Annotated in this window: 53 protein-coding genes, 1 tRNA gene and 1 pseudogene (2 of these 55 cut by a window edge); 30 read left to right on the plus strand and 25 right to left on the minus strand. The window is 71.4% G+C overall.

The annotated features are described in order from the left end of the window. On the minus strand, positions 1 to 691 hold the 5' portion of the coding sequence (locus ABZX30_RS06560) for a DUF5324 family protein (protein WP_355929631.1). It extends 23 nt beyond the left edge of the window; the window shows 691 of its 714 coding nt (coding positions 1–691); it begins with the start codon at positions 689 to 691; its stop codon lies beyond the left edge, outside the window. A 313-nt stretch (positions 692 to 1004) separates the two neighbouring features. Here ABZX30_RS06560 and ABZX30_RS06565 point away from each other — a divergent pair, with 313 nt between their 5' ends. Together ABZX30_RS06565 and ABZX30_RS06570 are read left to right on the plus strand one after the other, a co-directional pair. After that, a complete protein-coding gene (locus ABZX30_RS06565) occupies positions 1005 to 1538 on the plus strand; it encodes a peptidylprolyl isomerase (RefSeq protein ID WP_355929634.1) in 534 nt (177 codons plus the stop codon). Between the two features lie 94 nt (positions 1539 to 1632). Further along, positions 1633 to 2523: a rhomboid family intramembrane serine protease gene (locus ABZX30_RS06570; RefSeq protein WP_355929636.1), complete on the plus strand. Its 891-nt coding sequence runs from the start codon at positions 1633 to 1635 to the stop codon at positions 2521 to 2523. A gap of 260 nt (positions 2524 to 2783) precedes the next feature. Here ABZX30_RS06570 and crgA read toward each other — a convergent pair whose 3' ends face one another. After that, on the minus strand, positions 2784 to 3038 hold the full coding sequence (crgA, locus tag ABZX30_RS06575) for a cell division protein CrgA (RefSeq protein WP_355929639.1): 255 nt from the start codon (positions 3036 to 3038) through the stop codon (positions 2784 to 2786). A 153-nt stretch (positions 3039 to 3191) separates the two neighbouring features. Here crgA and ABZX30_RS06580 point away from each other — a divergent pair, with 153 nt between their 5' ends. From ABZX30_RS06580 to ABZX30_RS06605, 6 genes are read left to right on the plus strand one after another with little or no spacing between them, the layout of a single operon-like run. Further along, positions 3192 to 3980: a DUF881 domain-containing protein gene (locus ABZX30_RS06580; protein ID WP_355929640.1), complete on the plus strand. Its 789-nt coding sequence runs from the start codon at positions 3192 to 3194 to the stop codon at positions 3978 to 3980. A 22-nt stretch (positions 3981 to 4002) separates the two neighbouring features. Next, on the plus strand, positions 4003 to 4695 hold the full coding sequence (locus ABZX30_RS06585) for a class E sortase (RefSeq protein WP_355929642.1): 693 nt from the start codon (positions 4003 to 4005) through the stop codon (positions 4693 to 4695). Between the two features lie 4 nt (positions 4696 to 4699). Continuing rightward, a complete protein-coding gene (locus ABZX30_RS06590) occupies positions 4700 to 4909 on the plus strand; it encodes a hypothetical protein (protein ID WP_355929900.1) in 210 nt (69 codons plus the stop codon). Continuing rightward, the gene (locus ABZX30_RS06595) at positions 4906 to 5544 is read left to right on the plus strand and encodes an aminodeoxychorismate/anthranilate synthase component II (protein WP_093500774.1); all 639 of its coding nucleotides are present in this window, start codon (positions 4906 to 4908) and stop codon (positions 5542 to 5544) included. The genes ABZX30_RS06590 and ABZX30_RS06595 overlap by 4 nt, the downstream gene beginning before the upstream one ends. Further along, positions 5541 to 6566, plus strand: coding sequence for a class E sortase (locus ABZX30_RS06600; protein WP_355929645.1), 1026 nt, complete (start codon positions 5541 to 5543; stop codon positions 6564 to 6566). The genes ABZX30_RS06595 and ABZX30_RS06600 overlap by 4 nt, the downstream gene beginning before the upstream one ends. A gap of 14 nt (positions 6567 to 6580) precedes the next feature. Continuing rightward, positions 6581 to 7339 (plus strand): class E sortase, encoded by a 759-nt coding sequence (locus tag ABZX30_RS06605; protein WP_355929648.1) that lies wholly within the window; start codon positions 6581 to 6583, stop codon positions 7337 to 7339. Between the two features lie 57 nt (positions 7340 to 7396). On the opposite strand, the pseudogene ABZX30_RS06610 reads toward ABZX30_RS06605, so the two are convergent. The 7 genes and pseudogenes from ABZX30_RS06610 to ABZX30_RS06640 form a co-directional block, all read right to left on the minus strand. Beyond that, positions 7397 to 8329: pseudogene (locus ABZX30_RS06610) on the minus strand (restriction endonuclease). A gap of 323 nt (positions 8330 to 8652) precedes the next feature. After that, positions 8653 to 10644 (minus strand): Stk1 family PASTA domain-containing Ser/Thr kinase, encoded by a 1992-nt coding sequence (gene pknB / locus ABZX30_RS06615; protein WP_355929650.1) that lies wholly within the window; start codon positions 10642 to 10644, stop codon positions 8653 to 8655. Between the two features lie 171 nt (positions 10645 to 10815). Further along, positions 10816 to 12294: a penicillin-binding protein 2 gene (locus tag ABZX30_RS06620; RefSeq protein ID WP_355929652.1), complete on the minus strand. Its 1479-nt coding sequence runs from the start codon at positions 12292 to 12294 to the stop codon at positions 10816 to 10818. Further along, positions 12291 to 13736: an FtsW/RodA/SpoVE family cell cycle protein gene (locus tag ABZX30_RS06625; protein ID WP_355929654.1), complete on the minus strand. Its 1446-nt coding sequence runs from the start codon at positions 13734 to 13736 to the stop codon at positions 12291 to 12293. The genes ABZX30_RS06620 and ABZX30_RS06625 overlap by 4 nt, the downstream gene beginning before the upstream one ends. Before the next feature lie 27 nt (positions 13737 to 13763). Continuing rightward, the gene (locus ABZX30_RS06630; RefSeq protein ID WP_355929657.1) at positions 13764 to 15332 is read right to left on the minus strand and encodes a Stp1/IreP family PP2C-type Ser/Thr phosphatase; all 1569 of its coding nucleotides are present in this window, start codon (positions 15330 to 15332) and stop codon (positions 13764 to 13766) included. A 140-nt stretch (positions 15333 to 15472) separates the two neighbouring features. Next, a complete protein-coding gene (locus ABZX30_RS06635; RefSeq protein ID WP_355929658.1) occupies positions 15473 to 15991 on the minus strand; it encodes an FHA domain-containing protein in 519 nt (172 codons plus the stop codon). Positions 15992 to 16001: 10 nt separating this feature from the next. Beyond that, the gene (locus ABZX30_RS06640) at positions 16002 to 16859 is read right to left on the minus strand and encodes a DUF3662 and FHA domain-containing protein (protein WP_355929661.1); all 858 of its coding nucleotides are present in this window, start codon (positions 16857 to 16859) and stop codon (positions 16002 to 16004) included. 408 nt (positions 16860 to 17267) lie between these two features. Between ABZX30_RS06640 and ABZX30_RS06645 the strand changes: the two genes are divergently transcribed. Next, a tRNA-Leu gene (locus tag ABZX30_RS06645) sits at positions 17268 to 17351 on the plus strand. 80 nt (positions 17352 to 17431) lie between these two features. On the opposite strand, the gene ABZX30_RS06650 is transcribed toward ABZX30_RS06645, so the two are convergent. Both ABZX30_RS06650 and ABZX30_RS06655 read right to left on the minus strand, forming a co-directional pair. Then, positions 17432 to 17617: an FtsX-like permease family protein gene (locus ABZX30_RS06650; RefSeq protein ID WP_355929663.1), complete on the minus strand. Its 186-nt coding sequence runs from the start codon at positions 17615 to 17617 to the stop codon at positions 17432 to 17434. Between the two features lie 286 nt (positions 17618 to 17903). Then, the gene (locus ABZX30_RS06655) at positions 17904 to 18044 is read right to left on the minus strand and encodes a hypothetical protein (protein WP_355929665.1); all 141 of its coding nucleotides are present in this window, start codon (positions 18042 to 18044) and stop codon (positions 17904 to 17906) included. Positions 18045 to 18127: 83 nt separating this feature from the next. On the opposite strand from ABZX30_RS06655, the gene ABZX30_RS06660 reads away from it, so the two are divergent. From ABZX30_RS06660 to ABZX30_RS06670, 3 genes are all read left to right on the plus strand, one after another. Continuing rightward, complete coding sequence (locus tag ABZX30_RS06660; protein WP_355929667.1) at positions 18128 to 19558, plus strand: DUF2252 domain-containing protein; 1431 nt, start codon at positions 18128 to 18130, stop codon at positions 19556 to 19558. A gap of 156 nt (positions 19559 to 19714) precedes the next feature. After that, positions 19715 to 20527 (plus strand): hypothetical protein, encoded by an 813-nt coding sequence (locus tag ABZX30_RS06665; RefSeq protein ID WP_355929668.1) that lies wholly within the window; start codon positions 19715 to 19717, stop codon positions 20525 to 20527. A gap of 58 nt (positions 20528 to 20585) precedes the next feature. Beyond that, positions 20586 to 20915 carry a rhodanese-like domain-containing protein gene (locus ABZX30_RS06670; protein ID WP_355929880.1) on the plus strand — a complete coding sequence of 110 codons (330 nt, stop codon included), beginning with the start codon at positions 20586 to 20588 and terminating at the stop codon, positions 20913 to 20915. A gap of 55 nt (positions 20916 to 20970) precedes the next feature. Here ABZX30_RS06670 and ABZX30_RS06675 read toward each other — a convergent pair whose 3' ends face one another. The 6 genes from ABZX30_RS06675 to paaA all read right to left on the minus strand — a co-directional run bounded on the left by ABZX30_RS06675 (position 20971) and on the right by paaA (position 25890). Next, complete coding sequence (locus tag ABZX30_RS06675) at positions 20971 to 22104, minus strand: acyl-CoA dehydrogenase family protein (RefSeq protein WP_355929670.1); 1134 nt, start codon at positions 22102 to 22104, stop codon at positions 20971 to 20973. 121 nt (positions 22105 to 22225) lie between these two features. Further along, complete coding sequence (locus ABZX30_RS06680) at positions 22226 to 23290, minus strand: 2Fe-2S iron-sulfur cluster-binding protein (protein WP_355929672.1); 1065 nt, start codon at positions 23288 to 23290, stop codon at positions 22226 to 22228. Continuing rightward, entirely contained in the window at positions 23290 to 23898 is a 609-nt protein-coding gene (gene paaD / locus ABZX30_RS06685) for a 1,2-phenylacetyl-CoA epoxidase subunit PaaD (protein WP_355929674.1), read from the minus strand. Before paaD ends, ABZX30_RS06680 begins: the two co-directional genes overlap by 1 nt. Continuing rightward, on the minus strand, positions 23892 to 24593 hold the full coding sequence (paaC, locus tag ABZX30_RS06690; protein ID WP_355929881.1) for a 1,2-phenylacetyl-CoA epoxidase subunit PaaC: 702 nt from the start codon (positions 24591 to 24593) through the stop codon (positions 23892 to 23894). The genes paaD and paaC overlap by 7 nt, the downstream gene beginning before the upstream one ends. A gap of 17 nt (positions 24594 to 24610) precedes the next feature. Further along, on the minus strand, positions 24611 to 24898 hold the full coding sequence (paaB, locus tag ABZX30_RS06695; RefSeq protein WP_355929675.1) for a 1,2-phenylacetyl-CoA epoxidase subunit PaaB: 288 nt from the start codon (positions 24896 to 24898) through the stop codon (positions 24611 to 24613). Then, positions 24895 to 25890, minus strand: coding sequence for a 1,2-phenylacetyl-CoA epoxidase subunit PaaA (paaA, locus tag ABZX30_RS06700; RefSeq protein WP_355929678.1), 996 nt, complete (start codon positions 25888 to 25890; stop codon positions 24895 to 24897). Before paaA ends, paaB begins: the two co-directional genes overlap by 4 nt. 306 nt (positions 25891 to 26196) lie before the next feature. Between paaA and ABZX30_RS06705 the strand changes: the two genes are divergently transcribed. The 3 genes from ABZX30_RS06705 to ABZX30_RS06715 are packed head-to-tail and all read left to right on the plus strand — an operon-like array spanning position 26197 to position 28924. Next, positions 26197 to 26973 (plus strand): DUF5819 family protein, encoded by a 777-nt coding sequence (locus ABZX30_RS06705; RefSeq protein WP_355929681.1) that lies wholly within the window; start codon positions 26197 to 26199, stop codon positions 26971 to 26973. Next, on the plus strand, positions 26970 to 28178 hold the full coding sequence (locus tag ABZX30_RS06710; protein WP_355929684.1) for an HTTM domain-containing protein: 1209 nt from the start codon (positions 26970 to 26972) through the stop codon (positions 28176 to 28178). Before ABZX30_RS06705 ends, ABZX30_RS06710 begins: the two co-directional genes overlap by 4 nt. Continuing rightward, positions 28175 to 28924 carry a TrmH family RNA methyltransferase gene (locus ABZX30_RS06715; RefSeq protein ID WP_355929687.1) on the plus strand — a complete coding sequence of 250 codons (750 nt, stop codon included), beginning with the start codon at positions 28175 to 28177 and terminating at the stop codon, positions 28922 to 28924. The genes ABZX30_RS06710 and ABZX30_RS06715 overlap by 4 nt, the downstream gene beginning before the upstream one ends. 39 nt (positions 28925 to 28963) lie before the next feature. Here the strand turns inward: ABZX30_RS06715 and paaN are convergent, their stop codons facing one another. Then, the gene (gene paaN, locus ABZX30_RS06720) at positions 28964 to 30670 is read right to left on the minus strand and encodes a phenylacetic acid degradation protein PaaN (protein ID WP_355929689.1); all 1707 of its coding nucleotides are present in this window, start codon (positions 30668 to 30670) and stop codon (positions 28964 to 28966) included. Between the two features lie 169 nt (positions 30671 to 30839). On the opposite strand from paaN, the gene ABZX30_RS06725 reads away from it, so the two are divergent. Beyond that, positions 30840 to 32351 (plus strand): 3-hydroxyacyl-CoA dehydrogenase, encoded by a 1512-nt coding sequence (locus tag ABZX30_RS06725; RefSeq protein WP_355929692.1) that lies wholly within the window; start codon positions 30840 to 30842, stop codon positions 32349 to 32351. After that, complete coding sequence (locus ABZX30_RS06730) at positions 32351 to 32941, plus strand: TetR/AcrR family transcriptional regulator (RefSeq protein WP_355929694.1); 591 nt, start codon at positions 32351 to 32353, stop codon at positions 32939 to 32941. The genes ABZX30_RS06725 and ABZX30_RS06730 overlap by 1 nt, the downstream gene beginning before the upstream one ends. A 44-nt stretch (positions 32942 to 32985) precedes the next feature. Here ABZX30_RS06730 and ABZX30_RS06735 read toward each other — a convergent pair whose 3' ends face one another. Next, complete coding sequence (locus ABZX30_RS06735; protein ID WP_355929883.1) at positions 32986 to 33471, minus strand: Lrp/AsnC family transcriptional regulator; 486 nt, start codon at positions 33469 to 33471, stop codon at positions 32986 to 32988. Positions 33472 to 33661: 190 nt separating this feature from the next. On the opposite strand from ABZX30_RS06735, the gene pdhA (ABZX30_RS06740) reads away from it, so the two are divergent. The 6 genes from pdhA (ABZX30_RS06740) (at position 33662) to ABZX30_RS06765 (ending at position 40469) form a co-directional block, all read left to right on the plus strand. Then, positions 33662 to 34798, plus strand: a complete 1137-nt coding sequence (gene pdhA, locus ABZX30_RS06740) for a pyruvate dehydrogenase (acetyl-transferring) E1 component subunit alpha (protein ID WP_355929696.1) — start codon at positions 33662 to 33664, stop codon at positions 34796 to 34798. Next, a complete protein-coding gene (locus ABZX30_RS06745) occupies positions 34795 to 35799 on the plus strand; it encodes an alpha-ketoacid dehydrogenase subunit beta (RefSeq protein ID WP_355929699.1) in 1005 nt (334 codons plus the stop codon). The genes pdhA (ABZX30_RS06740) and ABZX30_RS06745 overlap by 4 nt, the downstream gene beginning before the upstream one ends. Continuing rightward, a complete protein-coding gene (locus ABZX30_RS06750) occupies positions 35799 to 37079 on the plus strand; it encodes a dihydrolipoamide acetyltransferase family protein (protein ID WP_355929702.1) in 1281 nt (426 codons plus the stop codon). Before ABZX30_RS06745 ends, ABZX30_RS06750 begins: the two co-directional genes overlap by 1 nt. A 46-nt stretch (positions 37080 to 37125) precedes the next feature. Continuing rightward, entirely contained in the window at positions 37126 to 38010 is an 885-nt protein-coding gene (locus ABZX30_RS06755) for an NTP transferase domain-containing protein (RefSeq protein ID WP_355929704.1), read from the plus strand. Next, positions 38007 to 39404 (plus strand): molybdopterin molybdotransferase MoeA, encoded by a 1398-nt coding sequence (locus tag ABZX30_RS06760; protein WP_355929707.1) that lies wholly within the window; start codon positions 38007 to 38009, stop codon positions 39402 to 39404. The genes ABZX30_RS06755 and ABZX30_RS06760 overlap by 4 nt, the downstream gene beginning before the upstream one ends. A 75-nt stretch (positions 39405 to 39479) precedes the next feature. Then, a complete protein-coding gene (locus ABZX30_RS06765; RefSeq protein ID WP_355929709.1) occupies positions 39480 to 40469 on the plus strand; it encodes an NAD(P)H-quinone oxidoreductase in 990 nt (329 codons plus the stop codon). Between the two features lie 15 nt (positions 40470 to 40484). On the opposite strand, the gene ABZX30_RS06770 is transcribed toward ABZX30_RS06765, so the two are convergent. Beyond that, positions 40485 to 40643: a hypothetical protein gene (locus ABZX30_RS06770; protein WP_355929712.1), complete on the minus strand. Its 159-nt coding sequence runs from the start codon at positions 40641 to 40643 to the stop codon at positions 40485 to 40487. 605 nt (positions 40644 to 41248) lie between these two features. Here ABZX30_RS06770 and ABZX30_RS06775 point away from each other — a divergent pair. After that, on the plus strand, positions 41249 to 41788 hold the full coding sequence (locus tag ABZX30_RS06775) for a bacterial proteasome activator family protein (RefSeq protein ID WP_355929715.1): 540 nt from the start codon (positions 41249 to 41251) through the stop codon (positions 41786 to 41788). A gap of 167 nt (positions 41789 to 41955) precedes the next feature. Here the strand turns inward: ABZX30_RS06775 and ABZX30_RS06780 are convergent, their stop codons facing one another. Beyond that, a complete protein-coding gene (locus ABZX30_RS06780) occupies positions 41956 to 43584 on the minus strand; it encodes a protein kinase (RefSeq protein WP_355929717.1) in 1629 nt (542 codons plus the stop codon). Positions 43585 to 43929: 345 nt separating this feature from the next. Here ABZX30_RS06780 and ABZX30_RS06785 point away from each other — a divergent pair, with 345 nt between their 5' ends. Beyond that, positions 43930 to 45516 (plus strand): protein kinase, encoded by a 1587-nt coding sequence (locus tag ABZX30_RS06785; RefSeq protein ID WP_355929720.1) that lies wholly within the window; start codon positions 43930 to 43932, stop codon positions 45514 to 45516. Positions 45517 to 45597: 81 nt separating this feature from the next. On the opposite strand, the gene ABZX30_RS06790 is transcribed toward ABZX30_RS06785, so the two are convergent. After that, positions 45598 to 46644 (minus strand): phosphotransferase, encoded by a 1047-nt coding sequence (locus tag ABZX30_RS06790; protein ID WP_355929722.1) that lies wholly within the window; start codon positions 46642 to 46644, stop codon positions 45598 to 45600. A 609-nt stretch (positions 46645 to 47253) separates the two neighbouring features. Here ABZX30_RS06790 and pdhA (ABZX30_RS06795) point away from each other — a divergent pair. From pdhA (ABZX30_RS06795) to ABZX30_RS06805, 3 genes are read left to right on the plus strand one after another with little or no spacing between them, the layout of a single operon-like run. Continuing rightward, positions 47254 to 48465 (plus strand): pyruvate dehydrogenase (acetyl-transferring) E1 component subunit alpha, encoded by a 1212-nt coding sequence (gene pdhA / locus ABZX30_RS06795; protein ID WP_355929725.1) that lies wholly within the window; start codon positions 47254 to 47256, stop codon positions 48463 to 48465. Positions 48466 to 48467: 2 nt separating this feature from the next. Next, on the plus strand, positions 48468 to 49454 hold the full coding sequence (locus ABZX30_RS06800) for an alpha-ketoacid dehydrogenase subunit beta (RefSeq protein ID WP_355929727.1): 987 nt from the start codon (positions 48468 to 48470) through the stop codon (positions 49452 to 49454). Between the two features lie 10 nt (positions 49455 to 49464). Beyond that, positions 49465 to 50865, plus strand: coding sequence for a dihydrolipoamide acetyltransferase family protein (locus tag ABZX30_RS06805; protein ID WP_355929729.1), 1401 nt, complete (start codon positions 49465 to 49467; stop codon positions 50863 to 50865). Between the two features lie 87 nt (positions 50866 to 50952). On the opposite strand, the gene ABZX30_RS06810 is transcribed toward ABZX30_RS06805, so the two are convergent. Both ABZX30_RS06810 and ABZX30_RS06815 read right to left on the minus strand, forming a co-directional pair. Then, a complete protein-coding gene (locus tag ABZX30_RS06810) occupies positions 50953 to 51930 on the minus strand; it encodes a Bro-N domain-containing protein (RefSeq protein ID WP_355929732.1) in 978 nt (325 codons plus the stop codon). A 370-nt stretch (positions 51931 to 52300) separates the two neighbouring features. Continuing rightward, positions 52301 to 53197 carry a D-alanyl-D-alanine carboxypeptidase gene (locus ABZX30_RS06815; RefSeq protein ID WP_355929734.1) on the minus strand — a complete coding sequence of 299 codons (897 nt, stop codon included), beginning with the start codon at positions 53195 to 53197 and terminating at the stop codon, positions 52301 to 52303. Between the two features lie 233 nt (positions 53198 to 53430). Between ABZX30_RS06815 and ABZX30_RS06820 the strand changes: the two genes are divergently transcribed. After that, positions 53431 to 54105, plus strand: coding sequence for a GntR family transcriptional regulator (locus tag ABZX30_RS06820; protein WP_355929737.1), 675 nt, complete (start codon positions 53431 to 53433; stop codon positions 54103 to 54105). Beyond that, the gene (locus tag ABZX30_RS06825; protein WP_355929738.1) at positions 54102 to 55409 is read left to right on the plus strand and encodes an MFS transporter; all 1308 of its coding nucleotides are present in this window, start codon (positions 54102 to 54104) and stop codon (positions 55407 to 55409) included. Before ABZX30_RS06820 ends, ABZX30_RS06825 begins: the two co-directional genes overlap by 4 nt. A 192-nt stretch (positions 55410 to 55601) precedes the next feature. Here ABZX30_RS06825 and ABZX30_RS06830 read toward each other — a convergent pair whose 3' ends face one another. Then, a protein-coding gene (locus tag ABZX30_RS06830) for a maleylpyruvate isomerase family mycothiol-dependent enzyme (RefSeq protein WP_355929741.1) crosses the window boundary here: on the minus strand, positions 55602 to 55943 show its final stretch. The gene runs 483 nt beyond the window's last position; 342 of the gene's 825 nt are visible here — the last part of the coding sequence; the start codon falls outside the window, past its right edge — the gene reads right to left on this strand; its stop codon occupies positions 55602 to 55604.

The raw sequence follows: 55943 nt of genomic DNA on the forward strand, positions 1-55943 counted from the left end.
CCGACTCCTCCTCGGCCTGCTTGGCCTGCACCTCGGGATCCAGCGGGGCCTGCCCACTGCCGTCGACCGACGACAGCCGGCCCGACTCGGGCACCTCCGTCGCGGCGGGCGGCTCCACCAGCCAGTCGGGATTGGCCTGCTTGTCCCACCACTTCCAGGCCGCGAAAGCGGCCCCGGCCACCGCCCCCGCCACGGCCAGCGCCTTGGCGACCCGGCCGGCCCTGGCCCGCCGCCGGTGCTTGCGAGCCAGCTTCTGGATCTCCTTGGGCGAGACCTGGCCGCGCAGCGCGGCCAGCGCCGCGGCACCCCGAGCCGCCGCCTCGTCACGTACCGGCCCGGCCACGGCCACCGCCTGCTCGATCTTCGGCCGCGAGTACTCCGCCGCCTGCCTGGCGGCCTTGCGGGTTCGGACCGCGGCCTCATGGGCGGCCTGGTCGACCTTCGGTGGCACATGGGACAGGGCCTGCGCCCGCGCCTGCTCCAGCCGGGGCGCGAGACGGGCGTCATACTGCACGCGGGCCTGTTCGGCGGCCTGCGACACCTTGGGCGCGAGCCGTACGCGTGCCTCCTGCGCGTAGTGCGCGGCACGCTCCTTGGCCGTGTCGGCGTAGGGCGCCACCACTTCCGCGGCGTGCAGCACGCTGTCCTTCGCCGAGCCGGTCGCGGCGCGCACGCTGTCGATGCGGGTCACGGGTTCCTCCTCCTCGGTGGCGTACGGTATTTCGACTTTCCGCCCTTTTACGGATCATGCCTGTCCGCGGGAGACTGGGCATGCGAGGACGGGCATACGGGTGCCGACCGAACCGCTCACACCCCACGCCCCACACCAAGAGCGGGTGAATACGGGGCAACCGATCCTGTCGCCGACAATCCCGACAATGCCACGAATCACCGCCGCGCGCGCCCGCCCCGGGACGATTCGCGCCCACTCGACACGGTCGGCGGACGCACGGTCCGCAGCGTGCGAGGATCAGGGGGTCACAGGAGACAACGGAAGGCAGATCGTGGCCGAGCAGCTCTACGCCACCCTGAAGACCAACCACGGCGACATCGAGGTCCGGCTCTTCCCGAACCACGCGCCCAAGACGGTCAGGAACTTCGTCGAGCTCGCCCAGGGCGAGCGCGAGTGGAAGCACCCGGCCACCGGCGTGACCAGCCGCGACAAGCTCTACGACGGCACGGTCTTCCACCGGGTGATCAGCGGCTTCATGATCCAGGGCGGCGACCCGCTCGGCACCGGCATCGGCGGCCCCGGCTACGAGTTCGAGGACGAGTTCCACCCGGACCTGTCCTTCAACAAGCCCTACCTGCTCGCCATGGCCAACGCCGGCCCCGGCACCAACGGCTCGCAGTTCTTCATCACCGTCTCCCCGACCACCTGGCTGAACCGCAAGCACACCATCTTCGGCGAGGTCACCGACCCGGCCGGCCAGAAGGTCGTGGACGCCATCGCCGCCGCCCCCACCACCAAGCCCAACGACCGCCCGGTCAACGACGTCGTCATCGAGACGATCGTCGTCGAGCGCCGCGAAGGCTGACCGGCCCCGGACCGATCGGGGAACCAATCGTCCCGCTCGTCCGTAGGGATGAGCGGGGGCGGCGCAGTGCCCACGAGACGACCGAGGTGACCCCATGGACCAGGAGGCCGCAGGCCGCGCACAGGACGCCAGGAGCGTGCCCGTGTGCTACCGGCACCCGGACCGCGAGACCGGCATCCGCTGCACCCGCTGCGAACGCCCCATCTGCCCCGAGTGCATGGTCAGCGCCTCCGTCGGCTTCCAGTGCCCCGAATGCGTCCGAACCGGCGCCGGCACCGGCCGCCCTCCGGCCGCCTCCCGGCCCCGGACGGTCGCCGGAGGCACGCTCACCGCCGACCCACGGCTGGTCACCAAGATCCTCATCGGGATCAACCTGCTCGTCTACTTGCTCCAGCTGGCGCTCGGCGACGACTTCACCAACCGCTTCGTACTCGTGGGACATGCGCCGTTCTCGGCTTACGGTCCCCTGGAAGGCGTCGCGGATGGCCAGTACTACCGGCTGGTCACCGCCATGTTCCTGCACGGCGGCTACGTCCACATCCTGTTCAACATGCTCAGTCTGTGGTGGATCGGCGGCCCCCTGGAAGCCGCCCTCGGCCGCGCCCGCTACCTCGCCCTGTACTTCACCTCGGGCTTGGCCGGCAGCGCGCTCACCTACATGATCGCCGCACCCAATCAGCCTTCGCTCGGCGCCTCCGGCGCGATCTTCGGCCTCTTCGGTGCGACAGCCGTCCTGATGCGCCGACTCAACTACGACATGCGGCCGATCATCGCCCTACTGGTGATCAACCTCATCTTCACCTTCGGATTCAGCGGCATCGCCTGGCAGGCCCACATCGGCGGCCTCGTGGCAGGCGTCGCGTGCGGCTACGCCATGGTGCACGCCCCGCGCCGACGGCGCGCCCTGGTCCAGTACGGCACCTGTGCGCTGGTCCTGGCCGTGGTGGTGCTGTTGACGCTGGTCAGGACGGCTCAGCTCACCTGATACCGAACCGTTGTCCACAGTCTGTGCCCGATCTTGTGCATAGTGTGCGGCACCAGTTGCGCCCCCTGCCGCTCAGGCGTGTTTTCCCAGGTCGGGCAGGGGACGTCGGGCGGTGAGGCTACCGGTAGGCCAGTCATACCGGTGTCAACCTCCCGCAGGTTATCCACAGATCGTCTTTCTTTTCCCCAACGTGTGGACAATGCTTGTGGATAACTCAGCGGATAGCCCTGGGCAGAGCTGTGTTCACCCGGACGCAGCCGCTACTTCCACTGGGTGGAGACGGCGAACCCCGCGGCGATGAAGCCGAAGCCGACCACGATGTTCCAGTTGTCCAGCTTGTCGATCGGCAGCGAACCGTCGGTCACGTAGAAGACGACGATCCAGGCCAGACCGATGAGGAACATCGCCAGCATGACGGGCGCGACCCAGGCACGGTTGGTCAGCTTGATGGCCGTGGCCTGCTTCGACGGCGGCGGCGTGTAGTCAGCCTTCTTGCGGATACGTGACTTCGGCACGAGGGTCTCTCCTGTCGATGCGCTGCGTGGCCGCGCAGGTAACTGGGTCGGGCTCCGGGGCAGCGTACAAGGGGACAGCAAGGGCACACTGAGCGCTCCCCCGGGCGTCCGTTAGCGTAGTGCTTCCGCGGCGCCGAAGGAGATAAGGGTACGTTGAGCAATTCTGCCGACTCCCCCGGTACGGGATCAATGGGTTCCGGCCCTGCCCGCGCGTCCCGTTTCCGGCCGGTGCGGATCCTGACCGCGGCGGTCTTCGCCCTTGCCGGGCTGATCTTCTTCACCAGCTTCGACACGGCCAAGGGCACGGACATCCGTACGGACTCCTCCTTGCTGAAGCTGTCCGACCTCATCCAGGAGCGCAGCCACAAGAACAAGGGGCTGGATGAGTCCAACGCGACGCTGCGGGACGACGTCGAGTCGCTGGCGGAGCGGGACGACGGCAGTACCAAGGCGCAGGACGAGAAGCTCTCCGGGCTGGAGAAGGACGCGGGGACGGAGAAGCTCAAGGGCAAGGCGATCACGGTCACGCTCAACGACGCCCCGCCGAACGCCACGGCCAAGCTGCCCGGCTATCCCGAGCCGCAGCCCGACTACCTCGTCATCCACCAGCAGGACCTCCAGGCCGTGGTGAACGCGTTGTGGCAGGGCGGGGCCAAGGGGATCAAGGTCATGGACCAGCGGCTGATCTCCACCAGTGCCGTGCGCTGTGTGGGCAACACGCTGATCCTTCAGGGCCGTGTCTACTCGCCGCCGTACAAGATCACGGCGGTCGGCGACCCGGGGCGGCTGCAGCAGGCGCTGGCGGACTCGCAGGCGATCCAGACCTACATGGTGTACGTCAACGTCTACGGCCTCGGCTGGAAAGTGACCGAGGACGGGACGGTGACTCTGCCCGGCTACTCGGGCACAGTGGACCTGCACTACGCGAAGCCCGTGAAGTAGGTGCCCCCGCCAGGAGCCGCCGGTGCGCGTGATCGTCAGGACCGTGAGCGAGCTCTGCATCACCGTGGGCACCTTGATCGTGCTGTTCGTGGTCTATGTGCTGTTCTGGACCGGTGTGAAGGCCGACAGTGAGATGAACGACCAGATCGACCGGCTGCACCAGCAGTGGTCGAAGGGGGCCGGGCATCCCACGGTCGCCGCGTCGCGGGGCCCGGGGAAGCCCGCGCCGGGGCCCGCGCGGTACACGTACGGCAGGCCTTTCGCGATCATGTACATCCCGCGGTTCGGTTTCACGTGGAACAAGCCCGTGCTCGAGGGCACCGGCACCGCGGTGCTGAAGAAGGGGCTCGCCCACTACCCGCGCACCGCGCGGCTGGGTCAGGAGGGCAACTTCGCCGTCGCCGGCCACCGCAGGACGTACGGCGACCCTTTCGAGGACTTTCCGGAACTGAGGTCCGGGGACGCGGTCGTACTGACGGACGGATCGACCTGGTTCACGTATCGGATCGACAAAGGTCCCTACAAAACGGTGCCGGGCGATGTTGAAGTGATCGACGCTGTGCCACGTACATCGGGGTACACGCGTCCGGGCCGGTATCTGACGTTGACCACGTGCGATCCCGAATGGGGGCACAGTCACCGGCTGATCGTCTGGGCGCACCTGGACTCCACACAGCCTGTGGAGGCAGGCGAACCGGAGGCTCTGCGCCGTTAGTCTGGTGACGTACGGCGTGGGTCTGGTGCCGTGGTGGAACGGAAGGGACGGCATGTACGGCTGGATCTGGCGGCATCTGCCGGGAAGCACGTGGGTGAAGGCGCTGATCTCACTCCTGCTGGTTCTGACCGTGGTCTACGTCCTCTTCCAGTACGTGTTCCCCTGGGCCGAACCGCTGCTGCCCTTCAACGATGTGACGGTGGACAACCAGTGAGTGCGCGGATTCTCGTCGTCGACAACTACGACAGCTTCGTCTTCAATCTGGTCCAGTACCTGTACCAGCTGGGCGCCGAGTGCGAGGTGCTGCGCAACGACGAGGTGTCGACGGCGCACGCCCAGGACGGTTTCGACGGTGTGCTGCTGTCCCCGGGGCCCGGAACGCCGGAGGAGGCGGGTGTCTGCGTCGACATGGTCCGGCACTGCGCCGCGACCGGTGTGCCCGTCTTCGGTGTCTGTCTGGGCATGCAGTCGATGCAGGTGGCGTACGGCGGGGTGGTGGACCGCGCGCCGGAGCTGCTGCACGGCAAGACCTCGCTGGTGGAGCACGGGGGCAAGGGTGTGTTCGCCGGGCTGCCGTCCCCCTTCACGGCCACCCGCTACCACTCGCTGGCCGCGGAGCCGGCCACCGTCCCGGCGGAGCTGGAGGTCACGGCCCGTACGCACGACGGGATCATCATGGGGCTGCGTCACCGCGAACTCCCGGTCGAGGGGGTGCAGTTCCACCCCGAGTCGGTGCTGACCGAGCACGGACACCGGATGCTGGCCAACTGGCTGGTGGAGTGCGGCGACCAGGGTGCCGTGGCGAGGTCGGCGGGGCTCGCCCCGGTGGTGGGCAGGGCCACGGCGTGACCGCGCTGCGCCCCGAGCGCGAGGACTCGTACGGCGGCGCGTCGTACGGGTCCTACGGCATGTCGCCGCACGAGGCTCCCATCGACGAGGAGACGGTGGCGCTGCGGATACCGGATCCACCGCCCCTGACGGCGTCTGGCGGGGCTTCTGGGGCGTCTTCGGTCACGTCCGCCGGTCGACCCGCGCCGGGTGGCCGAGCGGCCCGCAGAAAGGCCGCCAGGCGGCGTGGCGGGCGTCATGGCGGTGCGCGGGAGGCGGCGCAGGAGCTGTCGGAGGGAGTTTCGGCGGGGGCGGGGTCCGGGGTGCCGCTGTCCCGTGTGGAGGCCCGTCGGCAGGCGCGGGCCAGCAAGCCGGGGGCGGCGGTCGTGGCCAGCCGGGCGATCGGTGAGGTGTTCATCACCACCGGTGTGCTGATGCTGCTGTTCGTCACCTACCAGCTGTGGTGGACGAACGTCCGGGCGCACGCCCAGGCCGGCAAGGAGGCGAACACTCTCCAGCAGGACTGGGCGAGCGGCAGGCGCGCGCCGGGGACCTTCGAGCCGGGGCAGGGTTTCGCGATCCTGCACATTCCCAAGCTGGACGTGGTGGCGCCGATCGCGGAGGGCGTCAGCAACAAGGGGGTGCTCGACAAGGGCATGGTCGGTCATTACGGCGAGGGCCCGCTGAAGACGGCGATGCCGGACGCGAAGACCGGCAACTTCGGTCTGGCCGCGCACCGCAACACGCACGGGGAGCCCTTCCGGTACATCAACCGGTTGAAGACGGGCGACGCGGTGGTCGTGGAGACGCAGGACACGTACTTCGTCTACAAGATGACGTCGATGCTGCCGGTGACGGCGCCGTCCAACACGAGCGTGCTGGATCCCGTCCCGAAGGGGTCGGGGTTCACCAAGCCGGGCCGCTACATCACCCTCACCACGTGTACGCCGGAGTTCACGAGCAAGTACCGGCTGATCGTCTGGGGCAAGATGGTCGAGGAACGGCCGCGCAGCAAGGGCAAGCCGGATGCGCTCGTCGAGTAAGGGCAGATGAAACAGTGGCAGCGACCGCCGACGACACCGAAGAACACCCGGGGGCGCCCGCGGCGGCGCCCGCACCTCGGCGCCGGGGCACCGGCCGGGTCGCCGCGGCGGTCAGCTTTTTCGGTGAATTCCTCATCACGGCGGGCCTGGTGCTCGGCCTCTTCGTCGTCTACTCCCTGTGGTGGACGAACGTCGTCGCCGACCGCACGGCGCACAAGCAGGCCGACAAGGTCCGCGACGACTGGGCCCAGGGCCCGTCGAGCAGCGGGCCCGGGGCGCTGGACACCAAGGACGGCATCGGCTTCCTGCACGTTCCCTCGATGAAGAACGGCGAGGTCCTGGTCGAGAAGGGCACGTCGACGAACGTCCTGAACGACGGCGTCGCCGGCTACTACACGGACCCCGTCAAGGCCACGCTGCCGACCTCCGGCAAGAAGGGCAACTTCACGCTCGCGGCCCATCGGGACGGTCACGGTGCCAAGTTCCACAACATCGACAAGGTGGAGAAGGGCGACCCGATCGTCTTCGAGACGAAGGACAAGTGGTACGTCTACAAGGTCTACGCCGTCCTCCCGGAGACCTCGAAGTACAACGTCAGGGTCCTGACCTCGGTCCCGAAGGAGTCGGGCGTCAAGAAGCCCGGCCACTACATCACCCTGACCACGTGCACGCCGGTGTACACGTCCCGGTACCGGTACGTGGTGTGGGGGGAACTGGTCCGGGTGGACAGGGTGGACAGCAGGCGGACACCGCCGAAGGAGCTGCGCGGTTAGCATGACGGAGGCCCGAAGCCGCAACTTGCTCTTGCGACTTCGGGCCTCCTGCCGTGGTCAGCGCAGCGCCTTGAGAGGCGCTCCCGCGCTCCAGGCCTCCACCTCGTCGCGGTTCACGGTGATGACTCCGGTGAGGTCGGCGATGGCCTGCGCTTCGCTGCTGAAGCAGGACGTGGCGACGAAGAGAGCCACGTCGACGCGGTCGACGGCTCGTGCCGCACCGGCGAACTTCTGCATGTCCGCGCTGGGGACGGTCTACCGGCCGGCCCGGTTCTTGCACTGGACGGCCAGGGTGCGTCCGTCGGCCGTGCGGCCGGTGATGTCGATGCCCCGGTCGCTGTGGGCCCGTCGTACGACGACATCCGTGCAGCCGTCCCGGCGGAGCAGGTCGGCGACGTGGCGCTCGAACGCCTGCCAGGTCATGGCACTGATGGCAGCCCGGACCTGATCCGCCGGCGCGTCTCCTTCCAGGGTGCTGAGCCGTCGGTGGTGCCAGCACAGCCGCTGCTCGACGTTCCGGATGTCGTCGCGGAGGGCGATGAGCTCGCGGCGGTGTTCGCTCGATGCCTCGATCAGGGCGTTGAACATGGGGACGACGGTCTTCCCGAGGATGTGGGTGATGCGTCGGTCGATGTGGTCGTCGAGGGAGGGGGCTGCCGTGTGGACGGGGTGGTCCACAGGCTGTGTCCGGGCCAGATATTCCATGTCCAGGAGGTACACACGCACCTGACGTGCGACTTCGCTGTCCCGGAGGAGCATGGCGACATTGAGGACGGCCCGGCGGGAGTAGAGAGTGAGGCTCGATCGCGGCTGTGGATAACTTCCCGGATAGCGTGACAAGATGTCACGCTTGAATTGTGCGAGGTCAGGGCCCTGGAGTGTCACCATTCCATTGCGCGCGAGTTCCTCGCGGTGCCGTGCCTTCAGCTGCCGGATCGCTTCGACGGTGACCCCGAAGTACGCCGCAACCATCGCAGTCGTCACATGCATCCCGTCCGGGAGGAGTGACAGTACCTTCACGCGGTCGAGTACGTCGGTGCGATCCTGCACGCTGTCGCGCAGGCTCTTCGATTCCAGCAGTACCGATTCGTTGATCACGTTCTGCCCCTTTGGCTCGTGTTGTGGCCGTCCGGCCGGGGCAGTGACTCGATTCCCCACCCGACCTGATCAACGAGTCGTGACATATGAAGACACGATCGGCAGGGGCGCAGCTGTGCGAGTGTCAAGGGAGCGCTCGTGCATTTCGTACGGCGGCGACGACAGAGCGCCGGAGCACTCGGGAGTGCTCCGGCGCCTTTCGGTCGAGGCTGATGTCAGCCGCCGACACCGCCGAAGATGTTGGTGCCGCCGTTGTTGCCGCCGCCGTTGTTGTTGCCGCCTTGGGCGACCGCGACCACGTTGACCGAGGTGCCCTTGTCGACCGTGCTGCCCGCGCCGGGGTCGGAGCTGAAGACGATGGCGTTGTCGTCCTGGGACCCGGTGATGTTGCCGAGCTGGAGGCCCGCCTGCTGGAGGAGCTTCCTGGCGTCCTTCAGGGTCTGGCCCTGGAGGTTGGGGACCTGTGTCTGCTGGTTCTGCTTGGCCTTGCCGATCTGGATCTGCACCGTCGAGTTCTTGCTGAGCTGGGTGCCGGCCTGCGGGTCGGTCGAGATGACCTTGCCGACCTTGGAGTTGTCGTCGGTCTCGACCTCGGTGCAGTTGCCGACCAGGTTGTTGGCCGTCATCTGCGCCTTGGCGTCGTCGCAGGACTTGTCGGTGACGTCGGGCACGGTCGCCTTGTCCTCGGCCTTGGCGACGGTGAGGGTGATGGTCGAGCCCTTCTGCTTCGACGTGCCGCCGGCCGGGTCCTGGGCGGTGACGACGCCTGGCGTCTGGGTGGACACCTCGACCTTCTTGTCGACCTCGAAGCCCTTGTCCTTGAGCTGGGCCTCGGCCTGGTCGAACTGGATGCCGCGAACGTCCGGCACGGTGACCTTCGGCGTTCCCGTCGACACGGTCAGGGTGACGGTGTCGCCCTTCTTCACGTCCGTGTTCGGGGTGGGGTCCTGGGAGCAGACCGTTTTCGCCGGTTTGCCGCAAGCCTTCTTGGCGATCGAGACCTTCAGGCCGACGTTGTCGGCCCTCTGTTCGGCGTCCGACTGTGTGAGGTCGACGAAGTTCGGAGTCTGGACGGTGTCGTTCCCCGAGTCGCCCCCGGGGAACGCCCACTTCCCGATCAGGATCGCGCCGACCAGTACCAGGAGGCCGGCCACGACGAGCAGGACCGTGGAGGTGTTGTTCTTCTTCGGCTGGCGGCGCCGGTCGGGGCGGTCGTCGTAGCCGTAGCCGCCGTCGTCCGGGTTCATGGGCGGCAGCATCGTGGTGGCGCCCGCGGGGCCCGCGTCGGAGCGGAGCGCGGTCGTGGGGGCCTCGTCCGGGTAGCCGCCGTAGCCGACGGAGCCGAGCGCCGCGGTGGCCGCGACGGGCTGGCCGTCGAGGCAGGCCTCGATGTCGGCGCGCATCTCGTCGGCGGACTGGTAGCGGTAGTCCGGGTCCTTGACCAGGGCCTTGAGGACGATGGCGTCCATCTCGGGCGTGATCTCGGGGTCGAAGACGCTCGGCGGCTGGGGTTCCTCGCGGACGTGCTGGTAGGCGACGGCCACCGGGGAGTCGCCGACGAAGGGCGGCCGGACCGTGAGCAGCTCGTAGAGGAGGCAGCCGGTCGAGTAGAGGTCCGAGCGGGCGTCGACCTGCTCGCCCTTGGCTTGTTCCGGCGAGAGGTACTGCGCGGTGCCGATGACCGCCGCGGTCTGCGTCATCGTCATGCCGGCGTCGCCCATCGCGCGGGCGATGCCGAAGTCCATCACCTTGACCTGGCCGTTGCGGGTCAGCATGACGTTCGCCGGCTTGATGTCGCGGTGGACGATGCCGCTGCGGTGGGCGTACTCCAGGCCCTGGAGGATGCCGATGGTCATCTCCATGGCTCGCTCCGGCAGCAGCTTGCGGCCGCTGTGCAGGAGCTCACGGAGCGTGGAACCGTCGACGTACTCCATCACGATGTACGGGATCGAGACCCCGTCGATGTAGTCCTCGCCCGTGTCGTAGACCGCGACGATCGCGGGATGGTTGAGCGAGGCGGCCGACTGGGCCTCCCGGCGGAACCGGGCCTGGAAGGACGGATCGCGCGCGAGGTCGGCGCGGAGCGTCTTCACCGCCACGGTGCGGCCGAGGCGTGTGTCATGCGCGAGGTAGACCTCGGCCATGCCACCACGGCCGAGCACCTGGCCCAGCTCGTACCGGCCGCCGAGGCGACGCGGCTCTTCCATAGTTCCCTACCAGCCCTCTCCGTCGGTCCCGGCCGGCACGTGGGTGTGCGGCCGGAGGCTGCCGTCCGGGCCTACCGTACCCGGCTCGCTCTGTGTGACCTGGCCAAGCCCGTCACCCGATACAGGACCGGTATCGCAACGTGCACCGATGTGTGGGGGACGTGAGCGGAGTCACTTCTTGGAGTTGATGACCGCCTCCATCACGCTCTTCGCGATCGGGGCCGCGAGGCCGCCGCCGGAGATGTCGTCGCGGTTGGCCTGTTCGTCCTCGATCACCACGGCGACGGCGACCGGGGAGCTGCCGTCGGGGAGCTTGGCGTAGGAGATGAACCAGGCGTACGGGTTCTCGCTGTTGGCGACGCCGTGCTGGGCGGTACCGGTCTTGCCGCCGACGGTGACCCCGCTGATCTGCGCCTTCGTGCCCGTGCCCTCCTTGACGACCGTCTCCATCATCGACTGCAGGATCTGGGCGTTCTGGGGCGACAGCGGCTGGCTCATCTCCTCGGGGTCGGTCTTGGCGACCGGGTCGAGGTTGGAGGACTGCAGTTCGTCGACCATGTACGGCTTCATCAGCTTGCCGTCGTTGGCGACGGCGGAGGCGACCATGGCCATCTGCAGCGGGGTGGCGGCGGTGTTGAACTGGCCGATCGAGGACAGCGCGGTCTGCGACGAGTTCATCTTGTCGGAGAACACCGAGGCGCTGGAGCGCACCGGGGTGAACTGCTCGCTGTCGAAGCCGAACTTCTTCGCCTCGGCGAGCATCTTGTCGTTGCCGAGGTCGGAGCCGATCTTGCCGAAGACGGTGTTGCAGGAGTAGCGGAGCGCGATGCGCATGGTCGCGTCCTTGCAGGGGATGTTGCCCTCGTTCTTCAGCTCGGTCGTGGTGCCCTTCATGATGTAGGGCAGCGGCGAGTCGGTCTTCTGGTCGGCGGAGGAGTACAGCCCGTTCTCCAGCGCGGCCGCGGCGGTGACCACCTTGAAGGTGGAGCCCGGCGGGTAGGTCTCGCGCAGTGCCCGGTTGAGCATCGGGTCGGCGGGATTGTTCTTCTTCTGGAGCTTGGTCCAGGCCTTGGAGTCCGTCGTCGTGGAGTTGCCCGCGAAGGACGAGGGGTCGTACGACGGGTAGGAGGCCAGGGCCAGGATCTTGCCCGTTGAGGGCTCCAGGGCGACCACGGCGCCCTTGCTGCCCTGCCTCTGCAGACCGCCGAACGCGGCCTTCTGCGCGTCCGCGCTGAGCGTGGTGACGACGTTTCCGCCCTGCTGCGGCTTGCCCGTGACCATGTCGAGGGTCTTGCGGAAGAAGAGGCGGTCGTCGTCGCCGGTGAGGATGCCGTCCTCGATGGACTCGAGCTGGTTGGCGCCGAAGGCCTGCGAGGCGTACCCGGTGACCGGCGCCCACATGGGGCCGTTCTTGTAGGTGCGCTTGTACTTGAGGTCGCCGTTCTTCGTCTCGGTGGAGCCGGTGATCGGGTCGCCGTCGACGATGATGTCGCCGCGGGGCGTGGAGTAACGCGCGATGGTGACGCGGCGGTTGTTGGGGTCGTCCTTGAGGCTGTTTGCCTTGACGTACTGCAGCCAGTTGTCCCGGATGAGCAGGGTGAGGACGAGGAGGCCGCAGAAGAGCGCGATCCGGCGTAGCGGCTTGTTCATGACGGGCGGACCACCTGGGTCATCTCGGCGTCGGGGTTGCTGGCGGGGGCGGGCGCGGGGCGGCGGGCGGTGTCGCTGATGCGGATGAGGATGCCGATGAGCGACCAGTTGGCCAGTACGGAGGAACCGCCGTACGCGACGAACGGCATGGTCATACCGGTCAGCGGGATGAGGCCCATCACGCCGCCGGCCACCACGAAGACCTGGAGCGCGAAGGCACCGGACAGGCCGACGGCGAGCAGCTTGCCGAAGGGGTCGCGGGCGGCGAGGGCGGTGCGCACGCCGCGCTCCACGATCAGGCCGTAGAGCAGGAGGATCGCCATGATGCCGGCCAGGCCCAGTTCCTCGCCGAAGGTGGCGAGGATGAAGTCGGAGTTGGCGGCGAACCGGATCAGGTCCGAGTGGCCCTGGCCGAGGCCGGTACCGAGGGTCCCCCCGGAGCCGAAGGCCCAGAGGGCCTGCTGCAGCTGGTCGGAGTGGAGTCCGGTGACGCCCGGGGTGCGGCTGAGCTTGTACTCGCGCATCGGGTCGAGCCAGGCCTGGACACGCGTCTGGATGTGCGGCTCGAAGCTGGCCACGCCGACCGCGCCGGCCGCGGACATCAGCAGACCGAAGACGATCCAGCTGGTCCGCTCGGTGGCGACGTACAGCATGATCACGAACATGCCGAAGAACAGCAGCGAGGTGCCGAGGTCGGTCTCGAACACCAGGATGAGGATCGAGATCGCCCAGACGACCAGGATGGGGCCGAGGTCGCGGCCGCGCGGCAGGTACAGCCCCATGAACCGGCGGCTGGCCAGGGCCAGGGCGTCGCGCTTGACCATCAGGTATCCGGCGAAGAAGACGGCGAGGACGATCTTCGCGAACTCGCCGGGCTGGAGGGTGCCCAGACCCGGGACCCGGATCCAGATCTTGGCGCCGAAGACGTTGGCCCCGAGGCCCGGCACCAGCGGCAGGACCAGCAGGATCAGGGCGCAGAACATGGAGATGTAGGTGTAGCGCTGCAGGACACGGTGGTCCTTCAGGAAGATCAGCACTACGGCGAACAGAGCGATGCCCAGCGCCGTGTACAGCAGCTGGCGGGGTGCCGCTGTGACGTAGGTGGGCAGCGACTGCAGCAGCTTCGACTGGTCCAGCCGCCAGATTACGACGAGCCCGAGGCCGTTGAGCAGGGTGGCCAGCGGCAGCAGCAGCGGGTCGGCGTACGGAGCGAACTTGCGTACGACGAGGTGGGCGATCCCGGCCAGCAGGCCGAGGCCGAGGCCGTAGCTCAGGAGGCCGGCGGGTACCTGGTCGTTGATGGCCAGGCCCACGTTGGCGTAGGCGAACACCGGGATGGCGACGGCGAACACCAGGAGGGCGAGCTCGGTGTTGCGTCTGCTGGGTGCGCCGATGGCGCCGATGGTGGACGTGTGGTGCGTCGACGGGTTGGTAGTGCTCATCGTGTGACGGGGCCTCTCACGGCTTGCCTACTGCTTACCGCACAGCGAGACGACCTTCTGCTCATCCTCCGAGAGGGTGGGGCCGGGGCTGGGGGTCGCGGACGGGGTCGTGGACGGAGACTTCGAATTCGAAGGGGACGGCGTCTTGCTGCCCGACGGGTTCGGTGTCGGTGAGGCCTTGGACGTGAAGGAGGTGTTCGTGGTTCCCGTGGTGCCGGAGGTCTTGTCCTGGCCGGTTTTGGCGTTGTTCTCGGCGTTCTTGGCGCTGTTGGCGGAGGCCGTCTGGCGTTCGGTCTCCTTCTTGCAGGCGGAGGCCTGGACGGCGAGTTCGTCGACCTTTGCCTGGGCGTCGGTGAGGCCGCCTTCCGCGATCGTGTTCTTGACCTGCTTCTGCTGGTAGGGCGGCAGGTACTTGAGTTCGATCTCGGGGTGGTCCTTCTCCACCTTCGACAGGGACACCCAGGCGAGGTCCTGGCTGATGCCCCGGTACAGCGCCACGTGTTCGCCCTTGGCGCCGACGTAGTACTGGGTCTGGGTCCAGCGGTAGCCGCCGTAGAGGCCGCCGCCGATGACGGCGAGGGCGAGGGTGCCGTACAGGGACCGCTTGAACCACCTGCGGCCCTTGCCGGGCTTGACGAAGTCGGCGTCGGTGTAGTCGCCGAAGCTGCCGGTGGGGGTGTAGCCGGTGGTGTCGCCGCTGCCGGGCGGGCCGAACTCGCCGCCGCCCTGGCCGTGGCCCTGGCGGCCGAGGCCGGAGGCACGGCCGGCCGGGGTCTGCATGATGCCGTTGTCGTTCAGCTGGTGCTGGTTCTCGGCGACGGCGCCGACCACGACGGGGGTGTCGGAGAGCTGTCCGGCGAGGGTGTCGCCGGTGTCCAGGTCGAGGACGTCGGCGATGATCACGGTGATGTTGTCGGGGCCGCCGCCGCGCAGCGCGAGCTGGATGAGTTCCTGGACGGTCTCCTGCGGGCCCTGGTAGCTGGCGAGGGTCTCCTCCATCGTCTGGTGGGAGACGACGCCGGAGAGGCCGTCGGAGCAGATCAGGTAGCGGTCGCCGGCCCGTACCTCGCGGACGGACAGGTCGGGCTCGACGTGGTCGCTGGTGCCCAGGGCCCGCATGAGGAGGGACCGCTGGGGGTGGGTGGTGGCCTCTTCCTCGGTGATCCGGCCCTCGTCGACGAGCCGCTGCACCCAGGTGTGGTCCTGGGTGATCTGGGTGAGGACGCCGTCGCGCAGCAGGTAGGCACGCGAGTCGCCGACGTGTACGAGGCCGAGTCGCTGTCCGGTCCACAGCAGGGCGGTGAGGGTGGTGCCCATGCCGTCGAGCTGCGGGTCCTCGCCGACCATGGCGCGCAGTTCGGAGTTGGCGCGCTGCACGGCGGCGGCGAGGGAAGTGAGGAGGTCCGAGCCGGGTACGTCGTCGTCGAGGGTGACCAGTGTGGAGATCGCCTCGGAGGAGGCGACCTCGCCGGCCGCGGCGCCGCCCATGCCGTCGGCGATGGCGAGCAGACGCGGACCGGCGTAACCGGAGTCCTCGTTGCCCTCCCGGATCATGCCTTTGTGCGATCCGGCGGCGAAGCGCAGTGACAGACTCATGCGCACCTCGCCTGTCGGCTCCGGGTACAGCCGGTCGTGTCGAGCCACACTGCCCACCCTCCGGTCGGGAGCGCGCCGGAGACCGGGGTGCGGTCCGCCGCTGCGTGCTCGCTCCGCTCGCGCCTATCCATGATGTAGCACTACTTCCGCAGCTCGATGACGGTCTTGCCGATGCGGATCGGGGCGCCCAGCGCGATCGGTGTGGGAGTCGTCAGCCGGGACCGGTCCAGGTACGTGCCGTTGGTGGAGCCGAGGTCCTCGACGATCCACTGGCCGTCGCGGTCCGGGTAGATCCTGGCATGACGGCTGGAGGCGTAGTCGTCGTCCAGCACGATCGTGGAGTCGTGGGCGCGGCCCAGGGTGATGGTCTGGCCCTGGAGCGCGACGGTGGTGCCGGTCAGTGTGCCCTCGGTCACGACCAGCTTGGTGGGGGCGTTGCGGCGTTGCCGGCCGCCGCCCTGCTGGCCGCGCTGCTGCGGGGGCGCGGCCTGCTGCCGGGCCGCGGCCTGCTGGGGGCGCACGGCCTCCCTGCGCGCTCCGCGCTGGGTGACGCGCGTACCGAACAGGTCGCTGCGGATGACCTGCACGGCCACGATCACGAACAGCCACAGTACGGCCAGGAAACCCAGCCGCATGACCGTGAGGGTCAGCTCTGACATTGCCCCCGCTTCACCCTTCGGCTTGCCGGTAAATGATGGTGGTGCTGCCCACGACGATCCGCGAGCCGTCGCGGAGCGTAGCGCGGGTGGTGTGCTGCCCGTCCACCACGATGCCGTTGGTGGAGCCGAGATCCTGGATCGTCGAGGGCGTTCCGGTCCGGATCTCGCAGTGCCGGCGGGAGACGCCGGGGTCGTCGATCCGCACGTCGGCCTCGGTGCTGCGGCCCAGCACGAGCGTCGCGCGGGAGATCTGGTGGCGGGTGCCGTTGATCTCGATCCAGTAGCGGGTGCGTCCGCCGCTCATGGGTGCGGCCGCGGGCCGCTGGGTGGCGGGCTGCGGGTAGCCGTATCCGCCGGGGCGGGCGCCGGGGGGCGGTGCGGCGGGCATGGGCGGGGCGGGGGCCGGCGGGTAGCCGTATCCGCCGGGGGCGGCCGGGCCGGGGCGTCCGGCGGGCGGGGCCGACGCGGGTGCGGAGGGGCCCTGCTGGCTGCTGGAGGAGGCGAGCGTGCGGCTGCGCACCCGGTACAGGCCGGTGTCGAGGTCGTCGGCCTTCTCCAGGTTGACCTTGATGGGGCCCATGAAGGTGTAGCGCTGCTGCTTGGCGTAGTCGCGCACCATGCCGGCGAGCTCGTCGCCGAGCTGGCCGGAGTAGGGGCTGAGGCGCTCGAAGTCCGGCGCGCTCAGCTCCACGATGAAGTCGTTGGGTACGACGGTCCGGTCGCGGTTCCAGATGGTGGCGTTGTTGTCGCACTCCCGCTGGAGCGCGCCGGCGATCTCCACCGGCTGGACCTCGGACTTGAACACCTTGGCGAAGGTGCCGTTGACCAGACCTTCGAGACGCTGCTCGAACTTCTTCAGGACTCCCATGGGGCACCTCCTCCGTGGCTGTCTTCTGCCGTGCCGTACTGCGGTTGCGTGCTGCGGTTGCGTGCTGCGGTTCCTGCTGCCTTGCCTGGTACTGCTTACTGATCGTATCCACGCGGCCCGGCAAACAGCCGGTTCCCCGAGCGGCTCCCCTTCGAACTCCTCTTGTCAAGGATCGTAGAGGGGCGTGAAGACCAGTGTCCCGCACCTGGCTGTGGACCCGGTCCGCCTCCTGGGGAGATGGCCGTGACCGGTACGAGGTTGATACGTGAACAGGGCCTCTTCGGTACGTGGCCGGGTGGGAGCGGGGCGGGCGGGAAGGGATGTGAATCCACCCTGTCCGACGTGCTAATGTTCTGGGTGTCGGAAGGGGCCGGACCGAAAGGGACGGGGCCGGAGGACACACCCAATGCGCGGGTGGCGGAATAGGCAGACGCGCTGGATTCAGGTTCCAGTGCCCGCAAGGGCGTGGGGGTTCAACTCCCCCCTCGCGCACAGAGGCTACGGGCCCATCGTGATCATCACGGTGGGCCCGTAGGCGTTGGTGGGTCATGCCGTGCGGTGTGATGAGTCTCTCAGGTCGTGCGGCGGCGCAGCGTGAGTGCGGTGACCAGCAGGCCGAGGAGCGCGCCCAGCGCGACCGCTGTCAGGGCCTCGGCCGCCCTCAGCCGCAGCGCCTGCGCCCGGGTCGCCCCGGTCAGGCGCAGGACGGCCAGGTCGTGCCGCCGGTCGGAGGCGGCCGTCACGGCGGTCTCGGCCACGGAGACGGCGGTGCCGAGCAGGGCGATGCCCAGGACCAGCGGCAGGCCGAGGCGGGTGGTGCGGTCGGTGCCGGGGCGAGTCGCCCGCAGCCACTGTTCCCTGGTCAGTGCCCGGCCGTCCGGGGCGTGTACGGCCGCGCGGTCCCGCGGCCACGGTGCGCGCGTCGCCGCCGGGCGCGAGGGCGACGTCGACCCGGTCGACCGGCGCGCCGGGGGCGTTGCGCGGGGTGACGTAGACGCCGTGGTCGCCGGTGCCGGTGGCCGTGGCGGTGGCGGCCCGCGGGGTCTACGGGGTGCCGTCGCCGAGCCGGACCCGGACGCGCTGCCCGACGGTGTGCCGCCGCCACTCCTGGCTGACGATGATCGAGCCGTCGTGGGGGCCGGACGCTGCGGCCGGCGGGTTTTCCACAGGCGTGGAGTTGTCCACAGGGTCTGACCTGTTTCGGCCACCGGCTGTACGGTCGGCAGGCGTTGATGTTCGTACGAGTGGGTGCGGGGGAGGCGGTCGCGATGACCGAGACCGGTGCTGGAGTGGTGGTCACGGAGGCCGGGGAGGCGCGCCGGCTGCCCCGGGTGCGGGGGTTCGCCGACTGGCCGCCGCAGGGTTCGCCGAAGGCGGAGGGCAAGGCGCTGCGGGCGGGTGTCCCGCGCAGTGCGCACCGCGCCCTCGACCTCGACGGGGCGCGTCCGGACGCGGTGAGCGCCGTGGAGGAGTCGAGCCGCGGCCGAATTCCCGAGCTCACGCCGATCCGGGTCGGCAGGATGGCGGCGACGCCGTTCGCGTTCCTGCGGGGCTCCGCGGGCCTCATGGCGTACGACCTGGCCCGCACCCCCAGCACCCGTATCGGTACCCAGATATGCGGGGACGCGCACGCGGCCAACTTCGGTCTGTACGGCGACGCGCGCGGCGGTCTGGTCATCGACCTGAACGATTTCGACGAGACGGTGCACGGCCCCTGGGAATGGGACCTCAAGCGGCTCGCCGCCTCCCTGGTGCTGGCGGGCCGGGAGGCGGGCGCCGCCGAGGACGTGTGCCGGCAGGCGGCGCACGACGCGGTGGGCGCCTACCGGCGCACCATGCGGCTGCTCGCCAAGCTGCCGGTGCTGGACGCCTGGAACGCCATCGCCGACGAGGAACTCGTCTCGCACACCGATGCGCACGACCTGCTCGGCACGCTGGAGCGGGTCTCGGAGAAGGCGCGGGCCAACACCAGCGGGCGGTTCGCGGCCAAGTCGACCGAGGCCGCCGAGGACGGCGGGCACCGCTTCGTCGACGCCCCGCCGGTGCTGCGCCGCGTGCCGGACGCGGAGGCCGCGGCGGTTGCGGCGTCCCTGGAGCAGTACGTCACGTCCCTCTCCGAGGACCGCCTGCCGCTGCTGGCCCGCCACACGGTGCACGACGTGGCGTTCCGGGTCGTCGGCACGGGCAGTGTGGGCACCCGGTCGTACGTCGTGCTGCTCCTGGACCACCGCGGCGAGCCGCTGGTCCTGCAGGTGAAGGAGGCCCGCCCGTCCGCGCTGGTGCCGCATCTGGCGACGGCCGGTTTCGCGGCGCCGTCCGTCGAGCACGAGGGCCGGCGGGTGGTGCTGGGCCAGAAGCGGATGCAGGTCGTCAGCGACATCCTGCTGGGCTGGACGACGGTCGACGGGCGGCCGTTCCAGGTGCGGCAGTTCCGCAACCGCAAGGGCAGCGTCGACCCCGCCGCGCTCGCCGCCGACCAGTTCGACGACTACGGCCGTATGACCGGCGCCCTGCTGGCCCGGGCCCACTCGCACAGCGCCGATCCCCGTCTGATAGCCGGTTACTGCGGCAAGAACGAGGAACTGGACGAGGCGGTGGCCGCGTTCGCGGTCGCCTACGCGGACCGCACGGAGGCGGATCACGCGGACCTGGTGGCGGCGGTCAGGTCGGGGCGGATCGCGGCGGAACCGGGCGTGTGAGGCAGGTGCGCCCGAGCGGCGGGGACGGTGCGGCACCGGCCTTCACCGATCCCCGCGGTGGTGTCGTCGGTGGTGTCGTCGTCGGCGCGGCGCGGCTGCCGAGGAGTGGGCCGGGCGCCGGGCCTGGGGCGGGCCCGGGTGGCCTACGCTGGTCGGGTGACGACCCCGGAAGCTGAGCAGTCCCAGCCGCCCCGGCCCGAGGAGCGGCTGGAACGGGCCGTGCGGGCCGCCGAGCAGGCCCTGATCGAGTTCGAGATCGCGGTGGAGACCTTCCGCGTCGAGGTCGAGAACTTCTCCCGGCTGCACGAGCAGCGGCTCGGCCCGATGTACTCCCGGCTCGAGGAACTGGACGCCCAGATCGCCGAGGCCAGGGCCGCCCGCAGCGGTGATCCCGAGGACCTGCGGCGCGCCGAGGAGGCGCGGGCCCGGGTGATGCCCATTCCCGGTGTCGAGGAACTGCTGCACGGCTGGATGGACGGCCACGGACTGTTCCCGGAGGCCGCCGCGATGCTCACCGAGCAGGAGGTGCGGCCCCCGCAGCGGGTCCGGCCCAGCGAGGAGGCCCGCAAGCTCTACCGCGAGCTGGCCCGCAAGGCCCACCCGGATCTGGCGCAGGAGGAGCCCGAGCGGGCGCGCCGCGAGGAGTTCCTCACCCGCGTCAACGCCGCTTATGCCCGTGGTGACGAGGCGCTGCTGCGGGAGCTGGCCAAGGAGTGGGCGGCGGGGCCGGCGCTCGCCGAGCGGCTCCCCAGCCGCAGCGAGGAGCTCTACGCCCGCCTGGAGTGGCTGGCCCAGCGCAAGGAACTGCTCGCCCTGGTCGCCCGCGAACTGGAGGACAGCGCGATCGCCTCGATGCTCCGCCTGGCTCCCGAGGACCCCGACGCCCTCCTGGCGGAGATCGCTGAGCAGCTCCGCAAGGACGTGGCGGACCGCGAGGCAGAACTGGCGGCGCTGCTGGAGCGGGGGTAGCCGGGCCGTCCGGCGGCGCTCTTCGGGTAGCGTCGGGGCCATGAGTTTCGGAGCTGGTGTGCCCACGGTCGAGGTCACGGATCTCAAGGACGGCGACTTCCTGCTGGACGTCCGCGAGGACGACGAGTGGCAGGCGGGTCACGCCGAGGGGGCGCTGCACATTCCCATCAGCGAGTTCGTCGCCCGGTACGGTGAGCTGACCGAGGCGGCGCCGCAGGACGGCCGGGTCCACGTGATCTGCCGTTCCGGTGGCCGTTCGGCGCAGGTCACGATGTATCTGGTGCAGCAGGGCCTCGATGCGGTGAACGTGGACGGCGGCATGCAGGTCTGGGCGGCCGCGGGCCGTCCCGTCGTCACGGACGCCGGACAGCCGGGGCACGTCCTCTGACCCACCCCCGCCGGCGCGTCTCCGGCGGCCCGGCCTCCGCGGGGGCGTGGGCCGGTCAGCCCAGGGGATGGGCGGCCAGCAGGTCCCCCAGCGTCTCCTCGTACGCCGCCGCCGGGCCGAGCGACAGCTCCAGGTGCTTGGCCCAGGCGTGGTACCGGTGCAGGGCGTAGTCGGTGTCGGCGCCGAACCCGCCGTGCAGATGCTGTGCGGTCTGCACGACCCGCCGTACGCCCTCCGCGGCCCAGATCTTCGCCACGGCCACGTCCCCGGCGGCGGGCAGCGCGCCCGGCGCGCCCGAGGCGATGCGCCACGCGGCCTGCCACAGTGTGGCCTCCATGGCCCGCAGGTCGATGTACCGGTCGGCGGCCTGCACGGCGACCGCCTGGAAGGTCGCGACCGGGTGGCCGAACTGCTCCCGCTTGCCGGTGTAGTCGCTGGTCATCCGCAGCACCCGCTCCCCCAGCCCGAGCGAGAGCGCGCACGTCCCGGTGACCAGCAGCGCGCGCAGCCACTCCCAGGCGCCGTCGGTCTCGATGACGTAGCCGGCCGCGATCCGAGCCGACCGCAGACGCAGCTCGCCCAGCCGCTCCCCCGAGGTGGAGACCTGCTCGGCGAGCACGACGCCGTCATGGCCGCGGGGGACCAGCGCGAGGACGGTACGGTCGGCTGCGGTGTGCGCCGGTACGACGGTGAGGTCGGCGCCGTACGCCCACGCCACCCCGGTCTGCACCCCGTCCAGCACCCACACCTCGCCGTCCCGTCGTGCCGTGACGGCGAGTTCGGCCGGGTCATGGCCGGTGCGGCCGTGCGCCGCGACGGTGAGCACGAGCTCGCCCCGTCCGGCACGCGGCAGCAGCCCGGCCCTCAGCTCCTCGTTGCCGTAGGCCTGTACGGCAGCCGCCGCCGCGCTGCTCTCCAGCAGCGGCACCCGTGCCAGCACCTTCGCGGACTCCCGCAGCACCAGGCACAGCGCGATGGCGTCGAGGCCCGCGCCACCGTACTCGGCGTCGAGCAGCAGGCTCAGCAGGTCCGCGTCGGCGAGCCTGGACCACAGTGCCCGGTCGAAGTCCTCGGCCACGGCGCCCACGGTCAGCGCTGGGCTCGGCACCGCGTCCGGCGCGACCCCGGCGAACACGCCCCGCGCCGCCTCGGCCGCCGCCAGCTGTTCCTCGGTGAAGGTGAAGTCCACGGTCCTGTCCTCCCGGCGGATCCGCCCGGCCCCAGTCGGCAGCCGACGGTGCTGATCTGACGGTCCGTCAAGATAGAACAGGTTCTAGAAGAAGGGAACGGTGCGTCACGGGAACGGTGTGTCAGCGGTCGAAGTCCAGCTCCACCTTCTCCGTCACCGGATGCGACTGGCAGGCCAGCACATAGCCGGCCTCCGTCTCCTCCGCCTCCAGCGCGAAGTTGCGGTCCATGCGCACCTCGCCCGACACCAGGAAGGCGCGGCACGTTCCGCACACCCCGCCCTTGCAGGCATAGGGCGCGTCGGGCCGGTTGCGCAGCACCGTCTCCAGGAGGGACTCGCCGTCCTGGACCGGCCAGGTCCCGCCGCGCCCGTCGAGCCGGGCGGTCACGGTGCTGTGCGCGGGGGCCGCGGCGGCCGTCGCCGGTGCCGCACCGGCGTCCACGTGGAAGATCTCCTGGTGGATCCGGGCCCGGTCCACCCCGAGCCCGCGCAGCGCCCGCTCCGCGCCCTGCACCAGCCCGTAGGGCCCGCACAGGAACCAGCCCGCCACTTCGCCCACCGGCAACAGCGCCGGCAGCAGTCCCGTCAGCCGCTCCTGGTCCAGCCGCCCGGACGGCAGCCCCGCCTGCTGCTCCTCCCGGGACAGCACGGTCACCAGCTGCAACCGCTCGGGATACCGGTCCTTCAGGTCGGCGACCTCCTCCAGGAACATCGTGGAGGCAGCCGTACGGTCGCCGCGTATCAGGCAGAACCGGGCACGGGGCTCACGCGCCAGCAGCGTGGAGACGATCGACAGCACCGGGGTGATCCCGCTGCCGCCCACGATCGCGGCGTACCGACCGGGCGCGGGCTCCAGGGTGAACCGTCCGGCCGGAGTCATCACCTCCAGTTCGTCCCCGACGTTCACCTCCTTCAGCGCGTACGTCGAGAAGGCCCCGCCCTCGACCAGCCGCACCCCGACCCTCAGGGTGCGCGGTCCCGCGCCGCCGGGCTCGGGCGCCGGTGAGCAGATCGAGTACGTCCGCCGTGTCTCAACCCCGCCGGCCCGGCGCCGCAGCGCGAGGTGCTGGCCCGGTACGTGCCGGTACTCCTCGCGCAGTTCGGGCGGGACGGTGAAGGTGAGGGCCACGGAGTCGTCGGTGAGCCGGTCGACCGCGGCCACCGGGAGCGGGTGGAAGCGGGCCATCACAGCTCCTTGAAGTGGTCGAACGGTTCCCGGCAGGCCAGACAGCGCCGCAGGGCCTTGCAGGCGGTGGACGAGAACCGGCTCAGCAGCTCGGTGTCGGCGGATCCGCAGTGCGGGCAGCGGACGGGATCGTGAAGGTCCGCCGGACCTGCCGGACCTGCCGGACCTGCCGGACCTGCCGGACCTGCCGCACCGGTCGCGTCCGTCGCTCCGGCGCGGGGGCGGGTGCGGGTCGGCCCCAGTTCCAGGGGCACCGGACCGGTGTCCCGGCGCACGCGTGGGGGCGCTATCCCGAACTCCCGCAGCTTGCGCCGTCCTTCGTCGGTGATGTCGTCCGTCGACCAGGCGGGCGTGAGCACCGTGCGCACGGTGACCTCCCGCATGCCGTGCTCGCGCAGCAACCGCTCTATGTCCAGGGACATCGCCTCCACCGCCGGGCAGCCGGTGTAGGTCGGCGTCAGCTCGACGTCCACGGCGTCCGTGCCCCGCACGTGCACCGCGCGCAGGACGCCCAGTTCCTGGAGGGTGAGCACGGGCAGTTCGGGGTCGGGGACCGAGCCGGCGAGGCGGAGCAGCTCGGTCTCCAGGGGAGTCGTCGCGGTCACCATGACGCCCCCGGATGGCTGCGGTGCAGGTGCTGCATCTCGGCGAGCATCCGCCCGAACGACTCGGTGTGCAGTCCCTGGCGGCCGGCGCCGGCCGACCACGCCCCGGTCCGCGGTCCCTCGGGGACCGTCAGAGTGGCCCGGCGCAGCACGTCCCCGACCGAATCCAGCCAGGCCGTCTCCAGGGCGGCCCAGTCGGCGTCCAGCCCCTCCACCGGCTGGAACGGCTCCCCGGTGAACCGCCACAGCGCCGCGCACGCCCGCCGCATCCGCTCGTGACTGGCCTCCGTGCCGTCGCCGAGCCGCAGGGTCCACTGCTCGGCGTGGTCGCGGTGGTAGGCGACCTCCTTGACGGCCTTCGCCGCGAGCGGGGCGAAGGGGCCTTGCCCGTTGGCCAGTTCGCCGTAGAGCAGGTGCTGGTAGGTGGAGAAGTACAGCTGGCGGGCGATGGTGTGCGCGAAGTCGCCGTTCGGCTGCTCCACGAGCTGGAGGTTGGTGAAGGCGCGCTCCTCACGCAGATACGCCAGCTCGTCCTCGTCCCCGGCCGTCGACAGCAGGAACCGGGCCTGTCCCAGCAGGTCCAGCGCGATGTTGGCGAGCGCGACCTCCTCCTCGAGGACGGGCGCGTGTCCCGCCCATTCGCCCAGACGGTGGGAGAGCACCAGGGCGTCGTCGCCGAGGGCGAGGGCGGCCGTCATGGGCGCGGTGGTCGCCGTCACAGGTGCTTCACCCCTTCCGGGATTTCGTAGAACGTCGGGTGCCGGTACGGCTTGTCGGCGGCGGGTTCGAAGAACGGGTCCTTCTCGTCGGGAGAGGAGGCCGTGATCGCGGACGCGGGGACGACCCATATGGAGACGCCCTCGCCGCGCCGGGTGTACAGATCGCGGGCGTTGCGCAGGGCCAGTTCCGCGTCCGGGGCGTGCAGGCTGCCGGCGTGGGTGTGGGAGAGCCCGCGGCGGGAGCGCACGAAGACCTCCCACAGGGGCCAGTCGGTGGTGGTCATGCTCGGCTCGCTCCTGTCCCACCGGTGTGCTTCTCACCGGTGTGCTTGGCCGCGTACGCCGCGGCCGCCTCCCGTACCCAGGCGCCCTCGTCGTGTGCCCGGCGGCGCTGGGTGATGCGCTGTTCGTTGCACGGGCCGTTGCCCTTGAGGACCTCCTGGAACTCCGTCCAGTCGATGGCGCCGAAGTCGTGGTGCCCGCGCTCCTCGTTCCACTTCAGGTCCGCGTCCGGCAGGCTCAGGCCCAGCGACTCGGCCTGCGGGACGCAGATGTCGACGAAGCGCTGGCGCAGCTCGTCGTTGGAGTGGCGCTTGATCTTCCAGGCCATCGACTGCGCGGAGTGCCGCGAGGCGTCGTCGGGCGGGCCGAACATCATCAGGGAGGGCCACCACCAGCGGTCCACCGCGTCCTGCGCCATCGCGTGCTGCTCGGGTGTGCCGCGGCTGAGGGCGAGCAACAGCTCGTACCCCTGGCGCTGGTGGAAGGACTCCTCCTTGCAGATGCGGACCATCGCGCGTGCGTACGGCCCGTACGAGCAGCGGCACAGGGGCACCTGGTTGGTGATGGCGGCGCCGTCCACCAGCCAGCCGATCGCGCCGACGTCGGCCCAGGTCAGGGTGGGGTAGTTGAAGATCGAGGAGTATTTCTGGCGGCCGCTGTGCAGTTTGTCGAGGAGCTCCTCGCGGCTGGTGCCGAGGGTCTCGGCGGCGCTGTACAGGTACAGGCCGTGGCCCGCCTCGTCCTGGACCTTGGCCATGAGGATGGCCTTGCGGCGCAGCGAGGGCGCGCGCGTGATCCAGTTGGCCTCCGGCTGCATGCCGATGATCTCGGAGTGGGCGTGCTGGGCGATCTGCCTGATCAGGGTCGCGCGGTAGGCGTCGGGCATCCAGTCGCGGGGCTCGATGCGCTCGTCCGCGGCCACCGCGGCGTCGAAGGCGCGCTCGTACACCTCCGCCTCCGCGTCGGCGGTGCGCTGCGCGGCTGCTGTGGCCATGCGGTCCCCCTGACCTCGGGCTCTGCTGGAGCACTCTCCCGACCGATCGTTCGGTCCGTGTGGGTTCAATGGTGGGGCGAGGCGCGGCGAGGTGTCAACCGCTGTGGACAATCCCTCCCACAGCCTGTGGACAACCCCGCTCGTCACCCTGTCCCCCGCCCTGCCGTGGCGCACCGGCAGTGACTCGGGGCTGCGCCGGACGGGTGAGGCTGAGTACCGTTCCGTGCGGACGCCGACGAGCCGTGCGGTGTCCGTGGGCCATGCGGTTCCGTGGGCCATGCGGCGGTGACAGGGAAACGGTGCGGAATGGACGCGTACGACGAGGACTCGACGGCCCCGCCGGGGCCGGACGGCTCGGGCGGGACGCGTCACCGGCCCGGGCCGGACGCCACCGGCGGGCCCGCCGGTGGGCAGGCGAAGCAGGAGGGCGGCCCGCGCACCGGCGTGGCCGCGCTCTCCCTCCGCTACCAGATCGGCGTCGCCCTGGCGGTGGCGGTCGTCGCGGTGACCGCCTGCGTGCACCTCGGCATGGTCTTCCTGCACGTGGCCCCGGCGAACACGGTGACGAAGCAGCACGGCCGGGCGATCGACGAGTGGATCTACCCGGAGTTCGAGCAGAACTGGAAGCTGTTCGCCCCCAATCCGCTGCAGCAGAACATCGCGGTGCAGGTCCGCACCCGGTTCCGGGCGGCGGACGGCACCGTCACGACCACCGGCTGGTACGACCTGTCGGCGCAGGACGGCGAGGCGATAGACGGCAATCTGCTGCCCAGCCACACCCAGCAGAACGAGCTGCGCCGGGCCTGGGACCTCTTCGTCGCCACGCACGGCGCCGACAACCGCCCGGTGGGCCTGCGCGGTTCCCTCTCCGAGGAGTACCTGCGCCGCATCGTCGTCCGGCGGCTGTACACCGAGGACGGCATCGGTCCGAAGAGCGTCATCGGCCGCGTGCAGGTCCGCTCCCGCACGACCAACGTGCCGCCGCCCGCCTGGAGCCACGAGCAGATCTCCGACACCCCGGTCTACCGGCTGCTGCCCTGGTGGACGGTGACGCACGACGAGGCCGCGGGAGGTGTGCGGTGAACCGTCGCGTGCCGTCCGTCTCCCGCGGTGTCGCCCGCGTCACCGAGTCGGCTCTAGGTCCCTACCAGTCCGCCGTGGTCCGCATCGGCTCCGCCGGGACCTGGCTGCTGTTCCTGCTGCGCGAGTTCCCCCACCGCGAGCAGCTCTACGGCCCCGACGGCCCCTGGAGCTGGGCCCTCGCCCGCAGACTGACCTCGGACAACGGCGCGTTCTCGGCTCTGATGTGGACGGACGGGCGGGCCTGGTTCGAGGCGTTCTACGTTCTCGCCGTCGTCGCGAGCGCCCTGCTCCTGCTGGGCTGGCGCACCCGTACGGCGTCCGTGCTGTTCATGGTCGGCGTGCTCTCTCTGCAGAACCGCAGCATCTTCGTGGGCGACGGCGGCGACAACGTCCTGCACCTGATGTCGATCTACCTGGTGTTCACCCGCTGCGGGCAGGTGTGGTCCCTGGACGCCCGGCGGGCCGGGCGCGAGGCGGCGGCACGCGCGCGCGGGGAGCGGGTCACCGACCGGGTCGGGCCCCTGCTGTGGGGGGTGCTCGGTCTCGTGCTGGCCGGGGTGACCGTGACGGGCCGTCTGCACGGCGGCCTGTTCGTCCCGGTGCTGCTGTGGACGGTCTGGCTGGCCCAGGGCCTGTGGTGGGCGGTGGGGCGCCGCGCGCGCTCGGCGGAGCCCCGGATCCTGCTGGACGTGGTCGCCAACGTCGTGCACAACGGCGCCCTCGTCGTGATCATGGCCGAGGCCTGCCTGATCTACGCCACGGCCGGCTGGTACAAGATCCAGGGCTCGCGCTGGCAGGACGGCACCGCCGTCTACTACCCGCTGCACCTGGACTCCTTCTCGCCCTGGCCCGCCCTCGCCGACCTGCTGTCGGCGGGCGGCACCCTGGTCATGCTGATGACGTACGGGACGGTCGTCGCGCAGGTCGCCTTCCCGTTCACGCTGTTCAACCGGCGGGTCAAGAACGTGCTGCTGGCCGTGATGATGACCGAGCACGCCGTGATCGCGGTCGTCCTCGGGCTGCCCTTCTTCTCGCTGGCGATGATCGCCGCGGACTCGGTGTTCCTGCCGACGTCCTTCCTGATCCGGCTCGGCGGCCGGGCGGCACGCGCGCGTGAGCGGCTGACGCGGCGCGGCGGCCCGGACCTGCCTGCGCCGCGCTCGCCGGAGGACAGTGAGACCGCCCGCGTAGGCTTCGGGGCATGACCGGTCCCGTGACCCGCTGGCGCGAGCGCGCCGCCGCCTGTGTGCTGCTCGACGGCTTCCACGCGCTCAAGCACGCGGTGCGCTTCGGGGCCGAGGTGCCGGTCGCCGTCACCACCGACCGGTCGGCGGCGCTCGCCCTCGCCGACGAGCTGGCCCCGGACGTCCGGGACACGCTGGACACGCTGCTGGCCGAGGTGCCGGAGGCGGTCTACGCGACCCTGGTGCCGCGGCCGCACCCCACCGCCGTGGCCGCCCTGGCCGTACGGCCGTCCCGCCGGGCCAACCTGGAGAAGCTGGCGCGCGTCCCGCGCAGCGCGCCCGTCGTGGTCCTCGACAACCCGCGCAACCTCGGAAACGCGGGGGCCGTGATCCGGCTGGCCGCCGGCTTCGGAGCGACCGGGGTCGTCACCACGGGCACCCTCGACCCCTGGCATCCCACGGTGGTGCGTGGCGGGGCGGGGCTGCACTTCGCGACCGCCGTGGAGCGGCTGACGGTCGCCGAACTGCCGCCCGGCCCCGTGTTCGCCCTCGATCCGGAAGGGGAGGACCTCCGGGGTCTGAAGCTGCCGGACGACGCGGTGCTCGCCTTCGGTTCGGAGCGCAGCGGGCTCTCCGCCGAGCTGCGCGCCCGCACCGACCACCTGGTGTCCCTGCCGATGCGCCCCCAGGTCTCCAGCTACAACCTCGCGACCAGTGCGGCCATGACGCTGTACCACTGGAGCGCCACCGGGTGCGCGTCCGCCTGAGCGAAGTCCGGGGCGGTGCCCGGACTTCTCCGGGCCTCCCTAGACCTCCCGGCGGACCTCCACCACCCGGAAGCGGTTGGCGACGAAGGCGCCGTCGCACAGGGTCGCGTTGGCCGCCGGGTTGCCGCCGGAGCCGTGGAAGTCGGAGAAGGCGGCGGTCTGGTTGACGTACACCCCGCCGGTGAGGTTCAGCGACAGCTGGGCCGCCTCCTCCAGGCAGACCTCCTCGATCGCCTGCTCGACCTGCTCGTCGGTGGTGTACGCGCCGACCGTCATCGCACCCTTCTCGCGGACCGTGCGCCGCAGCAGGTCCACCGCGTCGGCGGCCGAGTCGACGGCTACGGCGAAGGAGACGGGGCCGAAGCACTCGCTCATGTAGGCGGCCTCGTCGTCGGCTCCCTCCCAGTACTTCCGGGCGCCGTCCAGCTTGACGATCACCGGCGTGCGGACGACCGCGTCCGGGAATTCCGGGTTGGCGACCTCCCGCGAGGCCAGCGCGACCTCGCCGAGTCCCGCGGCGGCCTCCAGACGGGCCTTCACGTCCGGGTTGACGATCGCGCCGAGCAGGGCGTTCGCGCGCGCGTCGTCCCCGAGCAGGCCGTCGACCGAACGGGCGAGGTCGGCGACCACCTCGTCGTAGGACTTGGGGCCCTGGTCGGTGCGGATGCCGTCGCGCGGGACGAGCAGGTTCTGCGGGGTGGTGCACATCTGGCCGCTGTACAGGGACAGGGAGAAGGCCAGGTTCGACAGCATGCCCTTGTAGTCGTCCGTCGACTCCACGATCACCGTGTTGACGCCGGCCTTCTCCGTGTAGACCTGCGCCTGGCGGGCGTTGGCCTCCAGCCAGTCGCCGAACGCGGTCGAACCCGTGTAGTCGATGATCCTGATCTCGGGGCGGGTGGCCAGCGTCTTGGCGATGCCCTCGCCGGGGCGCTCGGCGGCGAGGGCGACCAGGTTCGGGTCGAAGCCGGCCTCGGTGAGCACCTGGCGGGCGACCTGGACGGTGAGGGCGAGCGGCAGCACCGCGCGCGGGTGGGGCTTGACCAGGACCGCGTTGCCGGTGGCGAGGGAGGCGAACAGGCCCGGGTAGCCGTTCCAGGTCGGGAAGGTGTTGCAGCCGATGAGCAGCGCGATCCCGCGCGGGACCGGCGTGAAGCGCTTGACGAGGGCCAGCGGCTCGCGCTTGCCCTGCGGCTTGGTCCACTCCGCGGTGTCGGGGGTGCGCACCTGCTCCGCGTAGGCGTACGCCACCGCCTCCAGACCGCGGTCCTGGGCGTGCGGGCCGCCGGCCTGGAAGGCCATCATGAACGCCTGGCCGGAGGTGTGCATGACCGCGTGCGCGAACTCGTGCGTCCGGTCGCCGATCCGCTTGAGCATCTCCAGGCAGACCACGGCCCGGGCCTCCGCGCCCGCGTCCCGCCACGCGCCCTGCCCGGCCCGCATCGCGGGCAGCAGGGTGTCGGCGTCGACGTGCGGGTAGGTCACGCCGAGTTCGATGCCGTAGGGGGAGACCTCGCCGCCCACCCAGTCGTCCGTGCCGGGCTGGCCGAGGTCGACGCGGGTGCCGAGGAGTGCGTCGAAGGCGGCCTTGCCCGCGGCCGCGTCCAGGCTGCCGTGCTCGCCGTACGCCTTCGGGTGCTCGGGGTGGGGGGACCAGTACGCGCGGGTGCGGATCGTCTCCAGCGCCTGGTCGAGGGTGGGCCGGTGCTCGGCGATCAGCTCGTGCGTGGTCAGTCGGGCGGCCATGCGGGACCAACTCCTCGTCTCAAGAGCTCTCCGTCGAGCTCATGACCTGGGCAGAAACAGCAGAACCATGGGCAGGAACAGCCGGACAGAGTTAGAGTAACCGAACGATCGGTCGGGACAAGGGGGTCCGCCGCATCTGTGGAAAACCCCGTGCGGGAGGATCGCGTCCATGACAGCACTCGACCTCAGCAGCCCCGTGGCCGTGGTCGGCACCGGCACCATGGGCCAGGGCATCGCCCAGGTCGCGCTGGTCGCGGGCCATCCCGTACGGCTGTACGACGCCGTGCCCGGGCGCGCCCAGGAGGCGGCCGCCGCGATCGGCGCCCGGCTGGACCGGCTCGTGGCGAAGGACCGGCTCACCGGCGCCGAACGGGACGCCGCCCGCGACCGCCTCCGGCCGGCCGCGAGCCTCGCCGAACTCGCCGACTGCGCCCTGGTCGTCGAGGCCGTCGTGGAGCGGCTGGACGTCAAACAGGAGCTCTTCTGCGAGCTGGAGGGCATCGTCGACGACGACTGCCTGCTCGCCACCAACACCTCCTCCCTGTCGGTGACCGCCATCGGCGGAGCGCTGCGGGGCCCCGGGCGGTTCGTGGGTCTGCACTTCTTCAACCCCGCCCCGCTGATGCCGCTGGTGGAGGTCGTCTCCGGGTTCGCCACCGACGTCACCTCGGCCACGCGCGCGTACGAGACCGCCCGCGTCTGGGGCAAGACACCGGTGGCCTGCGCCGACACCCCGGGCTTCATCGTCAACCGGATAGCCCGGCCCTTCTACGCCGAGGCGTTCGCCGTCCACGAGGCCCAGGCCGCGGACCCGGCCACCATCGACGCGGTCCTGCGCGAGTCCGGCGGCTTCCGGATGGGCGCCTTCGAACTGACCGACCTCATCGGGCAGGACGTCAACGAGTCCGTCACCCACTCCGTGTGGCAGTCCTTCTTCCAGGACGTCCGCTTCACCCCGTCGCTCGCCCAGCGCCGCCTGGTCGAGTCCGGCCGGCTGGGCCGCAAGACCGGGCACGGCTGGTACGACTACGCCGAGGACGGCGAGCGCCCCGAGCCGCACACCGCCGAGAAGGCGCAGGCGCCCGCCTACGTGATCGCCGAGGGCGGCCTGGGCCCGGCAGCCGAACTGCTCACGCTGATCCGCGAGGCGGGCATCCAGGTCCGCGAGGAGGACGAGGACCACGGCACCCGCCTGGTCCTGCCCAGCGGCGGCCAGCTGGTGCTCGCCGACGGCCAGACCTCCGCCGAGTTCCGCGACGTCGTCTACTTCGACCTCGCCCTCGACTACCGCCGCGCCACCCGCGTCGCCCTGGCCGCCTCCCAGGACACCTCTCCCCAGACCCTGAGCGAGGCCACCGGCCTGTTCCAGGCGCTCGGCAAGGACGTCAGCCTCATCGGGGACGTGCCCGGCATGATCGTCGCCCGCACGGTCGCCCGCATCGTCGACCTGGCGCACGACGCCGTCGCCAAGGGCGTGGCCACCGAGGAGGACATCGACACCGCGATGCGCCTGGGCGTCAACTACCCCCTCGGCCCCTTCGAGTGGAGCCGCAGGCTCGGCCGCGGCTGGGCCTACGACCTCCTGGACGACCTGCACCTGCGCGACCCCTGCGGGCGCTACGCCCCGTCCCTCGCGCTCTACCGCCACGCGTACGCCACCGACAAGCGGGAGAGCGACTGATGACCACCGCCAAGCGGGACACCTACACCCCCGAGACCCTGCTCTCGGTCGCCGTACGGGTCTTCAACGAGCGCGGCTACGACGGCACCTCCATGGAGCACCTGTCCAAGGCGGCCGGCATCTCCAAGTCGTCCATATACCACCACGTGACCGGCAAGGAGGAACTGCTGCGCCGCGCCGTCAGCCGCGCGCTGGACGGCCTCTTCGCGATCCTCGACGAGGACCACGCGTGCGTGGGGCGGCCCGTGGACCGCCTGGAGTACGTCGTCCGGCGCATGGTCGAGGTACTCATGACCGAGCTGCCCTATGTGACGCTGCTGCTGCGGGTGCGCGGGAACACCGCCACCGAGCGCTGGGCGCTGGAACGGCGGCGCGACTTCGACCACCGGGTGGCCGACCTGCTGAAGGCGGCGGCCGCCGACGGGGAGGTGCGCGACGACGTGGAGGTGCGCCTGGCGACCCGGCTGGTCTTCGGCATGATCAACTCGATCGTGGAGTGGTACCGGCCGGACGGCCGCGGCATGGGCGAACGCGAAGTGGCCGACGCGGTGGTGCGGCTGGTCTTCTCGGGGCTGCGCGGCGAACGCTGAGACGCGGGCCGAGGCGCACCCGCCCTCGCCGCGGGCCCCCCGCCTCAGGCCTCCGGCTCGACGTCCTCTTCCTCGAACACCAGCAGGGTCCGGGTGCTGAGCACCTCCGGGATGGCCTGGAGCCGGGTGAGCACCAGCTCGCGCAGGGCCCGGTTGTCCGGCGTGTGCACCAGCAGCAGGACGTCGAAGTCGCCGCCCACCAGAGCGATGTGGGAGGCGCCCGGCAGCTGTCTGAGCTGCTCGCGCACGGTGCGCCAGGTGTTCTGCACGATTTTCAGGGTGATGTAGGCCGACGTGCCGTGACCCGCCCGTTCATGGTCGACGCGGGCGCCGAAACCCCGGATGACACCGTCCTCGACAAGGCGGTTGATGCGCGCGTAGGCGTTCGCGCGCGAGACATGGACCCGCTCGGCGACCGACCGTATCGACGCGCGGCCGTCCGCCTGCAGCATCCGCAGGATGCCCTGGTCGATGGCGTCCAGCGGACGCGGCGGTGGCAGGGGGGCGCCGGACTCCGGGCTCTCGGCCATTTGTTCAGATGCCATGTCCCCCCGCCTTGCCGCCGTGGACGTCCTGCGTTCATTCCAGGCTGTGGAGAACCGTTTGTCCACAGCCTCGGGGGCCCCGTAGCCAAAATGTGTCGGCGACCGAACAATCGGTAGGTGAGGCGGGTCACCGACGACGCGCCTCCCGTAGCCGCTCCCACGAGGAGGTGCCGTCATGACGGTCATGGAGCAGCGGGGCGCGTACCGGCCATCGCCGCCGCCCGCTTGGCAGCCCCGTACCGATCCCGCGCCGCTGCTGCCGGACCCCGAGCCGTACCGCGTCCTCGGCACCGAGGCGGCCGCCGAGGCCGACCCGGAGCTGCTGCGCCGGCTCTACGCCCACCTGGTGCGCGGGCGCCGGTACAACACGCAGGCCACCGCCCTCACCAAACAGGGCCGCCTCGCCGTCTACCCCTCCAGCACCGGCCAGGAGGCCTGCGAGGTCGCCGCCGCGCTCGCCCTGGAGGAACAGGACTGGCTCTTCCCCAGCTACCGCGACACGCTCGCCGCCGTGGCCCGCGGCGTGGACCCCGTCGAGGCCCTCACCCTGCTGCGCGGCGACTGGCACACCGGCTACGACCCCTACGAGCACCGGGTCGCCCCGCTGAGCACGCCGCTCGCCACCCAGCTCCCGCACGCCGTCGGCCTCGCCCACGCCGCCCGCCTCAAGGGCGACGACGTGGTCGCCCTCGCCCTGGTCGGGGACGGCGGCACCAGTGAGGGCGACTTCCACGAGGCGCTGAACTTCGCCGCCGTCTGGCGGGCCCCGGTCGTCTTCCTGGTCCAGAACAACGGCTTCGCCATCTCCGTACCGCTCGCCAAGCAGACCGCCGCCCCCTCCCTGGCCCACAAGGCCGTCGGCTACGGCATGCCGGGCCGCCTGGTCGACGGCAACGACGCGGCCGCCGTGCACGAGGTCCTCAGCGACGCCGTGCGGCACGCGCGCGCCGGCGGCGGCCCCACGCTGGTCGAGGCGGTCACCTACCGCATCGACGCCCACACCAACGCCGACGACGCCACCCGCTACCGCGGCGACGCCGAGGTCGAGACCTGGCGCGGCCACGACCCCGTACATCTGCTGGAGCACGAGCTGACCGAACGCGGCCTCCTCGACGAGGACGGCGTACGGGCCGCGCGCGAGGACGCCGAGGCGATGGCCGCCGACCTGCGCGAGCGCATGAACCGGGACGCGGAACTCGACCCCATGGACCTCTTCGCCCACGTGTACGCCGAGCCCACCCCGCAGCTGCGGGAGCAGCGCGACCTGCTGCGGGCCGAGCTGGAGGCCGAGCAGGAAGGCGGTCACCGATGACCACCGTGGCCGTCAAGCCCGCCACCATGGCGCAGGCCCTCACGCGCGCGCTGCGCGACGCGATGGCCGCCGACCCCGCCGTGCACGTCATGGGCGAGGACGTCGGCACCCTCGGTGGCGTCTTCCGGGTCACCGACGGGCTCGCCGAGGAGTTCGGCGAGGACCGCTGCACGGATACGCCGCTCGCCGAGGCCGGCATCCTCGGCACCGCGGTCGGCATGGCGATGTACGGCCTGCGCCCGGTCGTGGAGATGCAGTTCGACGCGTTCGCGTACCCCGCCTTCGAGCAGCTGGTCAGCCACGTCTCGCGGATGCGCAACCGTACCCGCGGCCGGATGCCCCTGCCGATCACCGTCCGCGTCCCCTACGGCGGCGGCATCGGGGGTGTCGAGCACCACAGCGACTCCTCCGAGGCGTACTACATGGCGACTCCGGGGCTCCATGTCGTCACGCCCGCCACCGTCGCCGACGCCTACGGGCTGCTGCGCGCCGCCATCGCCTCCGACGACCCGGTCGTCTTCCTCGAACCCAAGCGGCTGTACTGGTCGAAGGACTCCTGGAACCCGCAGGACCCGCAGCCCGCCGAGCCGATCGGCCGCGCGGTGGTGCGGCGCGCGGGCCGCAGTGCCACGCTGATCACCTACGGGCCGTCCGTGCCCGTCTGCCTCGAGGCCGCTGAGGCGGCCCGCGCCGAGGGCTGGGACCTCGAAGTCGTCGACCTGCGGTCCCTGGTGCCGTTCGACGACGAGACGGTCGCCGCGTCGGTGCGGCGCACCGGGCGTGCGGTCGTCGTGCACGAGTCGGGCGGGTTCGGCGGACCGGGCGGCGAGATCGCGGCCCGGGTCACGGAGCGCTGCTTCCACCATCTGGAGGCGCCGGTACTGCGCGTGGCCGGGTTCGACATCCCCTACCCGCCGCCGATGCTGGAGCGGCACCACCTGCCCGGCGTCGACCGGATCCTGGACGCCGTGGCGCGTCTGCAATGGGAGGCCGAGGGCTGATGGCACAGGTGCTCGAGTTCAAGCTCCCCGACCTGGGGGAGGGCCTGACCGAGGCCGAGATCGTCCGCTGGCTGGTCCAGGTCGGCGACGTCGTCGCCGTCGACCAGCCGGTCGTCGAGGTGGAGACGGCCAAGGCGATGGTCGAGGTCCCCTGCCCGTACGGCGGTGTGGTCACCGCCCGCTTCGGCGAGGAGGGCACGGAGCTTCCGGTGGGCGCGCCGCTGCTGACGGTGGCGGTGGGCCCACCGGCCGACGGCGGGAACACCGGGGGATCGGGCAACGTCCTGGTCGGCTACGGCACCTCGGAGGCGCCGGCGCGGCGTCGGAGGGTGCGGTCGGTCGCCGCCGACGGGACGGCCAGGAGCACGGCTTCGGCACCGCCCGCCCCCGCGCCCGTCGCCGGCCCGGTCCCCGTGATCTCGCCGCTGGTGCGCCGGCTCGCCCGCGAGGGCGGCCTCGACCTGCGGCAGCTGTCCGGGTCCGGACCCGACGGGCTGATCCTGCGGGCCGACGTCGAGAACGCCCTGCGAGGCAAGGCCGCCCCCGCCCCCGTGGCGCAGGAGACACCCGCCCCGGCCCCCGCCGTCCGCGACGGCGTCCGCATCCCCCTCAAGGGCGTCCGCGGTGCCGTCGCCGACAAGCTCTCCCGCAGCCGACGGGAGATCCCGGACGCCACCTGCTGGGTCGCCGCGGACGCGACCGAACTCCTGCGCGCGCGAGCCGCGATGAACGCGGGCACGGGGCCGAAGATCTCCCTGCTCGCGCTGCTCGCCCGCATCTGCACCGCGGCCCTGGCCCGGTACCCCGAGCTGAACTCCTACGTCGACACCGAAGCCCGCGAGGTCGTCCGGCTCGACCACCTCCACCTCGGGTTCGCCGCCCAGACCGAACGCGGGCTGGTGGTGCCGGTCGTCCGGGACGCGCACGGACGCGATGCCGAGTCCCTCGGCGCCGAGTTCGCACGGCTGACCGACGCCGCCCGGTCCGGGACCCTGACGCCCGGAGAACTCACCGGCGGCACCTTCACGTTGAACAACTACGGAGTCTTCGGCGTCGACGGCTCCACCCCGATCATCAACCACCCCGAGGCGGCCATGCTCGGTGTCGGCCGCATCGTGCCCAAGCCGTGGGTGCACGAGGGCGAGCTGGCCGTGCGGCAGGTCGTCCAGCTGTCGCTCACCTTCGACCACCGGGTGTGCGACGGCGGCACGGCGGGCGGTTTCCTGCGGTACGTGGCGGACTGCGTGGAACAGCCGGCGGTGCTGCTGCGCACCCTGTGACATGGGCGAGGCCCGGAAGAAGGGGCGCACAGGACATACTCGGGAGGTGACCGACCACGCCCCCGCCGCCGTGCCGTACGACGCCGTCGTGCTCGCCGGCGGTGCCGCGCGGCGGCTCGGCGGGGCGGACAAGCCGGGGGTGCGGGTCGGCGGGCGGCCCCTGCTCGACCGGGTGCTCGCGGCCTGCGCCGACGCGGCCACGACCGTCGTCGTGGCCGACCCCCGGCCCACCGCCCGCCCGGTGCGGTGGGCCCGCGAGGAGCCCCCCGGCGCGGGGCCGGTCGCCGCGCTGGACGCCGGGCTGCGGCACACCGGGGCGGAGCAAGTCGTCCTGCTCTCCGCCGACCTGCCGTTCCTCGAAGCGCCCACCGTACGGCGGCTGCTGACAGCCCTGCGCACCACCGCCGCCGAGGGCGTGCTGCTCACCGACGCGGACGGACGCGACCAGCCGCTGGTGGCCGCGTACCGCACGGCCGCGCTGCGCCGCGAGCTGGCCACGCTCACCGGCGCTCACGGCGGTCTCACCGGGCTGCCCCTGCGCCGGCTGACCGGTGCGCTCGACCTCACCCGCGTCCCGGACCCGGTCGCCTCGTTCGACTGCGACACCTGGGACGACATCGCCGCCGCCAGGGCACGCATCAGGGAGCATGGGCACGTGTTGGATGAATGGATCTCCGCAGTCAAGGACGAACTGGGCATCGACCTGGACGTCGACACCGGCGCCCTGCTCGACCTCGCCCGTGACGCCGCGCACGGCGTGGCCCGGCCCGCCGCACCCCTGACCACCTTCCTCGTCGGCTACGCCGCCGCCCGCAGCGGTGGAGGCCCCGAGGCCGTCGCCGAGGCCGCCCGGAAGGCCGCGGCACTGGCCCTGCGCTGGGAGGAAGAGAACAGCCCAGCCCAGCCCGCCCCAGGCCCGGACGCCGGATGACCGCCCGCGCCACCCGGACCGGCGGGCGTGCGGAGTACGCCGAGGAAACAGACGACCTCGACGTAGAGGAGGCGCTCGCCCTCGTGAGGGAACCCCGCGCGGACAACGGCCCCGACACCGGCGGCTCCACCCGCGGCGGCCAGGTCCCCGCGCCCGCCGCCCAGGAGGGGCACGCCTCCGACGACCGTCACCACAAGGCCGTCCCCTGGCCCCAGGCCCGCGAGACCGCGGCCCGCGCGGTCCGGACCGGCGCTCGCCGCGCCCCGGTCACGGTCCCCGTCGCGGACGCCCTCGGCCTGGTCCTGGCCGCCCCCCTCACCGCCCTCACCGACCTGCCCTCCTTCGACACCTCTGCGATGGACGGCTGGGCCGTGGCGGGCCCGGGCCCCTGGGACGTCCGGGAGGAGGGCGTGCTGGCCGGTCACGGCCCCGCCGAGCCGCTGACGGACGGAGAGGCGGTACGGATCGCCACCGGCGCCCGCATCCCGCCGGACACCACCGCCGTCCTGCGCAGCGAGCACGGCCGCACCGACGCCAAGGGCCGACTGCACCCCACCCGCGACATGGGTCACGGCCAGGACATCCGCCCGCGCGGCCAGGAGTGCCGCAGCGGCGACCAACTGCTGCCCGTCGGCACCCTGGTCACCCCCGCCGTCCTGGGGCTCGCGGCCGCCGCCGGATACGACACCGTCACCGCCGTCCCCCGCCCCCGTGCCGAAGTGCTGGTTCTCGGCGACGAGCTGCTCACCGAGGGTCTCCCGTGCGACGGGCTCATCCGTGACGCGCTCGGCCCGATGCTCCCGCCCTGGCTGCGCGCCTTGGGCGCCGACGTCACCCGGGTGCGCCGGCTCGGCGACGACGCCAGGGCCCTGCACAAGGCCGTCACCTCGTCCGACGCCGACCTCATCGTCACCACCGGTGGCACCGCCTCCGGTCCCGTCGACCACGTCCACCCCACCCTGCGCCGCATCGGTGCCGAACTCCTCGTCGACGGCGTCAAGGTGCGTCCCGGCCACCCCATGCTGCTGGCCCGCACCAAGGACGGACAGCACCTGGTCGGCCTGCCCGGAAACCCCCTGGCGGCCGTCTCCGGACTGCTCACACTCGCCGAGCCCCTGCTGCGGACCCTCGCCGCGCGTCCGGCTCCCGAGCCGTACACGCTGCCGTTGAAGGAGGCGGTGCACGGGCATCCGTACGACACCCGTCTCATCCCCGTCGTGCTGCGCGGGGATCATGCCGTAGCGCTGCACTACAACGGCCCGGCGATGCTGCGCGGGATCGCCGCCGCCGACGCGCTCGCGGTCGTACCGCCGGGCGGTGCCCGTCAGGGACAGGAGACGGAACTGCTCGACCTGCCGTGGGCCGCCGCGGGGATCGGGGTGTGTTTCACGTGAAACCCCGGGACCGCGCCGGCCGCGACCGCGCGGCCCTCGTCTGCCCGCTCCGCGGCGAGGAGTAGCGTCGCCGGCATGTATGCGATCACGATTCCCGAACCCGGTGGGCCCGAGGCGCTGGTCTGGGACGAAGTCCCCGATCCGGTGCCCGGCGAAGGCGAAGTGCTGGTCGAGGTGGTGGCCGGTGCCGTCAACCGTGCCGACGTCCTGCAGCGGCAGGGCTACTACGACCCGCCTCCCGGTGCGTCCGCGTACCCGGGCCTCGAATGCTCCGGCCGGATCACCGCCCTGGGCCCCGGCGTCGCCGGCTGGTCGGTCGGCGACGAGGTGTGCGCGCTGCTCGCGGGCGGCGGGTACGCCGAGAAGGTCGTCGTTCCGGCCGGGCAGCTGCTGCCCGTGCCCGAGGGTGTCGGTCTGAAGCAGGCCGCGGCGCTGCCGGAGGTGGCCTGCACCGTCTGGTCGAACGTCTTCATGGTCGCCCATCTGCGTCCGGACGAGACCCTGCTCGTGCACGGGGGCTCCAGCGGCATCGGCACGATGGCGATCCAGCTCGCCAAGGCGGCCGGAGCCAAGGTCGCCGTCACGGCCGGCACCAAGGAGAAGCTGGACTTCTGCGCCGGGCTGGGCGCCGACATCCTGATCAACTACCGCGAGCAGGACTTCGTCGCCGAGGTGAAGGAGGCCACGGGCGGCGCGGGTGCCGACGTCATCCTCGACAACATGGGCGCCAAGTACCTGGACCGCAACATCAAGGCCCTCGCCGTCAACGGCCGGCTCGCCGTCATCGGCCTCCAGGGCGGAGCCAAGGCGGAGCTGAACCTGGGCGTGCTGCTCGCCAAGCGGGCCGCGATCAGCGCGACCTCGCTGCGCGCCCGTCCGCTCGGCGAGAAGGCGGCCATCGTCGCGGCCGTACGCGAGCACGTCTGGCCGCTGCTCGCCGACGGCCACGTCCGGCCCGTCATCGACCGCGAACTCCCGATGCCCGAGGCGGCCGAGGCCCACCGGGTCATGGAGGCGAGCGGCCACATCGGCAAGGTGCTCCTGGTGGTGCCCGAGCGGAGCTGAGGACGGGCCGCGAGCCTAACCGCGCCGCACCCGCAGTCCCACGAACGCCAGCCCCAGGCCCATCCCGATGAGGACCAGCCCGCTGCCGAGCGGCAGGATCCGCACGAAGGGCCCGGCGTCCTCGCCGCCCTCGGCGACGGCCCGGCCGGGGGCCCGCGGCGGCGCGGAGGGCACCTGGTCGGACTGTCCCGGCGACTCGGATGCGACGGGGGGCTCCGTGCCGCCGTCCTGCGGCTCCTGCGCGTCTCCCGCCTCGTCCCGCGGGTCCCTGTCCCGCGGATCCCTGTCCCGCGGGTCCCTGCCCTGCGGGTCCCTGTCCCGCGGGTCCCTGTCCTGGGCGGAGACGGTGTCGTCGTCACCCTCGACCTCCGCGGGGGGCGCCTGCGGCCGACCGGGCCGCTGGCGCCCTTCACCGGCCCGGCTGCCGGCCCGGGAGGGACTGGCGGAGGGCGAGGTAGAGCCGCCGGGGGCGGGGGAACGCGTGGCAGAGCCCGAGAGCGTGGGCTGGGCGCCGTATGACGCGGTGGCGCCACACGGCAGGACGACCGCCGCGAGAAGGAGCGGCAGTGGTGCCACGCGGAGTGTGAAGTGCAGCCATGGACTCACGTCGGTGACCTCCCGAGCCCAGTCGGCAAGACCGTCGCCGACAAGCCTCACATTCGCCTGTCAACGAGGCATTCCGGATTGCTCCGGAGGGTCTACGGCGGATCGAAACGGTGGATCAGCGGCGCCGGGGGGCACCACGGTGATGAGGTGTACACGTGCGAGAGAATGGCGGCATGGAGATGCCGAGGAACGATAGGTCGCCGGAGAACCCGCAGATCCTGGTCGTGGGCCAGGACGGAATGGCGCTCGGCGGCGGTGGGGACGAGGACTCCCGTGAGATTCCGGTGACGGAGCAGGTGGAGCAGCCCGCGAAGGTCATGCGGATCGGCAGCATGATCAAGCAGCTGCTGGAGGAGGTCCGGGCCGCGCCCCTGGACGAGGCCAGCCGGGTCCGGCTCAAGGACATCCACGCCAGCTCGGTGAAGGAGCTGGAGGACGGCCTGGCGCCGGAGCTCGTCGAGGAGCTGGAGCGGCTCTCCCTGCCCTTCACCGACGAGGTGACCCCCAGTGACGCGGAACTGCGGATCGCGCAGGCCCAGTTGGTGGGCTGGCTGGAGGGGCTCTTCCACGGGATCCAGACGACCCTGTTCGCCCAGCAGATGGCCGCGCGGGCCCAGCTGGAGCAGATGCGCCGCGCCCTGCCGCCGGGCATGAGCCACGAAGGCGCCGACGACCCCCGTGCGGGCGGCCGTACGGGCGGCCCGTACCTGTAGGTCCGCGCGCCACCCCTCAGGACACCTCAGCACACAAGGTCAGCACACCTCAGCACAAAGGGCCCGGCACTCCCGCCGGGCCCTTTCCGATGCGCTCAGCCGCTCAGCCGCTCAGCCGCTCAGCCGCTCAGCCGCGCAGCCGCTCAGCGGCTCAGCGGCTCAGCGGCTCAGCCGCTCGCCGGGTTGCCGGTCGAGACCTTGATCTCGATCTCCGGCATGTCCTTGGGGTCGACGTCCGTGCCGGCGGTCGGGAACTGCCCCATGACCGTGCCCTCGCCGTAGGTGTTCTCGTCGACCTTGACTTCCTTCATCTCCCAGCCGGCGGCCTGGAAGCACGCCTTGACCGACTTGATGTACTTGAACTTGAAGTCCGGGATCTGGATCTTGTCCGGGTCGTCGTAGGACTCGTCCGGCTCCGTGCACGCGCTCGTCTCGATCGTCTTCGAGGTGTCCGGCCCGCGGTAGCCCTCCGCGTGGGAGGGCGAGGCCAGGGTGCTCGAGGCGCCGCCCTCGGCGTCATGGTGGCTGCCGCTGGTGTTCAGCACCAGGGCGACGACCAGACCGACCACCGCGACCAGGGACACCGCGATCGAACCGATGACCACCGGCCGGTTGCCCCTGCCGCCGCCCGGCCCGGAGGACTGCACGGAGGTCTGGGGCGTGATGTTGTACGAGGGCGGGGTGGCGGGCGCCTGCTGCCCGTAGCCCATCACCGGCGTCTGGTAGCCGCCCTGCTGGGGATAGCCGTACGACGGGGTGCCGTAGGGCGCCGGGGCCGGAGCCGGCTGGTACGGCGTGTGCACGGGTCCGGTGGGCACCGGGGCCGCCCGGTCGACCGGCGGGAACACCGCGGAGCCGACGCCCGCGCCGCTCTGTGTCGGGCCGGCGCCGGGCACGATGCTCGGCGCCGCCGTCTGCAGGGAGGCGGCGACGCGCAGGCACTCGTCGCGCATGGACTCGGCGGTCGGGAAGCGCTCGTTCGGGTTCTTCTTCAGCGCGCGGGCGATCAGCGCGTCCACCGCGGGCGGCAGGGAACGGTTGATCGAGGAGGGAGCCACCGGCTCCTCCTGCACATGCGCGTAGGCGATCGCCAGCGGCGAGTCCGCGTCGAACGGCAGCCGCCCGGTGACCAGCTGGAACAGCATGATGCCGACCGAGTACAGGTCGGAACGGGCGTCCACGCCCCGGCCGAGGGCCTGCTCCGGCGACAGGTACTGCGGGGTGCCGACGACCATGCCGGTCTGCGTCATGGAGGTGACGCCGGACTGCATGGCGCGGGCGATGCCGAAGTCCATCACCTTGACGACGCCGCGCTTGGTCATCATCACGTTGCCCGGCTTGATGTCCCGGTGGACCAGGCCCATCTCGTGGCTGATCTCCAGCGCGGCCAGCACATCGGCGGTGATCTTCAGCGCCTTGTCGGCGGGCATCGCGCCGCACTGCCGGATGTCCTCCTCGAGGACCGAGCCCAGCGGGCGGCCCTCGACGAACTCCATGACGATGTACGGGGTGGTCATCCCGTCGAGGGAGTCCTCACCCGTGTCGAAGACCGAGACGATGTTGGTGTGCGTGAGCTTGGCCACCGCCTGGGCCTCGCGGCGGAAGCGCTCGCGGAAGGCCTGTTCCCGCCCCAGCTCGGTGTGCAGCGTCTTGATCGCGACCTGACGGTCCAGCACGGCGTCGTACGCCAGGTGCACCGACGCCATGCCGCCTTCGCCGAGCAAGTCGCGCAGCTGGTAGCGGCCACCGGCGAGAGCCTGCCCCGCGTACCGGCCCTGTGCGCCGTCCTGGCTCATGTTCTGCGTCCCCCATAGGCGCGGTGACCGTACAGCCGGTGACCGTGAAGCCGGTGATCCAATGTGCTATTCCCGGCCAAGTCTGCCCCAGGGCGGTGACACGTCAAGCGTGGTGCCCGTTCCGTGACCGTACGCGAAAGAAGCGTCGCGGAAGCGTTACAGCGGGCGTACGCCCGGTACACAGAATTTGCACGACAGCGCGTGCTACAGGTTTCATGGCCGGTCCGTCACGGGCCGGTCCCGGAGACGATCCCGGACCGGAGGCTTGCGCGGAGGCTGTAGCGTGGCCGACGGAGACCGTGACAACACCGCGCGCACCGCGGGCAGAAACGACGGCGAGGACCGATGGCACAGACGCACAGCGCCCAGGGCCCGTCCGACCCCGAGGCGACTGGCGGCGGCATGTCAGACGCGCCGGAGATGTGGGGCAACGGAGGGCTCGTCGGCGACGGCCGGTACCGGCTGACCCACCGGCTCGGGCGGGGCGGTATGGCCGAGGTGTTCGCGGCGGAGGACGTACGCCTGGGCCGGACGGTCGCGGTGAAGCTGCTCCGCGCCGATCTGGCCGAGGACCCGGTCTCCAAGGCCCGCTTCACCCGCGAGGCACAGTCGGTGGCCGGGCTCAACCACCACGCGATCGTCGCCGTGTACGACTCCGGCGAGGACTTCGTGGGCGGCCAGTCCGTGCCGTACATCGTGATGGAGCTGGTCGAGGGCCGCACCATCCGCGACCTGCTGCTCAACGCGGAGGCGCCGGGCCCCGAGCAGGCCCTGATCATCGTCTCCGGCGTGCTGGAGGCGCTGGCCTACTCGCACCAGCACGGCATCGTGCACCGCGACATCAAGCCCGCCAACGTCATCATCACCCACAACGGCGCCGTCAAGGTGATGGACTTCGGCATCGCCCGCGCCCTGCACGGCGCGTCCACGACGATGACGCAGACCGGCATGGTCATGGGCACCCCGCAGTACCTCTCCCCGGAGCAGGCGCTCGGCAAGGCCGTCGACCACCGCTCCGACCTGTACGCGACGGGCTGTCTGCTGTACGAACTCCTCGCGCTGCGGCCCCCCTTCACCGGTGAGACCCCGCTGTCGGTGGTCTACCAGCACGTCCAGGACATCCCGGTGCCGCCGTCGCAGACCTCGGAGGGCAGCTGCCCGCCGGAGCTCGACGGCCTCGTCATGCGCTCCCTCGCCAAGGAGCCGGACGACCGTTTCCAGACGGCCGAGGAGATGCGCGGGCTGGTCCAGTACGCGCTGCAGATGCTGTACGACCAGGGCGGGCACACCGGCACCTGGAACACCGGTCCGGTGGGCGTGCACGACGGCCGGCACACCCCGGCGGCCGGTTTCGCCGGTACGACCGTCATGCCGCACCCCGCGGACGCCTCGGGCACCACGCAGATCCCGCAGACGATCCTGCCCGCCGGGTACGGCAACGGTGACGACGGCGGGTTCGAGGGGCACGGCAACAGGGGCAGCGGCCGCGGCAAGCTGTGGATCCTGGCCGTGCTCGCGGTGATCGCCATCGCGGCCGGCGTGGCGCTGGCGATGCAGCACAAGGGGACCGGCAGCGGCGGTCCGAGCACCGACAAGTCGCCGAGCAGCACCCACGCCACCAAGGACGGGCACAAGACCGCGAGCCCGTCCGAGGAGCCCACCGACGAGCCCACCGACACCTCCACGGACGACAATGCGGACACCGGTACCGGCGGGAACTGGCAGCCCTCGTCGCCCACGCCGTCGTCCACCCCGTCCGAGACGGCCTCCAGCGACCCGACCGACGAGCCGACGGACCCCGGCACCACGGCGGAGCCGTCGGACCCGGGGACCGCGACCCAGACGCAGCCGACGGATCCGGGCACGGACCCGGGTACCGGTACCGCGGACGGGGGAGTCACGGACGGTGGCATCGGCGGCGGCGGTCCTTGAAGGACACCTGCGCCGACCGTCCTGGGCGGCGCGAGGTCCGGCTGAGCCGCGGTGGGCCGAGCCGCGGCAGGCCCGGCGGCGTCACTGCTCCACGAACGCGTCGCACACCGCGTCGTACTCCCGCGTCCACCACACGGCGAGCGCCGAGGCCGCCGGGAACTGCGGGTCGGCGCGGGTGTCGCCGCGTTCGTAGTGCCAGCGCAGCATCCAGAAGTCGTTGAGGCGCTCCCACCACACGCGGTGCACCGCCGCCGCCAGCTCCGAGGGCGTGGCCCCGGCGGCGCGCCGGTACGCGCGCGCGTAGGCCCGTACTTTCGGCAGGTCGAGGGCGCCCGTGGGCCCTACGAAGAAGATCGCGGCGGCGCGGACGGCCTCCTCCGCGCGGGGCTGCACGCCGAGCCGGTCCCAGTCGACGATCGCGGCGGGAGCATCCCCCTTGTAGAGCAGGTTGAAGGGGTGGAAGTCGCCGTGCACCCAGCCCACCGGGCCGCCGCGCGGCGGGCGCCGGTCGGCGTGCTGCTCCAGCAGTTCCCGGCGTTCCAGGAGCCGGTGGCGGGCCAGCTCGTCGAAGGCGTCGGACGGGCGGTGGCGGCGGACGTGGGCGAGCAGGTCGTCGATGAGGGCGAAGGTGTCGGCGGGGTCGGCGCTCTTCACGGGATGGGGGCTCGTGGCGGGGCGCGTGCGTCCCTTGGGCGGCATCACGCGTTCCAGGCAGGCGTGCACCGCGCCCAGGAGCGCCCCGAGCCGCACGCACTGGCCCGGGGTCAGCTGGCCGCCGTGGCGGTGTCTGCCGTCGATCCAGGGGTGCAGGGCGTAGGCGTGGCCGCCGACGACGGCGACCGTGCGTCCGTCACGGTGCGCGAGCGGCGGGGCGACCGGGACGCCGAGGGCGGCCAGACGCCGGGTGGCGCGGTGCCGGCGTTCGATGGCGGCCGGGTCGGCGGTGTCCGGGTCGAAGTGGTGCTTGAGGAAGTAGTGGCCGCGGGTGGTGCGCAGGCGGTAGCCGCGGTTGAGCAGCCCCTGGTCGACGGGCTCGCAGGTGACGGCGGAACCGGCGGCGTAAAGGCGCAGCAGGGCGTCCAGAGGGGGCGCGTGGGGTACGAGGGGGGGTACACATGAGCGCGGCACGCGGCAGATGGTAGGGCAACGGGAGCCCCCGTGAGCTGGGCCTTGTCACAGAAAGTCGCGGGTGGTCGCTTTCGGTCACCAGTGTGCTCATGTGTGCGTCAGGTGTGCTCATGTGTGCGTCAGGTGTGCGTCAGGTGCGCGGCAGGTGCGCATCAGGTGCCCGTCGGGCGGGTGTCAGGCCCGCGCTGGGCCCGCGTGAACGTGCGCGCCGTGCCTCGGTCGTCCGAAAAGGTGCGTCCGGCCGTACCGGGCGGACGGCCGGACGCGTGACACCGACTCTTCCCGTGACCTGGGTGAGCGGGATAACGTGCCGTTGCTCCGGCCTCCTGCAAGGCTGTGACCAGCGACCTTCCAGTCCGCGTCGATTTACTTGGAAATCCAAGCAAAAACGCAGGTCAGGAGGGGTTTCACAGAATTGTGGCGCACTGGGTAACGTGACCGTTGCAGGGCGCTCGCCGGGGCACCTGTCACGCCTGTTCCCGGCCGAGTGGCACCCACCCCGTGCCCGGTGGCCGAGAACAGGTGAGCCTCCCCCAGGCTCTGAAACGAGCTGGGGGGACCCCCAGGCCGACCGGCAACCCCGGGGGCCGGACCGACGGAGGAGCACACGTGACCGTGGACAGCACTGCCGCGCGCAAGCCGCGACGCAGCGCCGGAAACAAGGCCGGCACCACCGGCACCAAGCGCACCACTCGCACCACCGCTCAGAAGGGCGCCGACCCGGAGCTCGTGCAGCTGCTGACCCCCGAAGGAAAGCGCGTCAAGCACGCCGAGTACGACAAGTACGTCGCCGGCATCACTCCGGAAGAGCTCCGCGGCCTGTACCGCGACATGGTGCTCACCCGCCGCTTCGACGCCGAGGCCACCGCGCTCCAGCGCCAGGGCGAGCTGGGCCTGTGGGCGTCGCTGCTCGGCCAGGAGGCCGCCCAGATCGGCTCCGGCCGCGCCCTGCGCGAGGACGACTACGTCTTCCCGACCTACCGCGAGCACGGCGTCGCCTGGTGCCGCGGGGTCGACCCGACCAACCTGCTGGGCATGTTCCGCGGTGTGAACAACGGCGGCTGGGACCCGAACGGCAACAACTTCCACCTGTACACGATCGTCATCGGCTCCCAGACGCTGCACGCCACCGGCTACGCGATGGGCATCGCCAAGGACGGCGCGGACTCGGCGGTCATCGCCTACTTCGGCGACGGCGCCTCCAGCCAGGGTGACGTAGCCGAATCGTTCACCTTCTCCGCGGTCTACAACGCCCCGGTGGTGTTCTTCTGCCAGAACAACCAGTGGGCGATCTCCGAGCCGACCGAGAAGCAGACCCGCGTCCCGCTCTACCAGCGCGCGCAGGGCTACGGCTTCCCCGGCGTCCGCGTCGACGGCAACGACGTGCTGGCCTGCCTCGCGGTCACCAAGTGGGCGCTGGAGCGTGCCCGCCGCGGCGAGGGCCCCACCCTCGTCGAGGCGTACACGTACCGCATGGGCGCCCACACCACCTCCGACGACCCCACCCGGTACCGGGGGGACGAGGAGCGCCTGTCCTGGGAGGCGAAGGACCCGATCCTGCGCCTCCGCCGCTACCTCGAGGAATCGAACCACGCGGACGAGGGATTCTTCGCGGAACTCGAGAGCGAGAGCGAGACGTTGGGCAAGCGGGTGCGAGAAGCGGTCCGCGCCATGCCGGACCCGGACCACTTCGCCATCTTCGAGAACGTGTACGCGGACGGGCACGCGCTCGTGGACGAGGAGCGCGCCCAGTTCGCCGCCTACCAGGCGTCGTTCGTGACCGAGTCCGAAGGCGGCTTCGCCGCGGGAGAGGGGGCCTGATCATGGCGGAGACGGTGAAGAACCTGCCGGTGGCCAAGGCGATCAACGAGTCGCTGCGGCGTGCCCTGGAGGCGGACCCCAAGGTCATCATCATGGGCGAGGACGTCGGCAAGCTCGGCGGTGTCTTCCGGGTGACCGACGGCCTGCAGAAGGACTTCGGCGAGAGCCGCGTCATCGACACCCCGCTCGCCGAGTCGGGCATCGTCGGTACGGCGATCGGGCTGGCCCTGCGCGGCTACCGCCCGGTGGTGGAGATCCAGTTCGACGGCTTCGTCTTCCCGGCGTACGACCAGATCGTCACGCAGCTCGCGAAGATGCACGCCCGCTCGCTGGGCAAGATCAAGCTCCCGGTCGTCGTGCGCATCCCCTACGGCGGCGGCATCGGCGCGGTGGAGCACCACTCCGAGTCACCGGAGGCGCTGTTCGCTCACGTCGCCGGCCTGAAGGTCGTCTCTCCGTCCAACGCCTCCGACGCCTACTGGATGATGCAGCAGGCCATCCAGAGCGACGACCCGGTGATCTACTTCGAGCCGAAGCGGCGCTACTGGGACCGGGCCGAGGTCAACACCGAGGCGATCCCCGGTCCGCTGCACAAGGCGCGGGTGGTCCGTGAGGGCACCGACCTGACGCTCGCCGCCTACGGTCCGATGGTCAAGCTCTGCCAGGAGGTCGCCGACGCGGCCGCCGAGGAGGGCAAGAACCTGGAGGTCCTGGACCTGCGCTCGGTCTCCCCGCTGGACTTCGACACCATCCAGGCCTCGGTGGAGAAGACCCGCCGCCTGGTCGTGGTCCACGAGGCACCGGTGTTCTTCGGTTCCGGCGCGGAGATCGCCGCCCGGATCACCGAGCGCTGCTTCTATCACCTGGAGGCCCCGGTGCTCAGGGTCGGCGGCTACCACGCCCCGTACCCGCCGGCCCGCCTGGAGGAGGAGTACCTGCCGGGCCTGGACCGGGTGCTCGACGCCGTCGACCGCGCCCTGGCGTACTGAGGAGAGGGTCGTGACGACGATGACGGAAGCATCCGTGCGTGAGTTCAAGATGCCGGATGTCGGTGAGGGCCTGACCGAGGCCGAGATCCTCAAGTGGTACGTCCAGCCGGGCGACACGGTCTCCGACGGCCAGGTGGTGTGCGAGGTCGAGACCGCCAAGGCGGCCGTCGAACTGCCCATCCCGTACGACGGTGTGGTCCGCGAACTGCGCTTCCCCGAGGGCACCACGGTGGACGTGGGCACGCCCATCATCGCGGTGGACGTGGCGGGCGGCGCGCCCGCGCCCGCGGAGCAGAAGCCCCAGGAGCCGAGGGCCGAGGAGCCGAAGGCCGGTGAGCAGAAGCCGGCGGGCTCGGGCCGCCAGCCGGTGCTGGTCGGCTACGGCGTCGCCGCCTCCTCGACCAAGCGGCGCCCCCGCAAGGGCCCGGAGGTCACGGTTCCCCAGGCCTCGGCGCCGGTCCAGCCGGTCCAGCCGGAGCTGAACGGCCACGGGACCGCGGCCGTCGAGCCCCGCCCGCTGGCCAAGCCCCCGGTGCGCAAGCTGGCCAAGGACCTGGGCGTCGACCTGGCCACGGTCACCCCGTCGGGCCCGGACGGCATCATCACCCGCGAGGACGTCCACGCGGCGGCGGCCCCGGCGGCGGCCCCCGAGCCGGTGGCGGCCACGCCCGCCCCCGTGCCCCCGGCCCCGGTGGCGACGTACGACGCGGCCCGCGAGACCCGCGTCCCGGTCAAGGGCGTCCGCAAGGCCACCGCGCAGGCCGTGGCCGGCTCGGCGTTCACGGCACCGCACGTCACCGAGTTCGTGACGGTCGACGTCACGCGCACGATGAAGCTGGTCGAGGAGCTCAAGCAGGACAAGGACATGCAGGGACTGCGGGTCACCCCGCTCCTGCTGATCGCCAGGGCCCTGCTGGTCGCCATCCGGCGCAACCCGGAGATCAACGCGTCCTGGGACGAGGCCAACCAGGAGATCGTGGTCAAGCACTACGTCAACCTGGGCATCGCGGCCGCCACCCCCCGGGGCCTGATCGTCCCGAACATCAAGGACGCGCACGCCAAGACCCTGCCGCAGCTGGCCGAGGCGCTCGGCGAGCTGGTCGCCACGGCCCGCGACGGCAAGACCTCTCCCGCGGCCATGCAGGGCGGCACGGTCACCGTCACCAACGTCGGCGTCTTCGGCGTCGACACCGGCACGCCGATCCTCAACCCCGGCGAGTCCGCGATCCTGGCGGTCGGCGCGATCAAGCTCCAGCCATGGGTCCACAAGGGCAAGGTGAAGCCCCGCCAGGTCACCACCCTGGCCCTCTCCTTCGACCACCGCCTGGTCGACGGCGAACTGGGCTCCAAGGTGCTGGCGGACGTCGCGGCGGTTCTGGAGCAGCCGAAGCGGCTGATCACTTGGGCGTGAGGGGCGTCACCCGATAGTCTCGGAGCCGTGGAGGGGACGGCCGCAACTTCTGCTTGCGACCGCCCCCTCCTTCTTTCTCCCGGGCTCTCAAGACTGGTTGAGCACGTACACCGGTGCCCCGTCCCGCGCACCGCCCTGTGAGCGGATGCAGGCGTGCTTCTGGAGCAGGCGGAGGCACTCGTTGACGCGGCGCACCGTGAGGCCCGTACGGGCCGCGATCGCTTCGAGTGGCTCGCGGAGTTCACCCTGCTCGACGAGGACCGGCGCGATCACCACGGCCACCGTCCACACGTCCTCCGTCACGGACAGCCGGTGCCGCCAGTCGGCCAGCACGGACTCCGTGCTGGGCAGCACCGTGAGGCGGCCGCCGGACGCCCGACGCTCGAGGACGAGAGCGTCGAGCCGGTCCGCGATGCGCTCCATCGCCCGGACCATGGCCTGTTGCACGGCGAGGGTGGCCTGCTGGGTGGCCAGCATCTCCCGCTGCAGGGTGACGGTCTCCTTCTGCAGCGCGAGCGATTCGTGCTGTGCGTTCGCAAGCTCCTCGTCCAGCTGAAGGTTGTGCGCCTCGAGCCGGACGATGGCCTCCGCGACCTGGTCCGGCATGGCGTACACGACCGGGGCGCTCGGGTCGGCGGGCTGCACCTCGGCCTCCTCGAGGGTGTAGGAACCCTCGCGCTGCACTGTCTCGATCACCTCGGCGGCCCACTGCTTGAAGGGTTCGCAGGAGGGTTTCGTGCAGGCCTGGACGAGGCGGATCAAGCCCCGGAGAGAGATGACATTCAGGTCTCGACGCCACTCTCTACCTGCGGGAATGCTGAGACCGTAAGCTCCGGTTACGGTCTCGAGAATCTCTCGGTCCCCTTCGGGGACATGGTCGGCGAGAGCCTGCCGAGAGTTGGTGTGTCCGAGTTCCTTGCAGACATCCACCGCCGGGAACCAGTGGGTCCCGTCCGGCATGGTCAGCCGGCGCACCCGGGCGCCGGTCGCCGCGTAGACGAAGTCGCTGACGTCGATCGCCTCGTGCCGTTCGGCAGAGTCGTGTCGCTTGCTGGGTTCGATCATGTGAACCACCTCCGCCGCGGAACGTAAAACGGAGCAAATCGAATATGCCAGCCGGCGGGGGAATGTTCACGATTGCGAGCTAAGATCACGGATTCCGCTTGCGCGCAATGCAGTTGAGCGTTGCGCGGCCGGGGCGGGCTGGGCGGCCGCGCGGTCCTGCGGTACCGCCCTGGGCGGGGGCACCGTACCGACGGCGCTCGCCACCCTTGTGGGGGCGCTCGTCCTTGCGGTCGTCCACCTCGTGCTCGGCCGTGTCCTGAAGGTCGGTGAGCTGCGCCGGCTGCCCGGCCCGGGCCGAGTGTGACTCGGTTGCCCGCGCACGCGAAGGGCCCGCCGCGTCACCGCGACGGGCCCGCACACCGCGAGGGTGTCAGCTGATCTTGGCGTAGCCGTAGTTGATGAGCTTCTTCACGTCATCGGTGCGGTTGGCCGCCGAGGGGGCGGTGAGGACGGCGCCCATGACCGACTCGCCGTTCTTCGTCGCGGCGAAGACGAGGCAGTACTTGGCCTCGGTACCGGAACCGGTCTTGACGCCGAGCGTGCCGTTCCAGCCGAGCAGGGTGTTGGTGTTGGTCCAGGTCGTCTTGCGGGTGTAATTGTTCTTGGTGGTCGTCGTGGCCGTGTACGACTTGGTCTTCACGACGGACTTGAAGGTGGAGCTCTTCATGGCGCTGCGGGCGAGCAGCGTCAGGTCCTTCGCCGACGAGTAGTTGGAGCCGTTGCTGTACCCGTCGAACGAGTCGAAGTGGGTGTTCGTCATGCCCAGGCTCTTGGCCATCGTGTTCATCTTCGAGATGAACGACTTGGTGCGCGCGGACACGCTGGAGCCGGAACCGTACTTGTCGGCGAGGGCCATCGCGGCGTCGCAGCCGGAGGGCAGCATCATCCCGTAGAGCAGCTGGCGGACGCTGACCTTGTCGCCGACGATCAGGTGGGCCGACGAGGCGTTCTTGGAGACGATGTAGTCGCTGTACGCCTTCTTGATCGTGACCTTGGCGTCCAGGTTCAGGTTCGACTGCGAGAGCACGACCTTCGCGGCCATGATCTTCGTGGTGGAGGCGGTGAGCCGGTGGGTGTTCTCGGCCTTGGTGAAGAGGGTCTTGCCGGTGGCGCTGTTCATCAAAAAGCCGCTCTTGGCCGTGATACTTGGCGTCGTGACGGCCTGGGCGGGCGCCGCGGTGAGGGCCCCGGTCGCCAGCAGCGCGCCGGAGGTGACGGCGACGGCTGCGGCTCGACGGATACGGATGCCCTTAATGCCGGTAATCAAGTAAATACCCCGATTGTGTCGAAAGCCCTTGAGAATGCGGCCGAGTTGAGGTGGTGAACGACTGGGGCCGCACGTGTCTGACACGTAAGTAGCACAGAAGGTTGTGCGGCCTCCCGAGGAGTATCCGTATTGCGGCTGTGACGTGGATGACGTCCGGGAGGCCGACGGGACACGCGGGGTCCGCATGGTGGACGGGGCGGGCTTCGCGTACGTGTTGTATCTAAGATGTGCACATGCCATCCGTGCCGTCCGTCGCCCCGCCCGCGCCCCTCAAGCAGCCACCCGCCGCCGACCGCGTCTACACCCACGTCAAGCAGGGTGTCCTGGACCGCCGTTACGAGGGCGGCACCCTGCTCACCGAGGGGGAGCTGGCGGAGGCCGTGGGGGTCTCCCGCACGCCGGTGCGCGAGGCGCTGCTGCGGCTGGAGGCGGAGGGGCTGATCAAGCTCTACCCGAAGAAGGGCGCCCTGGTGCTGCCCGTCTCCGCGCAGGAGATCGCCGACGTGGTGGAGACCCGGCAGCTGGTGGAGGAGCACGCGGCCCGCAAGGCCGTCCCCGCCCCGCCCGGCCTCATCGAGCGGCTCGAGGGCCTGCTCGCGCAGCAGAAGGCGCAGGCCGCCGCCGGGGACCTGGTCGCGGCCTCGGTCACCGACCGCTGCTTCCATGCCGAGATCGTGCGCAGCGCCGGCAACGAGATCCTCTCCCGCCTCTACGACCAGCTGCGCGACCGCCAGCTGCGGATGGGTGTCGCCGTGATGCACTCCCACCCCGACCGGATCGCCAAGACGCTCGCCGAGCACGGGGAGATCCTCGAGGCGCTGCGCTCGGGGGACGCGGAGGCGGCGGTGGCGGTCGTGCACCGGCACGTGAGCTGGTTCTCGCACCTCGCGCGGGGGGAGGTCCGATGAGCGCCACGAGCGCCCACACCACCCTTCCGGGGGACCCGCCGGGCGGCCGTCGCGCCGTCGCGGTGTGGTCCGTCGGCGTCGCGGTCTACTTCGTCGCCGTCATCTTCCGTACCTCCCTGGGCGTCGCCGGGCTCGACGCGGCCGACCGCTTCCACGTGAACGCCTCCGCGCTGTCGACGTTCTCGATCCTCCAGCTCCTGGTGTACGCCGGCATGCAGATACCCGTCGGCCTGCTCGTCGACCGGCTCGGCACCAAGAAGGTGCTGACCATCGGCGTCGTGCTGTTCACGGCGGGCCAGCTCGGCTTCGCGTTCTCCCCTTCGTACGGCACGGCGCTCGCCTCCCGCGCGCTGCTCGGCTGCGGTGACGCGATGACCTTCATCAGCGTGCTGCGGCTGGGCACGCGCTGGTTCCCGGCCCGGCGCGGGCCGATGGTCGCGCAGTTCGCGGGCCTGGCCGGGATGGCCGGCAACCTGGTCTCGACGCTGGTGCTGGCCCGGTTGCTGCACGGCGTCGGCTGGACCCCGGCGTTCGCGGGCAGCGCGCTGGCGGGCGTGGTCGTCCTGCTCCTCGTCCTGCTCTTCCTGAGGGACCACCCCGAGGGCTGCGAGCCGGAGCCCTTCCCGCACCGGGGCGCGGCCTACGTCCGCCGGCAGATAGCCGCCTCCTGGCGCGAGCCGGGCACGCGCCTCGGCCTGTGGGTGCACTTCACCACCCAGTTCCCGGCGATGGTCTTCCTGCTGCTGTGGGGTCTGCCCTTCCTCGTCCAGGCCCAGGGCCTCAGTCGCGCCACCGCCGGTGAACTGCTCACCCTGGTCGTCCTGTCGAACATGACGTTCGGCCTGGTCTACGGTCAGATCGTGGCCCGGCACCACGCGGCCCGGCTGCCGCTGGCGCTGGGCACGGTCGCGGCGACGGCGGCCGTGTGGGCGGCGACCCTCGTCTATCCGGCCGAGCACGCCCCGATGTGGCTGCTGCTGGTGCTGTGCGTGGTGCTGGGCGCCGGGGGCCCGGCGTCGATGCTCGGCTTCGACTTCGCCCGCCCCGCCAACCCGCCGGAGCGCCAGGGCACCGCCTCCGGGATCACCAACATGGGCGGCTTCGTGGCGTCCATGACGACCCTGTTCGCGATCGGTGTCCTGCTGGACGCCACGGGTGACGACTACGCCATCGCCTTCTCCGTCGTCTTCGTCCTCCAGGCGCTCGGCGTCAGCCAGATCCTGCGCCTGCGGGGCCGGGCGGCCCGCCGGGAGCGGGAGCGGCTGGTCGCCAGCCGGGTGGAGACGGTGCACGTGCCGGCCTGACCCGGGCCGGTCACCGGCCCGCGGTACGGGCCGGCGGCCCGGCGGTGCCGGACATCGCCCGGCGGCGTCGGACATCGCCCGGCGGCGTCGGACGGCCGGGCGGCGTCGGACGGCCGGGCGGCGCCGGGCGGCCGGGCGCGGACGGCACCGGGCGGCCCGCCACGGACGCCCGAGCCGGCGCGTGTCAGCCCGTCACGGTGTCACCGCGAAGTTCCGCAGGATCGCCGCCGTCAGGTCCGGGTCCCCCTCGGTCTTCACCCGGTCGGCCACGGCCTCCGGCGTGACCCGGCCGCAGGCCAGGCGGACGTACGTCTCCCAGTCGAGGGCGAGGGAGGCGACGGGGCCGAGCGCGGGCGTGCTCTCCAGGGTGCCGCGGCCCTGGATGTCGACGCGTATGGTGCGCAGGAACTCCACCGGCCCGTGCACGTCGAAGACGATCGCGGAGCTGCGCGGGGCCTGCGCGTCGTTCGCGACCACCCGGGGCAGCGACTCGAGCAGCACGTCCCGGGCGACGTACGCGCCCGGCGAGTCCAG

This window comes from Streptomyces sp. NPDC004542 (assembly GCF_040610035.1).
GTDB lineage: Bacteria > Actinomycetota > Actinomycetes > Streptomycetales > Streptomycetaceae > Streptomyces.

What these genes read in the sequence shown, in the direction of transcription:
- ABZX30_RS06570 (WP_355929636.1), top strand. Translation starts at nt 1,633, where the DNA reads ATGGACCAGGAGGCCGCAGGCCGCGCACAGGACGCCAGGAGCGTGCCC.
- pknB (WP_355929650.1), bottom strand. Translation starts at nt 10,644, where the DNA reads ATGGAAGAGCCGCGTCGCCTCGGCGGCCGGTACGAGCTGGGCCAGGTG.
- ABZX30_RS06620 (WP_355929652.1), bottom strand. Translation starts at nt 12,294, where the DNA reads ATGAACAAGCCGCTACGCCGGATCGCGCTCTTCTGCGGCCTCCTCGTC.
- ABZX30_RS06625 (WP_355929654.1), bottom strand. Translation starts at nt 13,736, where the DNA reads ATGAGCACTACCAACCCGTCGACGCACCACACGTCCACCATCGGCGCC.
- ABZX30_RS06630 (WP_355929657.1), bottom strand. Translation starts at nt 15,332, where the DNA reads ATGAGTCTGTCACTGCGCTTCGCCGCCGGATCGCACAAAGGCATGATC.
- ABZX30_RS06635 (WP_355929658.1), bottom strand. Translation starts at nt 15,991, where the DNA reads ATGTCAGAGCTGACCCTCACGGTCATGCGGCTGGGTTTCCTGGCCGTA.
- ABZX30_RS06640 (WP_355929661.1), bottom strand. Translation starts at nt 16,859, where the DNA reads ATGGGAGTCCTGAAGAAGTTCGAGCAGCGTCTCGAAGGTCTGGTCAAC.
- ABZX30_RS06660 (WP_355929667.1), top strand. Translation starts at nt 18,128, where the DNA reads ATGACCGAGACCGGTGCTGGAGTGGTGGTCACGGAGGCCGGGGAGGCG.
- ABZX30_RS06680 (WP_355929672.1), bottom strand. Translation starts at nt 23,290, where the DNA reads ATGGCCCGCTTCCACCCGCTCCCGGTGGCCGCGGTCGACCGGCTCACC.
- paaD (WP_355929674.1), bottom strand. Translation starts at nt 23,898, where the DNA reads ATGGTGACCGCGACGACTCCCCTGGAGACCGAGCTGCTCCGCCTCGCC.
- paaC (WP_355929881.1), bottom strand. Translation starts at nt 24,593, where the DNA reads ATGACGGCCGCCCTCGCCCTCGGCGACGACGCCCTGGTGCTCTCCCAC.
- paaB (WP_355929675.1), bottom strand. Translation starts at nt 24,898, where the DNA reads ATGACCACCACCGACTGGCCCCTGTGGGAGGTCTTCGTGCGCTCCCGC.
- paaA (WP_355929678.1), bottom strand. Translation starts at nt 25,890, where the DNA reads ATGGCCACAGCAGCCGCGCAGCGCACCGCCGACGCGGAGGCGGAGGTG.
- ABZX30_RS06705 (WP_355929681.1), top strand. Translation starts at nt 26,197, where the DNA reads ATGGACGCGTACGACGAGGACTCGACGGCCCCGCCGGGGCCGGACGGC.
- ABZX30_RS06715 (WP_355929687.1), top strand. Translation starts at nt 28,175, where the DNA reads ATGACCGGTCCCGTGACCCGCTGGCGCGAGCGCGCCGCCGCCTGTGTG.
- paaN (WP_355929689.1), bottom strand. Translation starts at nt 30,670, where the DNA reads ATGGCCGCCCGACTGACCACGCACGAGCTGATCGCCGAGCACCGGCCC.
- ABZX30_RS06725 (WP_355929692.1), top strand. Translation starts at nt 30,840, where the DNA reads ATGACAGCACTCGACCTCAGCAGCCCCGTGGCCGTGGTCGGCACCGGC.
- ABZX30_RS06730 (WP_355929694.1), top strand. Translation starts at nt 32,351, where the DNA reads ATGACCACCGCCAAGCGGGACACCTACACCCCCGAGACCCTGCTCTCG.
- ABZX30_RS06735 (WP_355929883.1), bottom strand. Translation starts at nt 33,471, where the DNA reads ATGGCCGAGAGCCCGGAGTCCGGCGCCCCCCTGCCACCGCCGCGTCCG.
- pdhA (WP_355929696.1), top strand. Translation starts at nt 33,662, where the DNA reads ATGACGGTCATGGAGCAGCGGGGCGCGTACCGGCCATCGCCGCCGCCC.
- ABZX30_RS06745 (WP_355929699.1), top strand. Translation starts at nt 34,795, where the DNA reads ATGACCACCGTGGCCGTCAAGCCCGCCACCATGGCGCAGGCCCTCACG.
- ABZX30_RS06750 (WP_355929702.1), top strand. Translation starts at nt 35,799, where the DNA reads ATGGCACAGGTGCTCGAGTTCAAGCTCCCCGACCTGGGGGAGGGCCTG.
- ABZX30_RS06760 (WP_355929707.1), top strand. Translation starts at nt 38,007, where the DNA reads ATGACCGCCCGCGCCACCCGGACCGGCGGGCGTGCGGAGTACGCCGAG.
- ABZX30_RS06765 (WP_355929709.1), top strand. Translation starts at nt 39,480, where the DNA reads ATGTATGCGATCACGATTCCCGAACCCGGTGGGCCCGAGGCGCTGGTC.
- ABZX30_RS06775 (WP_355929715.1), top strand. Translation starts at nt 41,249, where the DNA reads ATGGAGATGCCGAGGAACGATAGGTCGCCGGAGAACCCGCAGATCCTG.
- ABZX30_RS06780 (WP_355929717.1), bottom strand. Translation starts at nt 43,584, where the DNA reads ATGAGCCAGGACGGCGCACAGGGCCGGTACGCGGGGCAGGCTCTCGCC.
- ABZX30_RS06785 (WP_355929720.1), top strand. Translation starts at nt 43,930, where the DNA reads ATGGCACAGACGCACAGCGCCCAGGGCCCGTCCGACCCCGAGGCGACT.
- ABZX30_RS06800 (WP_355929727.1), top strand. Translation starts at nt 48,468, where the DNA reads ATGGCGGAGACGGTGAAGAACCTGCCGGTGGCCAAGGCGATCAACGAG.
- ABZX30_RS06810 (WP_355929732.1), bottom strand. Translation starts at nt 51,930, where the DNA reads ATGATCGAACCCAGCAAGCGACACGACTCTGCCGAACGGCACGAGGCG.
- ABZX30_RS06820 (WP_355929737.1), top strand. Translation starts at nt 53,431, where the DNA reads ATGCCATCCGTGCCGTCCGTCGCCCCGCCCGCGCCCCTCAAGCAGCCA.
- ABZX30_RS06825 (WP_355929738.1), top strand. Translation starts at nt 54,102, where the DNA reads ATGAGCGCCACGAGCGCCCACACCACCCTTCCGGGGGACCCGCCGGGC.